The organism is Rufibacter sp. XAAS-G3-1 (assembly GCF_013623775.1).
Lineage (GTDB): Bacteria > Bacteroidota > Bacteroidia > Cytophagales > Hymenobacteraceae > Nibribacter.
Map to the genome: position 1 here is coordinate 519,043 of NZ_JABFAM010000005.1, position 56,753 is coordinate 575,795.

Genomic DNA, 56,753 nt, shown 5'->3' on the forward strand with positions numbered 1-56,753 from the left:
GAAAGGAAGAACAGTGTGTGTTCGATCAGGGAATCGCTTAAAATCACCCATTCACTCTCTCACCCATTCACTCTCTCATCCATTCAATCTCTCAGTCCCTCAAATAGACCTTAAGCCGCGGCTACTTTCTCCACCACCTTCGGTTCAATGTCAAACAGGAAGTGGTTGAGTTTGGAGCGGAGGTCGGCGGCGGAGAGGTTGCGGTAGACTTCGCCATTACGCACGAGAGCAATCTGGCCGGTTTCTTCGGAGACGACCAGCACCACGCTGTCGGTGACTTCAGAGAGGCCGATGGCGGCGCGGTGGCGCAGCCCCATGGAGGCGGGCACGTCATTGCTTTCGGTCACGGGTAAGATACAGCGGGCGGCTTTGATGCGGTTTCCCTGGATGATCACGGCTCCGTCATGCAGCGGACTGTTCTTGTTGAAGATGGAGATAAGCAGACGTTTGCTCACGATGGCATCAATGGCATCGCCGGACTCGGCAAAGTACCGCAGTTCAGAACTACGGGCGAAGACAATCAACGCACCGGTGTTTTTGCCGGCCAGTGATTTGGCGGCTTCAATAAAAGGGGTGATGGAGAGTTTGTCAACGTTCTCGGTGCGGCGCCACGGAAATCCTTTGAACAGGCGCTCATTGTTGAAGGCGGTGGTTTTCCCAATCATGAGCAGGAAACGCCTGATTTCGGGCTGGAATACGATAATGGCCGCTAAAACGCCCACGCCCATGAACTGCCCCAGAATGATGGTGAGCAGTTCCATGCCGGCGGCTTTCACCACCAGGTACAGCAGGTAAATAGAGAGCAGACCTAAGAAGATCTTGAGGGCCACGCTTCCGGTCAGGAGTTTGTAGAGCTGGTACAAGAGTACCGTCACCAGCAGGACATCAATAATATCCAGCCATTCTATCTCTAAAAACCCTATGGAAAACAATGGAATCACGCCGTCAACATCTTTTTTACAATCTCAATAGTATGTACCGCCTCTTTCACGTCATGCACCCGCAGAATGTCTGCCCCGTTCAGTAACGCCAGCGTATTAGCAACAATTGTGCCCGTAAGGGCGTCTTCTGGGCCTACGTGTAGTGGTTTGTAGGTCATGGATTTTCGGGAAAGCCCAATTAGAAGAGGTAACTCAAAAGCCTCCAGCTCTTTAAGCCGACGCAACAGCTGGTAGTTCTGATCCACATTTTTTGCGAAGCCAAACCCAGGGTCTAGCAAAATGTCCTTCACGCCGGCCGCTCTCAGCAACGCCACGCGCTCGGCAAAGAAGGAGAAGACCTCTTCCAGTAACCCGCGCTCATACTGGTTCTGGGAGGCCATGTTCTGCGGGGTGCCACGCATGTGCATGAGCAGGTAGGGAACGCCCAGCCTGCCCGCCGTGTCAAACATGGCCTCGTCTAACGTGCCGCCCGAAACGTCATTGATGAGGTGTGCCCCGTGCCGTACTGCCTCTTCCGCCACCCGGGCCCTGAAGGTGTCAATGGACAAAAGCGCCTCAGGAAATGCGTTGGCGAGTGCCTCTATAATAGGTACTACGCGATTTAGCTCTTCCTGTTCCGTAACCTCGGGGGCACCCGGGCGCGTAGAATAACCACCTATGTCCAGGAACGTGGCCCCTTCTCTGAGCATCTTCTCTGCCTGTTGCAGCGCCTGGTCTACCCCGGTGAGGCGGCTGTTGGCGTAGAAAGAATCTGGGGTAACGTTAAGAATGCCCATGACCGTGGGGTGCTGCAACAAGACCAGTCTGCCACGGCAGTTAAGGGTGGTTTTTTTGCAAAAAAGTGTATCTTTCGCGGTCAAATCGCCTATGTTCATTTCCTTAAAAGTAAAACGAAAAACTTGATTCACCAAACCGCCCAGGAGTACAACCGCGTGATAGAAGCGTGCCAGCGCCTGTTTTTGCAGAAAACCCAGGACTACGGCACCGCCTGGCGAATCCTTCGCCTGCCTTCCCTCACCGACCAGATTTTTATCAAGGCCCAGCGCATCAGATCCATCCAGGAGAAAGGCACCCAGAAGATACAGGATGACATTGCGTCTGAGTTTGTGGCCATCGTGAACTACTGCGTGATTGCTTTGATGCAGGAACAACTCTTGGCGCAGGGCGAGGCCGAGCAGGCCTTGCCGGTGGAGCAGGTAAGAAAGCTGTACGAAGAGGAAATCAGGAAAACGCAGGCCTTGCAGGAAGACAAAAACCATGACTATGGCGAAGCCTGGCGCAGCATGCGGGTAGAGTCCATGACTGATTTGATTCTGATGAAAATATACCGTACCAAACAGATTGAAGACAATGCCGGCCATACGCTGGTGTCTGAGGGCGTGGAAGCCAATTACCGTGACATGCTCAACTACGCCGTTTTCTGCCTGATTAAACTAAATTATCCAAACCATGGCACTCCGGCTGTTTAGTAGATTCGCGTGGATAGTGGTGGGCGCGTTGTTCATCTTTTCGGGCCTGATCAAGTTGAATGATCCGGTGGGCACCGCTATCAAACTGGAGGAGTACTTTGAGGTGTTCTCTGCAGATTTCTCTACGGTGTTCCTTTCGTTCAAGCCGTTTGCGCTGTACCTGTCCATCTTTCTGAGTACCCTGGAAGTGGTGCTGGGCGTGGCCTTGCTGGTGCGCTGGAAACTGAACACCGTGCTGTGGCTGCTTCTCTTCCTGATTCTGTTTTTCACCTCCTTAACGTTTTACTCGGCGTACTTCAACAAAGTGACGGATTGCGGCTGTTTCGGTGATGCCATTAAACTCACGCCGTGGCAGTCGTTCACCAAAGATGTGATTTTGCTGGTGCTTATTCTGGTGCTGCTGTTCACCCAGCGCCATTTGGTGTCTTTGGGGCAGATGAACCGGGGCGTGGCCGGTGCCATGGTAGTGGTGGCTTTGCTCTTTTCGGTGGGTATAAGCGTGTACGCCTACCAACACGAGCCGTTCCTGGACTTTAGGGCTTACCGCGTAGGCGCGAATATTCCCAAACTTATGAAACCATCGGCTCCGCTGAAGTACCAATACATCATGGAGAAAGGCGGCGAAGAGGTCACGTTTGAGAGCTATCCTACAGACACTACTTATAAGTTCAAGAAGATGGTGCCGCTCAACCCCGAGGATGGCCCCAAGATCACGGACTTCAACATCTGGAACGACCAGGGCGATTTCACGAAGGAAATGTTCCAGGGCAACCGCCTGCTGATTCTGGTAAAAGACGTGAAAAAGGCAGACCATGAGAGCTTTCGGGAAATCAACGCCCTTTTAGCCGGATTAGAGAAAAACCCAAACCCCAAAGTAGTGCCCGTGGTGATCACCTCCAGCAGCAGCCAGGAGTTTGACGTGTTTCGGCACGAAGTCAACCTCTCGGCTCCTTACTACTTCGCCGATGCCACCGTGCTTAAAACCATGATCCGCTCCAACCCGGGTTTGCTCTTGTTCAGGAACGGTGTTGTGGTAGGCAAGTGGCATTACAACGACATTCCTGAGTTGCAGGAAGTGCAGGCGTTGGTGAAATGAGTGAAGGATTTTGATGAGTGATTGAGAGGTTGAATGAATGAGAGAATAAGTTTTAAAATAAGCAATTAGGAGAATTAAGGAGGAAGTAATTATCCTCTGGCAATGATGCAGTCCCGTTCACTTTCTCTGCGCTATCTCCTTTCGGTTCTCGCTTCAAGAATGCTTGGGATCATTTTCTTAACTCCTCCATTTATAAATAAATGTCCCAAATTGATTTAAACCATTTCCCTCTTTGTCATCTTGGAAAGATCTTGTGGGCGAACGGCAGCAGCGCTTATTTTAATGCCTTTCCAGTTCGTCCACAAGCTCCTTTCAGGATGACAAAATAATTGAAAGTATTCTGTGCCCACACTTACCATTGTTCCCATGCCTACCATGTTTCCTGTTTCAAGGCCGATTTCTAAAAAATAGGCCGAAAATCATACCCACCTATCATTCAACCTCCCATTTACTTATTCAATCTCTTATGTCTTCCGTTCAAAGCAGCGCCGCGTCTAAGATCTTCCTCGTAGGGATGCCGGGATGCGGGAAATCGACGGTGGGGAAAGTGCTGGCCGGTCAACTGAACTACCAGTTCCTGGACTTGGATACCCTTATTGAGGAGCAGGAAGGCATGAGCGTTCCGGAGGTATTTAAGCAGCGGGGGCAGGCTTATTTTAGAGCGGCCGAAGCGAAGGCCTTGCGCCTGGCGGCGGAGAGAACCGGGAACGTGGTGCTGGCCACGGGCGGCGGGGCTCCTTGCTTCGGCGGGAACATGGATTTTATGGTTTCCCACGGGATACCGGTGTATCTGAAGCTTTCTCCGCAGGATTTGGTTTCAAGGTTATCTACACATGATTTGCAGTTGCGGCCGCTGTTGCAAGACAAAAGCCCAGCCGAACTGCAGGGGTATCTCGCTGGTACTCTGGCTGAGCGCGAAAGGTTCTATCTGAGAGCTCCCTGGGTTTTACCCGCCGGGGAGGGAGCTGCGCAAGCCGTGGCCCAGTCCATTGCCAGGCTTTTATTCCCGCGCTGATGTTTGTTTCAAGGTGTGTCTAGATAATTTTGATTATTTTTGCACGTTTCACAGCAAGAAACGTTTCATCTAATTTTACCTACTATGAAACCGAATCATAAAGGATCTGCGACTCTTTTCAAGAATCCGGTGCTGGAGCGTCTTACCCACACGCATATTGCCATTCCTATTACCATCTTTTTAGTGATTGCCGCCGGTTTGCTCGTGTACGGCTTCGCGTACGGCTTTCTGGACGTGCTTTCGGCGGTTGGGCTGTTTATGGCAGGTTGGCTCATCTTCTCTCTGGTGGAATACCTGGCGCACCGGTACATCTTCCACATGGCGCCCACCAATGAGTTCAAGAAGAACATCCAGTACACGTTCCACGGAAATCACCATGACTACCCTAAAGACAAAACCAGGTTGGCCATGCCGCCCATTGTGAGTCTGTTTATCGCCTCTTTTTTCTTTTTCGTGTTTAAACTGATTTTCGGGTCTATGGTGTTCGGCTTGGTGGCCGGGTTCCTGTTTGGGTACGCGCTGTATCTGTTCGTGCACTACGCGGTACATGCCTACGCCCCGCCTAAGAACTTCCTGAAACAGCTCTGGATTCATCACAGCATTCACCACTACAAAGACCCGGAACGGGCGTATGGCGTTTCTTCCCCGCTCTGGGATTGGATCATGGGTACCATGCCCCAGAAAAGCAGAAAGTAACCTTTTATGAATGATTTTTAGAAAAGAGGCTCTAAGGCCTCTTTTTTTGTGTCCTGCTTTTTAGTTCTTCCCTTCTATTCTACCTTATCAGTTTTAATGAACTAGTCATGCAGCCTTAGTCTGCCAAAGGCTTGTTTGCCGGGCTAAGGGTGCTTGCTTTTGGTGAATGTGCTGCTAGGGATATTTATATAATATGTTTTTGAAGTATGATTTTGGTATTCTAGGTAGAAAACATATTGTATTATTAAAAGTTGTAAAAAAATACTGTATAATGTTTTAAACAAAAATTATAATATAATAAACAAAATGAAAAAAAATTTCACAGAACCTGATGATTATGGCTCAAACATAGGCTAATTGATTCAACCCGGTAATTTCCGCTTTCATCGGGTGATTGCCGGGGCTTGTCGTGGAATTAATACAATTCATGGAGTGTAAGTACATAAATTGTTTAAGTTTTATAACTATTCTTATTGAGTATGTGGTTTATTGATTAGAAGTGCAATGCGTTTGTGTATTGAATTGGACAGGCTTACCTACCTACCTTTGTCTCAGTAGTAAATATAATATTGATATAAATCAAAAGGGTACGTAGCTATGACAACAATTTTACAAAAACTAAAAGTCACTTTTCTGGCAAGCATCCTGTCTTTAGCAGGTGTTTCAGACGCGGTTGCTCAGTCACTTCCAATCAATGTTATTGGTGCTTCCTATTCCCAAAACTTCAATAGCTTGCCTCAGTATAATTATGGAGCCTATAATACTCCAAACCGTAATTGGCAAAATGAGGTGACTTTGCCCGGTTGGAGCGCGCAGTTAGGCAATGCCAATACCACTTCCATTGAAATCACTGACGGAAACGTTTCTGCTGCCGGTCTGAAAAGCTATGGTTCAAGCGACTATAATGATAACCGTAGCCTGGGTGGATTTGCTTCTACTTCAAACCAATTGATCTATAAAGTACGGTTCCGCAACGCTACCGGAAAGTCCCTGACCAATATCGGGCTGGAGTTTTTGCTGCAGCAATGGTTTGATGGTTCATCTGTCTCTAACCTGGCCATAGATTATCGCATCACCGAGCCGGGAAGTACCACGGGTACCTGGAATACTGTTGCCGCCCTGCGCGGGCCGGTTTCTTCCAACAGAAACACCGCCTTAAACGGAAACTCAAGCACAAACCAGAAATTAGTGAAAGAGGTTTTAGAAGGAGTTGTCCTTAAACCAAATCAGGAATTGACTATCCGGTGGGTGAATGCGGTAAGCAGTGGCAAAGACCTCTTGGCTATTGATAACTTCAAACTGACTACAGAGGAGTTCAAATATGTGGCTCCAGAGGTACCAGCAGGCACCGGTAAGAAAGTATTTTACAGCAGTTTTTGGGTTGGAAGTGAGCTAGGTGATTTATCTGCCTGGAACACAGACCCCCTTACGTCTGACGGAGAAACTCCTACCTCCTTCTCAACTCCTAATCAGGTGTTTGTTGTACAAGGGCCATTGTTGTGGGGAACTCTTGAACTTACCAAGAACATTAACTTACACGCCAGTTCAAAACTGGTGATTGGGAATGGATTGCTGCCTGTTGTGTTCAACATCGCTACCAACGTTAGATTAAAAGATGTCACCGTTGATGTGTCGGCTTTAGCGGTTGTGAACTTTGATAGCAAAGAATTGCCTACCCTGGGCAGTGTTCACCCCACCAGTACTATTGTCTACAAAGAAAACAGCAGTGAGGTAAAAGCAGGTAAATACGGGAACCTAAGAATTGACAACAAGGGAGTCATCAAGAAGCTAAGCAACAAAGTTCTAATCACCGGACAATTAGAGCTGAAGAATGGTGCAAAACTTGACATCGGGGATTTTGACCTGGTACTGGGAGACAGTAGAAAACCAGTGCTCTATGATGCGCTAAGCTTCATCACCACCAAAGGGAAAGGCCGTCTAAAGATGAAATTAGCACCCGGTGACAGCGCCATCTTCCCGGTAGGTTATGATAACAAAGCGTTACCGGTGAAGTTGAAATTGAAAACAGGTAGTGTGGCAGATACCTTCAGCATTAAAGTGATTGACGGTGTGTACACTGCTTATGAGAACAATGTGCCCAACGGGCTGTCATTCAACGGCCAGGTAGTAGATAAAACCTGGATCATTGACGAAGGCGTAGTAGGCGGCACCAACCTGGATATGACCCTGCAGTGGACGGCAGCAGACATGCCCCTTGGTGCCACTGTTCCAGAAGATGCTTTCTTGATGCACTACCACAAAAAACAGTGGGACAAAGGAAGTGCGGTCAAGATTGTCCTGCAAGATGGTGTCTACTCTCTCACCCGCTCTAATATTACCTCCTTCTCTCCTTTTGCCACGGCAAGTACAAGTAAAATGGGAAGTTCTGAGCCCATTCCTTTGCCCGTTGAGTTGACGTATTTCCAGGCAAAACGCGTAAGCCAGCACGTGCAGTTAAACTGGGCTACCGCCTCTGAGAAGGACAACGACTACTTTACCATTGAGCAGAGCTATGATGGCGTAACGTTCCAGGCCGTAGGGAAACAAGTAAAAGGCGCCGGAAACAGCATGGTAGCGCTCACCTACAGCCAAGAGTTATTTGATGCAACTCCAGCCAAGACCCAGTATTTCCGTCTGAAGCAGACAGATACGGACGGAGCTTTTGAATACTCCAAAACGGTAGCCTTGGCTCCGGCCAAAGCAGCAGCTAAAACACAGGTGAAAGTGGGAGCCTATCCTAACCCAACCCCAGACGGCAAAGTGAACCTTGAAATTTACAGTGCCTCTGAAGAGGCGACCATCACGGTCTTTCACAGCACAGGCAAAGTGGTGCTCCAGAAACAAGTGAAACTCGCCACAGGCTCACCGGTAGCACTTGATTTAATTAACCAGACAGCCGGCGTATACCTGGTGCAGGTGCAGACCGCCGCCAGCAAAGAAACGCTGCGGGTAGTTAAACAATAGGGCAAGCCCCTCACGTAAAACAGAAAGGTCACCTACCGTTAGGTGACCTTTCTGTTTTACGCCTGTTTTACCCAAAACGGGCGTAAACTGCTTGTCTTCCTATCTCCGGATCTTCCGGAGTAGCCACATCACCAAGGCGATCACCAGTACTATGATAATGACGGCTGCCCACATTCCCGCCTGGAATATGTCGCCAATGAGATCACAACCCGAGAGCGTCACGGTCATAATCAGCATGAACGCTAAAAAGTATGCTTGTAAATTTTTCATGTCTATAAGGTTAAATCAGTTATAAGGCTTTGGTTTATACCAGAAACCGCTTGCTATGTTGATTACTCTGTTTTATGCAAAAAGGTTGAATGCATGTACGTATCTCCTGCGGATGTACATAACCGTCCTAAGTTGCAGGACTAGTTTTTAAGGAATTTCAGCTTTCGCTTTTGTAAGAAAGTGAGAGGAGCCATTGGGCTTGTCAGGTTTGGGCCCGTTTTCTTGAAAAGGAGCTATAAATGAGAAAGCAATCAATTGTTTATCCAAGGGAGTTTGGAACTTCTGCTTTCCGGTATTTACCTACTCCCATGGGTTTTCTGGCGCAAGCAGACGCTTGCGCCGGGAGGTGTCTCAGCCTGTAATGTATATCCTTTGGCTTGTCAGGAAGAGTAAGGGTGAAAGAATTATCGTTAATAATTTCTTTCTGTAATGTATATCCTTTGGCTTGTCAGGGGACGAGCCAAAGGAAGGTTTATAAGGAAAGGCCGCCTTCCAGAGAAGACCCCTAAACAGGAAAGGCCCGTCTTAAAGACGAGCCTTTCCTGTTTAGGGGTGAAAATGTTGTTATCTGATAGCGATTGCATCTGGTTTGCCATCTGGGTCGTTGCTCACCACACCTTGGGAGTTTACGCTTCCGCCGGTAAGGGCCAAGATTCCGGCTACGTGCGGCGCGGCGTAAGAGGTTCCGCTTCCGGTGGTGTATCCGCTGTCCTTCCAGGTAGTAAGGATGTTAGTGCCCGGGGCCGAGAATCTAACGGAAGCCCCGAAGTTGGAGCTGGGGTTAAGGTTTCCGTAAGAGTCCATGTTAGACACCACGTACACATTTGAGTTGATTACGCGGGCCGGAGAATCGGCTTTGCAGTCAATGTGGCTGTTACCGGAGGCAACTACTACATAAATCCCGCGGGCGGCGGTTTTCTTCACCAGGTCATCCAGCATGGAGGAGGCAGCCACCCGGAGGCTCATGTTCACCACGTCACCGGGCTTGCCGTTCTTGTAGACGTGGTTCAAAGCCGAGTAGATGCGGGTAAGGGTACCGGCACCGGCGTTGTCAAACACCCGCAGGGCCACAATGGTGGCGTTGGCGGCCACGCCTACCACACCTTCGTTGTTGTCTTTCGCGCCAATGATCCCGGCAACCGCGGTGCCGTGGCCGTACCCGTCTTCCCAGGAGGTAACCCCAGAGATGAAGGATTTGCTTCTGGCTTTATCTACGTTCAAATCCGGGTGCGAAGACTGTACGCCGGAGTCAATCACCCACACGGTTTTACCGGTACCGTTGCCGTAACCCACGCGGGCAACGCCCCAGGGAATGGTTTGGCTAGCGGTAGAAGAGGTAGTGCCTGTAGCGTCTCCCAACATAATAGCCTGCTCTGGCTCTACGTAGGCAACAGATTCGTCCTTCATTAATTGTTGCACCTCATTTTTGCTGAGGTTTCCGGTAAAGCCATCTGCTGTGCCATTGAACAGGTCACTGATGCGCTCCCCCTTAATGCCTAATTTCGAAAGTAAACGGTTCCGTATTTCCTGCTTAGAAGCAGGGGTGCCGTCTTTCAATACAACTATGTATTTGCCGCCCACTGTATTTGACGTAGTGGCAGGTGAGGCCGGCGCAAGGGCCGTTTCTTCTAAAAGCTCATCTTTTTGACAGCCCGCCATGGAAAAAACAGAGGCAAGGGCGAAGAAGGAAACAGCTTTTTTGAAATTAGGTGATTTCATGGACTACCTTTTGTGAATGAAAAATTGATTTTGATGCAACCTTGTGGTGGTCTCTCCCGTAACCGCCGCTTTCTTGATATGGTTCATTCACGCCGGAAAAAGATTTGTTCCTTTGGGTGAAAGCCGATAACTGAATAAAAGCTGTAGCTAAGGGCATGTGTAAACCTTGTCTTTCGTGCTGCAAACGGCCTAGAGAGACCTGCGTTCGCGCTTTTATCGCCTTCGTAGCGCTACTGCGAAGGCGATAAAACCTCTTCCGCAGAACCTTGCTCTTGTCGTTTTCGCTTACGAACCCCAAATTTGAACATGCTCTAAAGGAAACTTGATGAGCGGTCGCTTTCACCAGACCAGATGAAAATAGACGCATCTCCGGCAGAGACAGTGTAGATAAAGCAAGAAAGTAGATTACTGTTTCCTTGAACGTCCTTACAGAGGGCTGTATTGTAAGTTGCCGGAAAATAATTGAAATTATTTTAGAAAAATGCCTATACAACCCTATAGGCTGAAAATGTAAACTTAGAATAGTTTCTTTATCAACGCAGTGGTTTTGATACTGATGACCATGCGGCGTTTGGGTGGCATTTTCAGGGAAATACAGTCAAAACATAGGCCGGAATGTGTCAACAGAACCTTGCTTGCTACCGGGTGCCCTGTTGAAAAGGCAGGCGTTTGGAAAAAAGTGGTACTTTTGCGCCCGCTATGACAAATTCATTCCTATGTATAGCGCTCACGCCACCGTGACCTTCTGCTATCCGGGAGCCTTGGCCCCGGGACTTGCTTTCCTATCTACTCCTTGTATTCCTGCATGCTTTTATCTGAAAAGGTACCCAGACTTCAGACTATTTGGGGCGTAACCATGGGTGTGCCTTATTTTCCATTATCGATTTTTCAAGCATGAAGCTTTACATACGCCTCTTTGATTTCAGCCAGAAGGTAGATTACAAAAAAGAAATCTTGGCGGGGCTTACCGTGGCCATGACCATGATTCCCGAGTCGCTTTCTTTTGCCATTCTGGCCGGCTTTCCGCCGTTGGTAGGGTTGTACGCGGCCTTTATCATGGGTTTGGTGACGGCAGTGTTGGGCGGCAGGCCGGGCATGGTGTCTGGCGGGGCTGGTGCAACGGCCATTGTGTTGATTGCGCTCATGCAGTCGCACGGCATTGAATACGTGTTCGCGGCGGTGGCCTTGGCCGGAATCCTGCAGATCTTGGTAGGGCTGTTCAAACTGGGCAAGTTCATCAGGCTGGTGCCGCAGCCGGTTATGTTCGGGTTTGTGAATGGCTTGGCGGTGATCATATTCATGTCGCAGATAGAGCAGTTCAAAACGGTGGTGAACGGCGAAACGGCCTGGCTCACGGGCACTCCGCTGTACATCATGGCCGGCTTGGTGGCCTTAACCATCAGTATTATTCTTGTTCTGCCTAGAATCACCAAAGCGGTGCCGCCGTCCTTGATCGCTATTTTAATAGTATTTGGCATTGTGATGGGCTTTGGGGTGGAAACCAGAATGGTGAAAGACATTGCCTCCGTGAGCGGAAGTTTGCCGCCGTTCCACCTTCCGCAGATTCCCTTCAGCCTGGAAACCTTGCAGGTGATTTTCCCTTACGCGCTCATCATGGCCGGGGTGGGCCTCACCGAAAGTCTGCTGACCTTGAACCTGGTAGATGAGATCACCGGCACCCGCGGCAACGGCAACCGCGAAAGCATTGCGCAAGGCAGCGCCAACCTCCTGAACGGCTTCTTCTTCGGGATGGGTGGCTGCGCGATGATCGCGCAGACATTGGTCAATTTATCGGCGGGAGCCAGGGCGCGGTTGGCGGGCATTGTCTCGGCGCTGGCCATTCTGATCATTATTCTGGTGGGCGCGCCTTTCATTGAACGCGTGCCCATGGCCGCCCTGGTAGGCGTGATGATCATGGTGTCCATTGGTACGTTTGAGTGGATGAGCTTCAGAATCATTAACAAAATGCCGCGGCATGACGTGTTGGTGGGGATTCTGGTGGCCGTCATCACGGTCTGGCTGCACAATTTGGCCTTGGCAGTTTTAATTGGCGTGGTGATCTCGGCGTTGGTGTTTGCCTGGGAAAGTGCTAAGCGCATCAGGGCGCGCAAGTACGTAGATGAAAACGGGGTGAAGCACTATGAACTATACGGGCCTTTGTTCTTCGGGTCGGTGGCCGCCTTCACCGAGAAGTTTGATGTGACTGGTGACCCCGAAGAGGTGATCATCGACTTCAAAGACAGCCGCGTGGCCGATATGTCGGGGATTGAGGCGTTGAACAAACTCACCGAACGCTACCACAAGGCCGGCAAGAAACTGCACCTGCGCCACCTCAGCCCCGACTGCCGCCTGCTCCTCAAAAACGCTGATGCCGTGATTGACGTGAACATCCTGGAAGACCCACAGTACACCATCGCAACCGAGGGATGAACGTAGCGTTTTTGGCCTGATTTCCAGGAAACAGCCCCAAAACAGCCGTTGGCGCTATCGGTAAGTTCCTGTCAGCGTGTTCAGAACCACAGCAGCTAAATAAGTCAAAAGCGTTTCGGGGCCGTTTTGCTATAAACGGCCCCGAAACGCTTTTGACATAATGAGTGATGCAGCCTTACACCACGTAAGACAGCCGGAACTCTGGGATCTCAATGTTCTGGTAGCCCAGTTCGGAGAGGTCTTCCTTCAGTTGGCCCATCACCGTTTTCTCGCCGTGCACCAGGAAAATGCGCTGGATTTGCTCTTTGTCCTGGCAGTGCAGAAACTTGGCAATGTCGCCATAGTCAGCGTGGGCGCTGTATTCCTTCATGATCATCATCTCGGCTTTCACCTCTACCTCATCGCCCATGATGTACACTTTCTCCGCGCCGTTCATCAGTTTGCCGCCCAAAGTAGACGGCTCGCAGTAGCCGGTGATGAGCACCGCGCTGTTGGGGTCAGATAAATTGGTTTTGAGGTGGTGCTGAATGCGCCCAGCCTCCATCATGCCCGACGACGAGATGATCACGCAGGGTTCGTCAATCTTGTTCAGCTCCTTGGAATCGTCTACCTCCGTGATATACGTCAGCTGCGGAAACCCGAACGGGTCTGGATCTTCCTTGATGTATTCCTGCATAGAATCCCGGAAGTACTGCGGATTGTCGCGCATGATATCGGTGGCGTACACAGAAAGCGGACTGTCCACGAACACTTTCACGTCCGGCAGGCGGCCTTCCTCTGCCAGGTAATTCAACGAGTAAATCAACTCCTGCGTACGCCCGATGCTGAACGCCGGGATCAGCAGTTTGCCTTGCCGCTCTACGCACACCTCCTGCACAATCTTCTGCAAACGCTCTTCGGTGTTCTCCAGGCTGTCGTGCACGCGGTTGCCGTAGGTAGACTCGCAGATGATGATCTCCGCTTGCGGAAACGCCTGCGGCGGATTCAGAATCCGGTTCGCAAACCGCCCGATGTCGCCGCTGAAGCAGAGGGTGCGTTCCTTGCCGTCGTCCTGCAGCCGGAGGTTGATGGCGGCGCTGCCCAGCACGTGGCCGGTGTCGGTGAAGAGCAGTTCAATGTCCTCGTCAATCTGGAAGGGTTGGTCATAGGGCACCGTCACAAACTGCTGCAGGGCCTGCTCGGCGTCTTCCTCGGTGTACAATGGTTCGCTGCTGCCGTTCCCGTTGCTGCTCTGGATGCGGGCGCTGTCCAGGAGCAGCAACTTGCAAAGTTCCAGCGTGGGCGGCGTGGCGTAAATGGGCCCGGTGTAGCCTTCGCGCACCAACCGCGGAATAAGGCCGGAATGGTCAATGTGCGCGTGCGACAGAATGAGGCAGGTGAGGTTTTCGGGCTCAAAGTCAAAGGAGCGGTTCCGTTCCTCGGTTTTGTCGCCCATGCCTTGGGTGAGGCCGCAGTCCAGCAGAATGCGCTTTCCGTTCTCTAAGGTCACTAAATGCTTGCTGCCGGTTACGGTCTGCGCCGCGCCGTAAAAAGATATGGTCATAGGGAAAAGTAAATCTGAATAGGTGGGGATTGTACGGGCCGCAGCTTTTTCAGATGCAGGAAAATCTGTTTTAGGGGCGTTTTCTTCAAAACAGTTCAGAAATGAGGGGCAACTCACTTTCCTTATTTGTCATCTTGGAAAGATCTTGTGGGCAAACGAGAAAGGCTGGGTAGTAACGCTATTGCCGCTCGCTCACAAAATCCTTTCAGAATGACAAAGTGAAAATGATGAGGGGAGCTCAGGAATGCGTGTGGACACGAGCCGCAAATTCGCGCCAGCGGTGCGGGTCTTTGAGAAATTTGGGGCAATTCCTTGTGGTTGCCCTTGGCTTATAAAATAACGTCAACTCGGAAAATCTCACGCATTGCGCCCCCTTCAAAGGGGGACGCAATGCGTGTACAGCCTAGTAGAAAGGCAAACAATGGAAACAAGATGGATTATCGTATCCCTTTAATTCCCGAGTTCACGTTAAAACAGGAAAGCAGCGGCACCTGAACGAAATGATTCAGGTGCCGCTGCTTTAGGTAAACGGGGATCTGTTTTAGGGCTTGTTTCAAGAAAACGGCCCTAAAACGGAAGGGATTATACGAGATCTCTGAGACGCTCGGCGGCGCTTTCTGGGGTGATGTCGCGCTGCGGATCTGCCATGAGCTCATAGCCCACCATGAATTTCTTCACAGACGCTGAGCGGAGCAGCGGCGGGTAGAAGTGCATGTGCAGGTGCCAGCCGGGGTAATCTTTCCCGTCGGTAGGGCTTTGGTGAATGCCCGCCGAGTACGGGAAGGAGGTCTGGAACAGCTTGTCATAGACCTTGGAAAGGCGTTTGATGATATCGGCGTAGCCGAGTTTCTCTTCTTCTGAGATCTGGCCCAAATGCCCGAAATGGCGGCGTGGAAGCACGATGGTCTCAAACGGCCACACGGCCCAGAACGGCACCAGCGCCACAAAGTGCTCGTTTTTCACCACCACACGGGTTTTCTCCTCCAGTTCCAGGGCCAGGTAATCTGACAGCAGGCTGCGGTTGTTCTCTGCGAAATAGGCTTCCTGCTGCTCGGTTTCTTTGGCGGGCTCACCGGGTACCGAGCTCTGCGCCCAGATCTGCCCGTGCGGGTGCGGGTTGCTGCTGCCCATCACGCTGCCCTTGTTCTCGAAGATCTGCACGTAGCTGATGTAGTCCAACGCGCCTAGTTCCAAGTATTGCTCCTGCCACAAATCCACCACTTTCTTTATCTCAGAGGTTTCCATGTCAGACAAGGTGAGGTCGTGGCGGGGCGAGAAGCAGATGACCTTGCAGATGCCGCGCTCGCTTTCCGCTCTGAGCAGATTTTGGTGGGTGAAAGAACCCGAAGGGCTCTCGGCCTGCAACGCCGCGAAATCGTTCACGAACACGAAGGTGGAGGGATAGTCTGGGTTTTTCTCGCCGTTGGCGCGCACGTTGCCGGGGCACAGGTAACAGGTAGGGTCAAAGGCCGGACGGGTGTCTTGCTCGGTGGTTTCCTGCTGGCCCTGCCAGGGGCGCTTGGAGCGGTGCGGCGAGACCAGCACCCACTCGCCCAGCAAAGGGTTGAAGCGGCGGTGCGAGTGCTCGGTGATGTCAAATGTTGCCATGGTTTCAAAGATTGGAAGGTGATGAGGCGGCGGTGGTGCTCAGTTTCCGCTTTCAGAATATGAGGCTGCTTTTTCTCTGCTTTCCGTTTACCGGCTGGTTTTAGAGAAATCAATGGGAACCAGGCTGCTGCCGTCCACAATCTCGGCCACGTAGGTTTTGAGCGTAATGTTGTACTGCTGTTGGTAAGCCGCGGTCATCTGGCGGGTGAACTCGTCTAGCTTGTCTAGTTGCACCAGGTTGATGGTGCAGCCCCCGAAACCGCCGCCCATCATACGGGAGCCCAGCACCCCGTCAAATTCCCGGGCGCGGTCAGCCAGAAAATCCAGTTCGGGGCAGCTTACCTCGTAGTCATGCTGCAGGCCTTGGTGTGAGGCGAACATCTTCTGCCCGAAGGCCTTCAGGTCGCCGCGCTCCAGGTCAAGGCAGGCGTCTTCCACGCGCAGGTTTTCCTGCACCACGTACCTGCAACGGCGGTACACCACCGGATCGAACTCGTCTTTGTGGCTCTCCAGCATCTGCTCGGTCACATCACGGAGGCTGTTCACCTGCGGATACAACTTCTGGAGCATGGCCACGCCCGTTTCGCACTCCTGCCGGCGGGTGTTGTACTCAGTGGAGGCCAGCGAGTGCTTTACCTGTGTGTCGCAGAGCACGATGCGGTAATGGTCAATGTTGAACGGGTAGTATTGATATTCCAGGGAGCGGCAGTCCAGCTTCACCACGTGGTTGCGCTTCCCGAACATGCTGGCGAATTGATCCATGATGCCGCACATCACCAGTGCGTACTCATGCTCGGCCTTTTGGGCCATTTTCACCAAGTCAAAACGTTCAATGCCATAGGCGTAGAGGTAGTTCAAGGCATACGCCAAGCCACACTCCACGGCCGCGGAGGAGGAAAGGCCGGCCCCAATGGGAATGTTGCCGCCAAACACCACGTCAAAGCCTTTCACTTCATAGTTCGCTTTCTGCAATTGCGCCACCACGCCTAGGAGGTAGTTGGCCCAGCCAATCTCTGAACGCTGTACGTTATTGAGATCAAACTCGGCGCTTTCTTCCAGGTCATAGGCATACGCCCGCATGATAGAGCCTCCGTTGGGCGCCAGGGCGAAATAGATCTCTTTGTTGATGGCGGCGGGCAGGACAAAACCTTCGTTGTAGTCAGTATGCTCACCAATGAGGTTGACGCGCCCCGGCGAACGAGCCACCACTGGCTCCGTCTTGTACAACTCCTTGAATTTAGTTACAATGTCTTCAACCATAGTTTCTGCTTTAAGGAAAGGCACAGCACTTTGGGAAATGCTGTGCCTTTAGAGGTTAACGTAATTAAAATTCTTTAGATAATTTATCTTACCAGAAAGCGATGTAAAGCGCCGCTAAAATACCGCAGATGAGCACAGATAAAACCGCAAAGGTGGTAGTGGTCTTGAACATAGAAGAATCAATCTCCAGACCTTTGGGATTGTTCTTGCTCTTAGGGTCAAACAAGGTAATGAGGATCATCAAGACCACACATACCACGAATACAATCCCCATCCGGTCTAGGAACGGTATTTCTGAAAACTGGAATTTAAGGAAGGTAGAGAGCGGAATGGTCAACACCGCCGCAGTCAAGGCCGCCGCAGAGGTGGTGCGTTTCCAGAAGAAACCCAGGGCGAAGATGGCAAACACACCCGGTGAGATAAAGCCGGTGTACTCCTGAATGTACTGGAACGCCTGGTCCAGGTTGCGCAATACCGGAGCCACCAAAACGGCGATGATAAAGGAAACCACCACCGTGATTTTACCAAAGCCTACCAGTCTGGCTTCAGAAGCGTTCTTGTTGAAGAACTTGCGGTAGATGTCCAGGGTGAAGATGGTGGAGATACTGTTGGCTTTACCGGCCAAAGAAGCCACAATAGCGGCGGTAAGGGCGGCAAAGGACAACCCTTTCAGACCTGCGGGCAACAGGTTCAGCAATACCGGGTACGCGTGGTCAGGTTTCACGTGACCTGCGGCATTGGCCATCTCGGCTTGGAACAAACCGTTTTTGTGCAGTACGTACGCCGCAATACCGGGCAACACCACAATAACCGGCATCATCAGTTTCAGGAAGGCCGCAAACAAAAGACCGTTCCGGGCCGTGTTCAGGTCGGCACCCAGGGCGCGCTGCGTGATGTACTGGTTACAGCCCCAGTAGTTCAGGTTCACAATCCACATACCGCCAATCAGCACAGAAAGACCCGGTAAGTCCATGTAGGCATCGCGGGTACCGCCTTCCCCGTTCGGGATCATGATCTCGCCCTCGTCCAGGATCATACTGAAGTGGTCAGCGGCCTCTTTGCGCAGGAAGCCCAAGCCGTCCCAGGCGCCGGTACCGCCTAATTGGTCAGATACCAGATCCAAGGCCAGGTACGTAGTGGCCAAACCACCTAATACCAAGACAAATACCTGAATCACGTCGGTATACCCAATCACTTTCATCCCCCCCAGGGTGATGAAGATCGCGAAGATGGCGCAACCGTACATACAGTAGTAGAAGTCAATACCCGTGATGGTCTCAATGGCCAAGGCCCCCAGGTATAGGATAGAGGAAAGGTTCACAAACACGTACACCAGCAGCCAGAAAACCGCCATGAGGGTACTCACCGCATCGTTGTACCGCTGCGAGAGGAACTGGGGCATGGTGTAAATCTTGTTCTTGAGGTAGATAGGGATGAAGAACACGGCTACCACAATCAGCGTGGCCGCGGCCATCCACTCATAGGTGGAGATAGCCAGGCCCATCGCGAAACCGGAACCGGACATCCCAATAAACTGCTCGGCCGAGATGTTAGAGGCGATGAGGGAAGCCCCAATGGCCCACCAGGTAAGGGAACCCTCGGCCAGGAAGTAGTCTTTGGAGTCCATTTTTTCGTCCTTTTTCTGCCGGTAAATGTAGTACCCATACCCCGACACGATAAAGAAGTAGGTCAGGAAGACAATGTAGTCAATGGTTTGTAAGCCCATAGTAGGAGTGTGAAATAGTAGTTTGTTTGTTTAAGTGAATAAGTGCAAAAGGTGAAGTTATATTTTTAATTGTATTTTAGATGTCCTTTAGACAAGAATTTATTGTTTTTTCCTTTTGCTGCCGTTTTTGCTGCGTATGGAAGATTGACGCACCATCAATACCGGATCCAGGATGATCTTCTGCGGAGGGTCTGCGAGGTTTTTTTCCTCTTGCTTCAGGTTCATGAACAGGTTGGCTGCTTCTTGCCCCATGCGGGCAGTTTGCTGGTCAATGGTGGTTAGGCTGGGGGTGATGTACGCGCTGAAGGCTTCGTTGGCAAACCCTACTAGCCCAATCTGGCCTGGCTTGTTCCAGGGGGTTTCCTTGATGGCCTGGAGTGCCCCCAAGGCCGTGAAATCCTCTACCGCAAAGATGGCGTCTGGCCTTTTGGGTAAGTTCAACAACTGTTCTGCGCACAGGCGGCCAGAATCAATGGAGACTTTCCCGTAGGTGATCAGATCTCCGTCTATTTTATGGTGGTGCGCTTTCAAGGCATCTACATAGCCCCGCAGGCGTTCATGGAAAATCTGGATGTGCTGAGGGCCGGAAATATGGGCAATGCGCCGGTATCCCTGCAAGATCAGGTGTTCGGTGGCAAGATAAGCGCCCTTGTAATCATCTATCACTACCGCCGGAACATCCAGTTCATCAATGGCCCGGTCAAATAAAATAAGCGGGATCTTACGCTTCTTCACTTCCAGAAAATGATCATACCGGGTGGTTTCCTTCGCTATGGAAGCAATGATGCCGTCTACGTTAGACTGCAGCAGCGTCCTGATTCCCTGGGCCTCGTCTTCATAAGATTCGTTTGTCTGGAACAGCAGCACGCTGTAGCCCTGGCTTTTGGCTACCTTCTCAATGCCGTGGATCACAGACCCAAAGAAGCTTATCTCCGCACTGGGGATGATCACGCCCAGCACGAACGTCTTGCCTGACCGAAGAGAGGAGGCGGCCCGGTTTTGCTGGTAGTTTAGTTTCTGGGCTACTCTTCTCACCGTTTCCTTTGTGGTAGAACTAATAGACGGGTGGTCATTCAAAGCCCTGGAAACCGTTGCGGCGGTTGTATTTAGCTCTTTTGCAATGTCATGGATGGTGGTTCTACTCATGTTACGTAATCGATTACGCAAATATATAGTGTAATGATAATCTATTTATATAGAATTTTATCGTCTTTGATTTGAAAATGAATAACGATATAGGGGAAGATTAAGGAAATTTTAAATTCTATAACTTGATAGATGGTGTTGTTGGTATAATATTAACAATATATATTAAAATTCTAAATATTAAATTAGGAAATAATATGCAGGATTGCTGAATATGCAATGTAATCGATTGCGTGCAGGCGAAAATTAGTGATTCGTTAAGGTAAGCAGAGGATTTTTCGAAAAATACTAAGGATGAATATGCCTTGATACGGTTGCTATTGTCACACTCCAAAATATTAAGACATGAAGAGAAGTATACCAATTGACGTGAGGCCTGAACTCAGGCATCTCAAAGAGCGGCAGATAGTCAGCCGCTGGTTTTGTTTGCTTTTAGTTTGCCTGCTGGTAAGCTCATTCCCTGTTGAAGCCTTTGCCCAGTCGTGGCAGTGGTTTGTGGAGCGGCAGCCCCAGTACACCGTGCAGACAGGCCGGGGAGGCCGTTTGCTGCTGCAGGCCTCGCCCGAGAAATTGGGGGGCGTGCTGAGCCAACGCACCGTAGAAGGGGATTATACCGCCACCACCGCCATCAACCAAAAACAACTGGGCAATGGGGTGGCCGCCGGCCTGGCCGCCATCGGAGACCCGCAGAATGCCATCGGGGTCTCCGTCCGGAACGGGGAGATTTCGCTCTGGTCGGTGAAGGATAACAAGGAAACCGTACACGCCACGGTGGCCGCCCCGCAGGGAGATCTGCTGCAGTTCAGGCTCACCGCCGCCAAAGGCGACCAACTGCAGTTCGCCTGGAGCGCGGACGGTACCACCTGGACACCCCTGAACGGGGGCGCGGCCCTCAGCGGCGATTATCTGCCGCCCTGGGACAGGGGCGTGCGGGTAGGCCTCACCGCTAAAGGGCCAACCGGTGCCACCGCCGCCTATGAGTGGTTCCGGTTGGTTCATTGAGGCCGGGGTCAATTTCAGGATAGCGCATATTTTTAGAGAGGTGTTTTGGGTCTGTTTTCTTGAAATCAGGCCCAAAACACCTCTCGTTTATGTAAGCGTAAAGAAAGCTGAAGGTACTGCCCGCCTGGGTTTCCCGAACGGCATTGCAGCTGTAGGGGCAATCCTTTGTGGTTGCCCCTACAGCTGCATAAAACCAACACAGATAGTGGAACCGTTGGGAAGGCAGGCGATGATCAGCAGCCACCCACGGCGGAAACGGGAAGAAGCAACACAAGGGATTGTCCCTGCAACATCTTCCGTTTTAAGGCTGTTTTGCGGAAAATAGACCTAAAATACATCCTGTCAAGAGAATGATTCCTGTAATAGGCCGCTGTAGAAGCAACCTAAATTCAGGTTCAGGGTACTACCTAGGGTTGGTTCTTCTTAGAGCTTGTTTAAACTTTGTCTTTCGTGCTGCAAACGGCCCTAGAGAGAACCTGCGGAAGCGGTTTCAGGGCTTCGTTGCACTGCTACGAGGCTCTGAAAACCGCTTCCGCAGAATCTTAACTTGCCAGTTGAGCTTACGAAGGCCAAAAGTCAAATAAGCTCTTAATCTTTTCAGGTATGGATAGAGATATAACATTGACCGAGGATTTCTATAGGTTCCAGAAAAACGAGTGGCGAGTAGCCCGGGTGTTCTGGGTTTTGATGGGTTTGGTGTTGGCGGCGGCGGCCTTGGGCCTTTTTGGCAGAGGTTGGCTAAGTGATAAGAAAGTTGCCTCTAACGGTGTGCAGTTTGAATACAACAAATACATGCGGGTAGAAAAAGGGGCTGAGCTGCACTTGCAGGTAGGCCAACTGGGGGGAAATGCCAAAGTCATGATCAATAATGACTACATCAGGAAGGTGAGGATTGACCAGGTTATTCCGCAGCCTGCCTCGGTAGAGGTGAAAGACAATAAACTCATTTACACGTTCAGCTCCGTCCAAAACGGGCTGATCACGTTCTACCTGGTTCCTACGGGCACGGGCTCGCAAACCTTAGAGGTTTCTGTTGGGAACGCCCGGCTGTCTGCCCCCCAATTCATTTATTTTTAAAGTCAACCCCTGCTGCTATGGAGTCAATCATCTTACGGGCCCTGGTGGTCTATATCTTGGTATTCATCATCCTGCGCATGGCCGGCAAACGTACCCTGGGCGAGATGACGGCGTTTGACCTGGTGTTGCTCTTAATCATAAGCGAGGCCGTGCAGAATGCCCTGGTAGATGACGATAAATCTATTACCGGCAGTTTCCTGGTGGTTTTAACCCTGGTCTTTGCCGATGTCATGGTTTCCCTGGCCACAAACAAGTTCAGATTCCTGGATAGCGTGGTCAACGGAATCCCATTGATCATTCTGGAGAATGGCAAGCCTTTACAGGATAGGATGGACAAAGCCAGGTTGCAGGAAGACGATATCCTGGAAGCTGCCCGAAAAACGCAGGGCCTGGAAAACATGGATCAGATCAAGTATGCCGTGCTGGAAAAAGACGGCTCCATCAGTATCATCCCTTTCCACCTGAATGAAAACGGGATCAAACCAGATATCATCAAAGAACCTTAGGGGAATTTGCCGGAGGGGGGAAATCCCTGATCTCGGCATTTGCCATTGTTGGTGAGAACACCACCAATCAAACATCCGTGGTAACCCTCTATGCGGTAAGAAAGAAGTTTTCCCCGGCGCCAGGTTACTTTAAACCTGTGAGGTATTGGAGACCACACCGGTGTTCGCGTTTAGTTCCTATTTTCTGCAAAACAGCCTCAAAACGCGTCCGCAAAACGCCCCTCTCCGCGGGAGAGGGACTGGGGGCGAGGTCTCTCACTCCTGCGTAACGGCGGTCATAAAAGTAATAAACCGGCGGCAGGAAAGATTGGGGTTTTGTGCAAGTGCAGAGCCGCAGTTCCCATTAACTGTGAGGCAATCTGTTCCGTTATGAGTAAAGTTGATTCCTGGTAGGGCCTTCTGTCTGACTATAGAACGGGTGAGTGATGAGCATCGGATTTCTAGTACATATGCTTCTGCACGTGGTGGTTCCTGTGGCAACGGCCTGGCTGTTCTTCCGGCCCAAATTCAGGCAGGCCACCTGGTACCTATTGGCCGGAATACTGATAGACGTAGACCATCTTCTGGTGAGGCCCATTCTTGACCCTAACCGGTGCAGTGTAGGGTTCCATTTGCTACATCAATACTGGTTGGTGCCGGTGTACGTGCTACTGGCCCTCCTTCCTAAGACCCGCTTGATTGGGATAGGGCTTGTGCTCCATATCATCTTAGACTGGATAGATTGTCACTGAGGAAAAGCAAGGGCAGGAGAAAGGGGAGTAGGTACTAGTTTATAGGGTATGGCAGTTGTGCACAATCCATTCTGGTGTAGATTCTTTATGGGTTTTTGACCTGATTTCTGGAAAACGGCTGCAAAACAAAAAAGCCACTCACAAGTTTTACCTTGTAAGTGGCTTTTTTAAAAGCTCCCCCTCTTGGGCTCGAACCAAGGACCCCATGATTAACAGTCATGTGCTCTAACCGACTGAGCTAAGGAGGAGTTTATCACTCTCTGGCCGTGTGACCTTGAATGATGATGCAAAAGTAGGGCCTACCGTGATAACGCGCAAGTATTGTACTAGAAAAATTTTATGTTTTTGATAAGTCTCTGAAAATGAAACCGGAAGTTTTCTGTTTCAGGGCTGTTTTCTGAAAAGCAGCCCAGAAACAGGATAAGCGTTTCTGTACGGGCGCATGCAAAGTCTTAAATAGCCTCAAACTGACGCAGGAAACGGGCATCGTTCTCGGTGAAGAGGCGCAGGTCTTTGATCTGGTACTTGAGCATGGTAATGCGTTCAATGCCCATCCCGAAGGCGAACCCAGAGAACTCCTTAGAGTCAATGCCGCAGTTTTCCAGTACCTGCGGGTCTACCATGCCGCTGCCGCCAATCTCTACCCAACCGCTTTGCTTGCAGATGTTGCAGCCCTGGCCTTTGCAGATGAGGCAAGTGATGTCAATCTCGGCGCTGGGCTCGGTGAACGGGAAAAACGACGGGCGGAACCGAATCTGGGTGTCTGGGCCGAACAATTCCTGCACGAAGTAATACAGCGTGTCTTTCAGGTCTTTGAAACTCACGGCCCGGTCTACAAACAAGCCTTCTACCTGGTGGAACACGCAGTGCGCCCTTGCCGAAATAGCCTCGTTTCGGAAGACGCGGCCCGGGGATAAGGTACGGATGGGCGGTTTCTGGTGCTCCATCACGCGCACCTGCACGCTACTGGTGTGGGTGCGCAGCAGCATGTCGGGGTTTTTGCTCAGGAAGAAGGTGTCCTGCATGTCGCGGGCGGGGTGGTTCTCAGGGAAGTTCAGCGCCGAGAAGTTGTGCCAGTCGTCCTCCATCTCGGGCCCTTCCGATACGTTGAACCCGATGCGCTCAAAGATGCGGATGATCTGCTCGCGCACCCGGGACAGCGGATGACGGGTGCCCAAGGCGTTAGGAACCGGCGGCAAGGTGAAATCCAGGCCAGACAAGGCATCAGGCGTGGCGTTTTGCTCCAGGGCCTCCTGAAGGGTGTCCATTTTCTGCTGGGCCAGTTGCTTGAGCTGGTTCAGTTCCTGGCCTACCTGTTTGCGCTGCTCGGGGGCAACGGTTTTCATCTCGTCAAACAGGGCGGCAATCTGGCCTTTGCGGCTCACATAGGTGTTCCGGAAGGCTTCCAGTTGCTCTTTGTTCTCTATAGCATAGGCTTCAACCTCTTGGGTCAGCCGTTTTATGTTCTCCAATAGCATAGCGCAAAGATAAAGAAGTAATGGTGATTGCGTACCGTTTTATCTTGAAGTCCTTCGGCAAACGCTTTTCCCTAAATGAATGCTTAAAAGAACCAGCAGTGGTTTTACGCTTGTTTTCAAAAAATCAGCGGTAAAATGATTTTTTGAACCTGCTTACGCTCATTTTCAAAAGGAAGAGCGGTAGGTAAACAGAATCAAGTCCGTAGATCGCCTTTTTAAGCCTCTTTTTCTCAAACCAGCGGCAAAACAGAAACTGCTTCCGGATACCGCCCATCCTGAACCTGCTCAGGAAAGACTTGGCAGGGCCCTCTCGCCCTTGCTGCGTGTGCTCACCAGTAAGCAAGCGGGACGTTCTTCCTGTGGTTGGCTTGCTGGGGAACCAACAAGGGCGGCTGTTTCAACATTCTCCTGCTTTGCTAAGCAAGCTTCCTGCTTTTCCTCACTTTTCAACTCCCTGAAAAACTTTCTGAATTTATTTTTTCAGACGTAGGGGTAGTGCCTGGTTTCCCTGTCTCTAAGATGGACGCGTCCATCGTGATGACCGGGAGCGGGATTGTTACGTGGGCCGAGCTAGTGGTGAAGAACGGGATTTTACTGGTTGGATTCACAGCTGGATGGATGGAAGGAATGGAAAGAGGCCCCTGTGAGACCAGGTGTGCTGACCGCCACTGCTACCGTTTCGGGGTTGATTCCTCTGGCCATTCGCTTGAAGGTCAAGTCTTGTCCTCCTGGCAAAGCTCAATCCGTGCCGCTTCCTGGGCGGCTAGGACGTGACTTTCTGGGGGGTTGGCTTGAACCAGCATTTTGGGGTTGACCTTCGCTATGTTCCTTACCCTGTTGGAAATGCCTGTGATGTGCCCGGTTGAGGAGGAAATCAAGAATTGGGTACCGCCCAAACGCCGCAGGCAAGAGGTGTCTGGTAGGCTGATTTGTTTGAAAAAGGACGTTTAAATTTTACCTATATGATTACTGCACATACCCCATCCGTTACCCGGCAAGTCGTTAGAATTATTAGTAAGGCCAAGGAGATAAAGCCGTCACGTCTCCGGGTTTCTGCAGACCTAAGCAAAGAGTTTGGATTTGACACCGTTGATGTGGTAGACATTATTCTGGAACTGGAAAAGAACTTCAAGATTGTGATTCCAGATGAGGTGCCCCTGAATACCGTGGGTGATTTCGTGGATTACGTGTCTACCCACACCATGCGTCAGGCATCCTAACGGTTTTAAGGTTATTGCTCATTTTTACCTTAGAAAGGCAGCAGGGTTTTCCTTCTGCCCTTCTTTTGTGGGGGGATGCTGTGCGTAGAGTTAGCGCCAGCACTCTACGCACCAAAGGACAGCCAATCTCCTGATTGGCGAAACGGGTAAGCTGATTACTTCCTACTCCCAGACTCAAGACTCAGAACTCAAGACTCCCCTAAAACCCCTGCAACCGGTATGCCTTCATTTGTTTGTCCAGACCCCGGGCGTCTCCGCTTATTTTGTCTAAAAGAGCCCAGAAACGCGGGCCGTGGTTCTTCTCTACGGTGTGGGCGAGTTCATGCAGGATCACGTAGTCGCAGAGATGCTCTGGGAGGCGCATGAGGTGGAGGTTCAGGTTGATGTTGTTGGTGTGGGAGCAGCTGCCCCAGCGGGTTTTGGCATTCTTGATGGTGACTTGCTGATAAGAGAACCCGAACTGCTGGGCGAAATGCGCTACCCGTTGGGGTAAATAGCGTTTGGCCTCCAGCCGAAGGGTGTACTCCACGGCGTTTTTGATGTAGTCCTGTATGTCTGGGTGTTCCCAGGTGACCTGCTCGGGGTACCACACGTACAGCACGCCGTCTTTGATGCAGCTTTTGCAGTGCGGTAAAGGGTGGGGAAGCAGCAGCAATTGATGAAAGCGCGTCCTGAACTCAACCTCTGGGGAAAACAGCGTTTTATAGTGTTGCTCCTGCTGCTGGGAGGCTAAGTGTTTCCTAATCCAAGGGGCTTTCTCCTGCACAAAGGCCTCGGCCTGGGCCAGCGTGGCGCGTTTGGGTAGGGTCACGCGAACGCCTTTGCCGGGTTTAATGCTGATTCTAACGTATTTGGCCGTGGCGCTGGGCACAAACTGCACTAGCCCAATGGTCTCTATCTCCTTCTCCAGAATCCCCGTGGTAAGGGTGGGGCTGCTTTTCTTCCTGTCCATATCTAAAACAAAGATACAGCCCCCAACGCGATTTTCCCTTATGCAGAAGACGGGCTTTCATCGGCTAAAAACAAAAAAGACGCCCCACAAGAGACGCCTTTTTTGTTAGGGAAAGCTATAGAGCGTATGAAGGAAGATACTCCCACATTCACTCATTCAATCAATCACTCACTCAACCCTAGCGCACGTTCCCGCCGTGGTCGGTGTCATAGCTGTTGCTGCTGGGTACGCGGGAGCTGTCTGTGGTAGAGGCGCGTACTTCGGGTTCGCCGTAGCCAGAAGGAACGCCGTGGTCGGTGGGGGCGGCATCGGCGGTAGCCGTGGGGTCTATTTCCTGAATGGGGGTACCTTCCACGCTGTTGTAGCTGGTGATGGGAATGTCGTTCTGGGTGGGGATTATACCACCGGTAGAGCCTTGCGACCCAGACGAGTTATTCCCCATCTGCATGTTGCCTTCTCCATAGGTTGGGTTCTGTTGCGCTGCCGAGGAGCCTATGCCACCGGTAACGGGGGCGGTAGTGCCGCTGCCGGCGCTGTACTGGCCGGCAGCTTCATTCTCGTATTTTGGCGTATGGGCCGAGGTGTCTATGCTCAAAGCTCCGGCTACCTGGGTGCTTGGTTCAGTTGCGGCGGCAGGTTGGGCCGACTCCCAGGCGTGGAATTTATCCATCTCGGTTTTGATGCTGGTCATAAACCAGGCCAGCAGGGTGGCGTCGTCCAAGAGGCCAATCACCGGAATCCAGTCTGGTATCACGTCAATGGGCGACAGGAAGTAGATGAGTACGGCCACCGCCATGACCACCGTGTTTTTGGGAATGCCGTGGTACTCGCCGGAAACCGACGCTTTGATGAGGCGCGTTAACGTAGCCAGGCTCTCCATGACCTCGGCGGCAATGGTGCCGAAGTCCTTTCGCTCGCTTGCTTTCTGGTAGGCATCGTTCAGCAGGGTCTTGATGCGCAACGGCTGTTTCAGGTAGTCTTCGGCTTTCTGCAAAAAGCGCTTGAAAAACGAAGATTCGTGTATGTTCTTGGTATTGCCTGTTTGATTTTCCATAGGGAACTAGAGTTAACGTTAAGTAGAAGTAAAGGCCAGCGTGCTTGCCGGCGGGCCAAGGCGAAATAACAAAAAAATAACGGATGTATGACCCGGTCATTTCATTCCCGAACCCCCTAGGATCTGCCCTGCTGGTAACGTCTTGTATACTTGTTTCACTGGAAATAGTTAGCGGGGAATTTCTGTTTCTGGGCCCCTTTCTGAAAAAGGGCCCAGAAACAGAAAACATAAAAAAAAGCGCCTGCTCTGTAAACCAGAGGCAGGCGCTTTTCTACTGGGGTAAGCAGCTACGGTTAGATAACTCTACCAGCGGCGTAAAAGTGTCTTTTGTAGTAAGGTGACATTAGGGAGTTGATCATGACCCCGCCGTTGGTGGCCGCATGAATGAATTTGCCGTCTTCCAGGTAAATGCCCACGTGGAAAATGGGTTGGCCGGGGCCGCGGCGGAAGAAAACCAAATCTCCGGTTTCCATGGCGCTTTTAGAGACCCTGTTCACTTGGTGGAACATAGAGCGGGAACTATGGGTAAGCGAAATGCCGTACACTTGCTTGTATACTTTGCTGACAAAGCCAGAGCAGTCGGTGCCGCGTTGCGAGTTTCCGCCGGAGCGGTACGGGGTGCCAATCCAATCAGCCACGGTTTCCAGCAGGGCTTTATCTTCGTCAAAATCAAGGCGCAGGCCCAAGGACTGGGAGTAGTAGTTGTAGAAGAGGGAGTCTTTGTAGGTGAGGCCCTTTTCGCGGGCTACCTCATTAACGGGGTCAGAAGCACCAAAGTTGTTGTGTGCCAGGGCCCATTCCTGAATTTGTTCTGATGGGGTGACCGTGATAGCATCTTCAGAGTAAGTGGAGGCTGAAGAAGGTTGTACTTCATAAAAGAAGGACATAAACGCAGAGCCTAAGGCTAGTGCAGACAGAATGTAACTTTTCATCATCTGTTTTAATGGTGAAACATCGGGTGGTACCGGCTGCAGCAGAGACCACCTCGCGGCCCTTCCAACTGTCAGCGCCCTGAAGCGCCTAAAAAACAGGAAGAAAGCCCTTTTACAGAGAGTTTATCGATTTTCGACTTCCCCTCATTATTTCAAAGGTAAAAACGAAACCTTTTAAAAACAAACTCGTAAAAGCGCACTTTTAGTATTAAAGCAGGAAAAGAAAATTTTAGGAGAGGTGAAAATGTAGCCTGAGCGACCAGAATGCCGTATAAACTGGCAAAATAAAGAAGATGCAACCGCCAGAAAAAAATCTCAAAATTGTTGAGAATTCACTCTTTGCCCGTATTGCCCGCTGGAAACTGAAGAGCTCCAACGTAGCCATGGTGCTGGGCAAAACTATTCACTTAAGCGGAGTTTCCAAAGAGAAATTTCTGCGTGACACGCCTTGGGTAGCCCATGAACTGTGCCATGTGCGTCAGTTTAAGGAACATGGCTACCTTAAATTTCTGTGGCTGTACCTGGTGGAGTCTTTGCACGTGGGGTATTACAACAACAAATTTGAAGTGGAGGCCCGGATGGCGGGCGTAAAAGAGGAACATCTGGCCAAAAACAAGCTTACAACGCCGCCCCCTACTGCGGTCTAGCAACTGAGTAGGACTTTTTAAAAGCCACAGAGGCCGTTTACAGGCTGTTTTCTTGGAAACAGCCTGTAAACGGCCTCTGTGGTATAGGTAATCTTATAGATTAGCTGTTGTTGCGCCACTTAATAGTGCAACCAATGGCTTTGGTGCTGGTTTGCGGTACTGCTTTGCCGGTAAGCAGGTGATCAAGGGCGGTTTCTACGTAGCGTTTTTGCACTTTCTCAGGGTCGCCTGAATTGTCGTCAATGGCGCCAATGTACGCCACTTTCAGATCCTGGCCTGAGCGGGTGAGCAGGTAGATGTGCGGGGTGCGGGTGGCTCCGTAACGCTTGGCAATTTCCTGCGTCTCGTCATACAAGTACACAAACGGGAACTTCTTGTCGCTGGCCCGCTTCTGCATGTGCGCATACGAATCTTCCGGCGATGCCGTCACATCGTTCGGGTTGATGGCGATGACCGGGTATCCCTTGGACGCGTATTTCTGGTGCAGTTGAATGAGGCGGTCTTCGTAGAGTTTGGCGTAAGGGCAGGTATTGCAGGTAAAGGTTACAATAAAGCCTTTGGCCTCTTTCTGATCGCGCAAACTCACCAGCTGGCCGTTTACGTTTTTCAGTTTGAAGTCGGTGGCGGTGTCGCCTACCTGGTAGCCGCCTTCGGCGGGTTTGTACGCCGAGGCTCCCCACAGCGTGAACACGCTTAGAAGTAGAAAAAGATAGTAAGGTTTTTTCATAAAATTAGGGGGTGTGTGAAAAGGTGGAAGTTAAATACGTATTCAGTTGCGCCAGCGTAATGGGTTTCTCCAGAAACAGCCGTTGCTTGCGGGCGTTGTTCACAAAGAGCGTAGCCGGAATAGCGCCGCTCCACGAAGGGTCAACCAGGTCAATCCAGGCATTCTGGTCGGGCTCGTCCAGCAGGAAAACGGTGCTCTGCAATTTGTGTCGGTTCACAAACGGCACCACTTTCTTGTCCAGGTCTTTCGCGAAGTCCATGCTCACCAGCACCACCTGCACCGGCTGACCGGCGTATTGTTTCTGCACGGCCTCAAAGTTGGGGAGTTCCTCAATGCAGGGTTTGCACCAGGTAGCCCAGAAGTTGATGATGTAGGTAGTGTCTGAGGTGGAGTTGAGGTATTTCTGCAAATGCGGCAGCTTTACCAGGGCTACCTTCTGGGTCTGGGCCATGAGTGAATTACCGGCCAGCAAAAAACTGAAAAGCAGCGCACAAGTAAAAAGAATTCTCCGGGGGAACATAGATGTACTGTATATCATACTAAATGTAACGATTCTATCTCTACTAAAGTACAACTATATACGATTTTAACATATAGATAAACTAATAAACATGTCACAAAAACTCGCTGGAAAGAAAATTGCCATTCTGGTAGAAAACGGATTTGAGCAAGTAGAGCTGGAAAAACCGAAAGCCGCCCTGGAAGACGCCGGGGCCGAAACCCACATCATCTCCCCGCAATCTGGGAAAGTGAAAGCCTGGGCCAAAACCGATTGGGGGACGGAATTCACCGTTGACAAAGAATTGAAAAGCGCGGTGGCCTCAGATTATGACGGGCTGCTGCTGCCCGGCGGCGTCATGAACCCCGATTACCTGCGGGCCAACGATCAAGCCGTTGCCTTTGTACGGGCCTTCAATGACACCGGAAAGCCCATTGCCGCTATCTGTCACGGGCCCTGGACGTTAATAGAGGCCCAGGCCGTGCAAGGCCGTAAAATGACCAGTTGGCCTTCCCTCAAAACCGACCTCACCAATGCCGGAGCCAACTGGGTAGACGAAGAAGTGGTCACTGATCATGGCTTGGTGACCAGCCGTAAACCAGACGATATCCCCGCCTTCAACAAGAAGATGATTGAAGAGTTTGCCGAAGGAAAACACGACCGGGCATAAGTTCCCGGTTCCCTAAAACACAGAAGCCGATGGTTCTGCCATCGGCTTCTGTGTTTTAGGGGTGTTTTGAGAAAAACAGCCCTAAAACAGAGAAGGCGCTTCTGAACGGAAGCGCCTTCTCCATAAAACTTTCTGTAATTACGCTTATCAGAACCCTACGCCCAGGTAAACCTGGAAGTTGCCCGCTTTAATGTCGTTCAGAGCGCGGTTGGCATTGGCGGCATCAAATTTTCCTAGGTCAGCGAAACTACGGTAATAACGGCCTCCCAGCCTAAAAATAGAAAGGCGGGCTTCCAAACCGGCGGCGGCCCCGTAGTCAAAGGTGTTCAGACCTTCTTTGTCAATTTCCCTGTCATCTTCTTTGGCGGTTAACATGATGCCCACCTGCGGCCCCGCGTGAATGCTGATGTTTTCGGTAAGGTTCAGCACGGCTAGTACCGGCACATCAATATAGTCAAACTGTCTGTCTCCCGCCACATCTTCCACATTGCGGCGGGTATAGAGGGCTTCCGGCTGAATGGAAAAGACCCGGCCTACGCTAAACTGCGAGTAAAAACCGGCATGCCAATTTTGGGAGCTTTTCAGATTGTCCAGTGCATCTTTGCCATCGCCTTGCAGTGCGCTGAAAAGTACGCCGCCTTTCACCCCAAAGCCGCTGTTGGTGCGCGCATCGCCGCCGGTTTCTTCGTTGTGGTTAATGATGCCTCTATTCAGCACGCGTTCCTGCGCCTGGGCTACGTCAAAGAAAAATACACTTATCAAAAGTAAACAGATTTTTTTCATAGCAGATAGTATATTTGGTATAGGTTCAGTAAGCCCACTTGCAGAAGCAGACCGTACCTCTTATACTGTCTGCTGGCTGGAATGTTGCAGTCAAACATCTGGGTTGGGTGCAATGTTATCATTCCAAAAGACGGCAGAAATAATCCAATAAATAGCTTTCCTTACGTATATGCTTAAGATTGCCTGGTCGCCAGAGTACACCCATCCGCTTCCCGAAAACCACCGGTTTCCCATGCTCAAGTATGAACTGCTGCCGGAACAGTTGCTGTACGAAGGAACCGTGAGCCAGGAAAACTTCTTCCAGCCAGCCCCCATCCCAGAAAACCGGATTACGCGGGTGCACGAACCGGAATACTGGCGTAAACTGCATAGGTTAGAGCTCAGTCCTTCAGAAATCAGGAAAACCGGTTTTCCGCTGTCCCAAGAATTGGTCACCCGGGAGGTAGGGATTATGGGCGGCACCCTGGAAGCGGCTGACTATGCCTTGCAACACGGTGCGGCCATGAACATTGCCGGGGGCACCCACCACGCGTTCACCAACCGGGGCGAAGGTTTCTGCCTGCTCAATGATAACGCCTTGGCGGCCCAGTATCTGTTGGACGAAGGCAAAGCCACCAAGGTGCTCATTGTAGATTTAGACGTGCACCAGGGCAACGGCACGGCTCAGATTTTTGCGCATGAACCGCGGGTGTTTACGTTCAGCATGCACGGGGGAAACAACTACCCGCTGCACAAAGAGCAATCTGACTTGGATGTACCGCTGCCCGATGGCATTGAAGACGCCGCCTACCTAAAACTCCTACGTGAACACCTACCCACCCTCATGGACAAGGTAGCGCCCGACTTCGTGTTTTTCCAGTGCGGGGTAGACGTGCTGGCGTCAGATAAACTAGGGAAGCTGGGGCTTACGCTGGCCGGCTGCAAAGAGCGCGACCGCTTGGTGCTGGAACTGTGTCACCAACACCGCGTGCCCGTCTGCGCCAGCATGGGCGGCGGTTACTCTACCCGCATCGCAGACATCGTAGAAGCCCACGCCAACACCTTTAGGCTGGCCCAGCAGATTTTCTTTTAGTATGAGGTAGCAAGTATGAGGTAGCAAGACTTTTTTCATCGTGCTACCTGATACTATGTGTCAATTCCGGGATTTCAGTTTTGCGTCAGAGTCGCGCAGGAAGGGGAGGGAGCGTTTTAGTGCCAGGTAAATGAGGGGCACCAGCAGGAGCACCAGCAGTAAGTAGATCATCACCTTCATGGTTTCAAAGAACAGGCTGATGACCATGGCTGATAAAAGAAGGGAGGCCGCTAAAAGCAGCCAGAACTGAAGAGGTTGTTTGGAGGAACTTCGGCCCATGGTTAATGATTTGGTGAAACAATAGGCAAAGGCGGCTTCACGTAAAAGGAACGCCTTCGCTTTCAGGAGAACGTCCAGTGCGTTTTACCGTATTTTTATTTTGTGGTAAATGCACGGATGTTTCTCTGTAAGAGTAAGTTACAAATTATATTTGGTTTTGGTGCTCTTTTTCTGAAACCGGGCCAAAAACAAGCTGCCAGCGGAAGGCCCATTTCCACCGCAACCGGTACGCCTCAAGGCCCGCCTTTGCCAGAATGCGCCGCCAGTCTGCGCGGGAAAAAGCCCGCAGCACCGACAGCGGCGCATCATGCTTCACTAAGTACGAGCGGGAGAAGATTTGGGTAAGCCCTTTGATGGAGTAATACGCCAGCGGGTGCCGGTGAAGGTCATTGATGAGTACTGCCACGCGCACCTGTTTGCTTAATTGTGCCAGTAAGGAAGAGAGGGCGGCATCTGAAAAATGGTGCAGAAACAGGCTGCAGATGACAATATCAAACTGCTGCCGGGCGAATTCAGGTGAAAAGACATCGGCTTGCCGGAAAGAGATCTCTGGGTATTGCTGGCTGAGCGAGGCGCTGTATTGGAGCATGAACGCGTTGGCGTCCAGGCCCACCAATTCTACGGGAATATGCTGGCGGCGCGCCCAACGGGCCACCATGCGCAGGGTGTCTCCGCCGCCGCTGCCCAGATCGGCTATTTTCAGCTTCCTTTTGGGGAAAGAGGCCAGAAACGGATGCTTCAGGAGCTGGTTTAACCCATTGCGGACTACGTCATGGCCGCCCAGCCAGACATTGATGAACTCCAATTCCTGCAGGTTGCGGCGCAGATCCTCGCCGGCGAGGGTGAGGTCGTCCATCAGCTCCAACTCCGTAGACCGCTGTTTAAACATAGTGCACCGAGAGCAGCATGGATTCTAAGGTGAGGCCCGGCCCGAAGGCAAAGCTGAGGATGGGGGCCTCATGGCGGTCTGGGTGCAGTTCACGCCACAGGGCCTGCAGCACAAACAGCACCGTGGCCGAGGACATGTTCCCGAACTGCCGCAGCACTTGGTAGGCGTGCTTGTTGTCTTGGGGGGTAAGCCCCAGGGCCTGCTCAATCACCTCCAGAATCTTGCGCCCGCCCGGGTGAATGGCGAACAAATCTACCTCCTCCAGCTTCAGGTTGAGCTTTTGCAGCAGCGACTGGGTCAGTTGCCCAATGCCCTGTTTGATCAAGGCCGGCACGTAGGACGAAAGCGTCATCTCAAACCCGAAATCGTGGATGTGCCAGGCCATGTCTTTCTGCCCCGAGGGTGCCAGATCACAGTGAAACGCGTCTACCCGCAAAGACAAAGGCGAAAGCGGCTGCGGGCTCACCAGCACGGCGGCGGCCCCATCGGCGAAGAGGGAGTTGGACACCAGGTGGTCGCTCTCGGGGTGTTTCTGGAAGTGGAGGGTGCACAGTTCGGTGCAGACAATGAGCACGCGGGCCTGGGCATCGGCGCGGCAAATGGTGTCGGCCACTTTCAGGGCGTTGAAGGCCGCGTAACAGCCCATAAAGTAGATGCCGGTGCGTTGCACCTGCGTAGGCAATTCCAAGGCCTCTACCAATTCAATGTCCAGCCCTGGGGCGTACATGCCGGTGCAACTGACGGTGATTAGATGGGTGATTTGGTTTGTCTCTAAACTTGGAATCTGGGCCAGACATTCTTGCGCCGCCTCTACTGAGAGCGGCAGGGCCGCTTTCCGGTAGGCCTGCATGCGGTCGCCCACGGTAGGGAACGGTTCCAGCCCCGGCGTGTTGGGGAAGAACTCATACTCGCCGTTCTGGCGGCCATAATCTGAGAGCGCGGAATGGCGCTGGTCTATGCCCGAGACCCGGTACAGGGCTTTCAGCTTGCGCGTGTCCTGCCCGTCTAACTGAAGGGCCTCGGCCATGAAATCAGCGATCTGTTGCTGAGGAAAAGCATGCGGTGGATTAGCCGTGCCGATGGCGCAGAGATAACTCTTCATATTCTAAGTATAAGCAAAAAAGCGGCAAGATGTTTAGGGCGGCGCGTTTGTTTTGTCAAAGTTCTTGGCCGAAGGGGGAATGTATTGCCTATTGCTGTCATACTCAGTTGGCGCGGTTCAGGTTTTGCCGGTTGCCTCAGGGAGTGCGGTCGCGCCGGGAACTGCTTTATGGGAGGATGGGATTTAAGCCTTGTTTCCGGAAAACAGGCGCAAAACGGGTTTGTCTTTTTCCGCCGCTAAGAACCTGTTCGCGTTTTGCTTTCGTCATCTAAAACGGCCAGGATAAGGTTCTGCGGAAGCATTTTTTGAGTTGTGTAGCCGTACTACGGGGCAAGGGAAATGGGAAGGCAGGTTCTTGTTCTGGGCGTTTGCAGCACAAAGGGCAAAACGTGAACAGGCGAAGGGAACTGATCTTACGCTCTACTGCTGGTGGTGGTTCCCGGCGAGTCTGGAGACGCGCTGCCTCCTTTGTCACGAGACAGCAGTCTCGCGCCAGTTTGTTTTAAACCTGTGAGGTCTTGGAGACCTCACAGGTTTCCGTATTTCCGGCCTGTTTTCTGCGGTGCCCTCGCTCCAAAGACTTCGTAGTGCGCAGACTTCGTAGCGCGCGCATCATTTCCTGCGATTGTCTCTGCCAAGGCCGTTTCAAGCCCGTTTTCCCAAAAACAGACCCAAAACGTAGGAGGTGACGTTGCTGTTCGGGATTTCCAATCCCGAAAGAGCGGGTAACAGCACTCCTGCCGTTTTCAGCTTGTTTTCCATAAAACAGCCCTAAAACGCATCAGCATCAGCCTTTCTCCCACGGAGAGGGGCTGATGCTGATGCGCTGGAAAATAAACGCTAGTGCTGGAGATAAGCCTCCATGGCCTTGATGGTTTCCAGCGGCGCGCTTAGGTGCGGGCAGTGTCCGGTGGCTTTCAGCTGCACCAGCGTAGAATCCTTGATGTTTTTATGCACGAACGCGCCTACCTCTACCGGGGAAATCATGTCATCGGCGCATTGCAGAATCAGAGATTTGGTCTGTAGGTGCGCCAGGTCGGCGCGGTTGTCTGACAGAAAGGTAGTGCGGGCAAAGTGTTTGGCAATGCTGGAGTTGGTGTTGCAGAAACTGTGCATCAGTTCTTCGCCCAGAGACGGCTGGTCTGGGTTGCCCATGATGAAGGGGGCGAACGTGCCCGACCAACCCATGTAATCGGTCTCCATGAACTCCAGCATGGCGTGAATGTCTGCGGGGTCAAACCCCCCTAGGTAGTCGCCGTGGTTGATATAGCAAGGAGACGGCCCAATCAAGACCAGTTTCTCAAAGAGATCCGGTTCCCGGATGGCGCTTAAAACCCCAATCATGGCACCCACAGAATGACCCACAAAAATTGGGTCTGTGAGTTCTAGGTGGTGGCAAATTTCTATAATATCATTGGCGTACCCCTGCAAAGAGGCGTATTTGGTATAGTCGTACGCCTTCAGGTCTGACTGCCCCGCGCCTACGTGGTCAAATAGCACAATTTTATAGTGTTGCTGAAAGGCAGAGGTGATGTAGCGCCACATGTTTTGGTCGCAGCCAAACCCATGCCCAAAAATCATGGCTTGTTCACCCTTTCCAAATATTTTCACATTGTTTCTTTGCACAGGATTCATAGTCTCTATGGGGTCTAAGGTTTCCCTAAGGGATAGAGAAACCGTTGAGTAAGCGGCGTCTAGTGGTGGAAGCATAAAATATTGAAGTATGACGGTTTCTTGGAAGGGGGTGCTGCAAAGGTAAATTGTTTAGGTGGATTTCTTTTAATACTCCAATTAAATTATTTAATGTTAATTATTCTCAATGAATTGTGTTTTTAGGGTGTTTTGCTGATTGTAGCGTTGGTGTTGGGCAGGAGAGGAGTTGAAAGCCCCTTTGCGACTTGCCTGCCGTGGTGCCATGGAATGATTTTGCCTTTTGCGGTGGCTTTGGGCTTGGTGGTGGTTTCCGTGGGCTGATGCCTGGGGCGGCGGCCTTTTTGCGTGGTCTATGCACTGTGTTGTTTCATTTCTACTGGTAAGCGCTCACGGCCGCGAGGCCCCGCCTTCCGCCCTTGCGCGGTGAGTTCCGCTGCCTTCGGCTAAAGCCTCGGCTGCCGGGCTCCGCCCGTCCCCGCAGACCTCTAGGCGCTCACCCGGGAGGCTGGCAACTGCAATGCGTAGCCAGGCCTCCCAGGTTTTCAAAAACCTGGGAGGCCTTCTGCAGAGACGCAGTATTTTGGGTCTCCCGCATATTCCAGATCCACGGCCCAGACTCCGCAGGCCTTCCAGACGCTAGGAGTTCTTTGAAGGGCAGCTTCCCTAAGGCTAGCTTGTTTCCAGCCTTGTTTTTGAAAAATGTGCCTGAAACAGAATGTTGCGCTGGGCAGAAGGATTGGATGATTCCTTTTTTAAAAAGGTTTGCCGTGCGTGTGGCGCATGATGGCTTTCACGGCACCCGGCACATGCTTCAGGCTGGCCACCGCCAGTTCAGACAGCACCGGTTGGCCGAACAGGCGTTGCACCAGGCGGCCGGTCTGCAGCCTGGCCCCAAACTGCCGCTGCCAGGCAGAGGAATAGTTGGTTTCCATCTGGGTTCTGGTTTGCCGCCCGTGCAGGAAAAGCAAGACCTGTTCAGAAAGAAGTTTGGCCGAATGAATAGCCATGGCCATCCCGTTTCCGCAGAGAGGGGTGATGAGGCCGGCGGCATCTCCGCTCATGAGCACATGGTCTTCCAGGCAAGCTTTGGGGGCGAAAGAAATCTCGTTGATGACTTCGGGCTGCGGGTACAGGAATTCACTATTTAGGAGTAAGTCGCGTAGCCAGGGGTTTTTGCTTAGTTCCTGGGTTTCCATTGCGGCAATGGTGCCGTGCTTTTTCAGGTTCTGGCGGGTGGTAAGATAGCAGAAGCAATACCGGTCTTCTTCAATAGCAGATACGCCCGCGTAGCCGTCAGAAAAGTTATGCAGCGCAATGAGGTGTTTAGGCAGTTGGGTGCGCACATGGTATTTCACGGCCAGGTACGGTGACCGCTCCTCAAAGAAAGAACGGTTAAAGCGCCGGTCTAAAGCACTGCGTTTGCCATACGCCCCAATCACCACGGGTGCCTGCAAGTGCTCTCCGGTAGAGAGCGCCACGGTGAAAGAATTGCCGTCAAAGTTCACCCCGGTGGCGCTCACCTGTTGCCTAAATGTCACGCCCTGGCGTTGGGCCAATTGAAATAAATAGTGGTCTAATCTGTACCGGCTCACGCCGAAGCCGCCTAGATCAAGGGGCGTCTGTAAAAAGCGGCCTGCCGGAGAGGAAAGCATGAAATGGGTTAAATGCGAAGGCCCTAATTCCTCTATATTCACCCCCAAACTATGCAGGAAAGGAAGCACTTCGTTGGACAGGTATTCTCCGCAGACTTTATGGAAAGGAAACCTTTTTCTTTCTACCAATGCCACTTCAATGCCTTGGCGTGATAATTGCAGGGCATTGACCAGGCCGGCTAATCCTCCTCCAATGACAATGACTTTGCGGGTTACCATAGGGTTTGGCTAAGATGTTGCTATTATTCAATTGCCGGTATTTTAAACAATTGATTTACGTATTTGTTCATTCCAAAATCCAAAACTAAGAGCTTGTCTTCATCGTTAAAAAGATAAAGTTGCTGTATTGCTTTGGTATTCAAGGATAAAGAAAACTCATGAAACACTTTATACTCTTATTTTTTATCTGTCTCAGCTTCTACGAAGTGCCTGCCCAGGTAAGAACCCGGCCGCTGCCCACCGAACAGACAAGCGAGGCAAAAACGGGCGCAGACAACCAGTCTATGTCTGTGTACCCCAACCCTACCAGCGGTGTGATCACTATTTCCTTAGAAGGTTTTGAAGGTAAGAAAACCGACCTCCGGATTATGAACGTGATAGGGAATGTTGTCTACCGTGAAGTGATCCAAGACCCCGCAGAGCGGTACATGAAGACCTTGGACTTGAATAAACTTTCTAAGGGCTTGTACTACGTAAAACTGGAGACCCCCACTTACAGCGAAGTTAGAAAAGTTATTCTTCGGTAGTTTTACGCAACTATGAAGAAAAGGGCAAAGCCATAGAGGTTCTGCCCTTTTTTTACTTTCCGGCCGGCGGTAGATGGGCCAGGAGGCACAAAGATTCTCCGCAATTCGCCTTTTAAAAACGGAATAAGAGAAGCACCGGAAGGCTGCTGTTTCTGTGCTAAGGAAAAGGAGAGTGTGGCCCCGTCAGGAATCGAACCTGAATCTAAAGTTTAGGAAACTTCTATTCTATCCGTTGAACTACGGGGCCTTTGGGAGGGTGACACAGCGTTACCTGAATTGCAAAAGTAAAGTAAAATTACTTGTTAAGAAATTTTATGGGCGTGAAATCCAATAAACTGTGCCTGCTTTGAGGGTTGTTTGGAAAGTATTCGGCTTTCAAGAGCCCTATTTGCAAAGATAAACGTCTGTATTATTCGCCAATACACAAGCTTTGCTTCTGTTTTAGCAGAAAATAATTTAAAATAAGGCAAGAATAATCAGCGTAATTTATTAATTAAGAAACACATTGTGTCTATTAATTCGTAGAGTAAATGAACAGACGCAATTGGCAGCTATATGCTGAATATTCATTGTAATTTATATATTTGCACCAGTTAAAATTTATAACCACCCATTCACTATGAGAGATCAACTTAAAAGCAAGCTTGACAAGATGCAAATGGAGGTAATCCGCGATTGCCAAAATGTAGAAGATGTTCAGTTAATGTTAGGTATTTTTAGCCAAATGAACGAGGCTTTAAACCAAATTCCAGATACTTTGAACAAGCCAAAAGGGGCCAAAAGAGGCCGTAAGCCAAAAAGCGCCGAAGCTAATTCCTAAGTAGGAATGTAAGTTAATTTGGGGGAGTGAGAGAGACCATGCACGTGGCTCATCACTCCTTTTTTGTTTATGGCCTGTTTTTGTGAAAAGAGGCTCAAAACAACCGCAGGTAATGACCGTTCCTTTTCCCCTGAATTTTCCTGGGGTAACGTCTACCCATAAAAGAACTTTTTCTACTGCCCAAAGCCAGGCAACACGCCATGGTTTACCTCCGCCAAATTCTTTTGCCTCCGGAATAAACCCTATTAGGCAAAAACCTCGCTGGTTTGGGCAGTGGTTTGGAGAGATAAGCCTAAATAAGTTCAGGAAAATCGAAAACAAGTGCGCCGGAAAGGCAAAGGAACACGCGGTATTCACGTATATGAGGCGTTGGCAGATAACCCGCCACCAGAGCACATAGGTTGAGTACTTCAACTGCATGGCTTCTGACTTAGATTGTATTCCATGGAGTCAACGGTAACCAATATTTCTTTAGCACCCCATGCGGCGGATGATTCGCAGCCCGCGCTGCTGTTCATTCCAGATATAAGCGGCTTTACCCGTTTCATGCATGAAAATGGGGTGCAGTACAGCCGTAACCTAATCGCTGACCTGCTGGAAATCATTATTGAGGCCAATATCCTGAACATGGAGGTCTGCGAGATACAAGGCGATGCCATCCTGTTCTACAAACTGGGCGATGCCCCCTCGGTAGACCAGATTGTAAGCCAGTGCAAACAGATTTTCCTTGATTTCCAGAATTACCTGCGCATTATGGAGCGAGATGATATTCTGGCCAGCCCCAAATTGTCAGAAAACAAGCTTACCCTTAAAGTGGTGGTGCACTACGGCCGCATAAGTGTGACCCAAATAAGAGATCACATCAAGTTAATGGGCACCGATGTGATACTGGCGCACCGCTTACTTAAAAACAGCATAGAAGGCTCAGAATACGTGCTCCTGACCGAAGGATACCTGAACACCCAGAACCCCGAGGCGGTAGCGCATAATTTTGAGTGGACTCAGCTCAAAGATGGGATGAACAGCTATGAGCACGTAGGAGACATCCATTACAAATATGCCTTTCTTACCCCCCTGCGCCTGCTAGTCACAGACCCAGAAGCAGAACACACGCACAAGCTGTACCCAAACACTTTTTCTTTAAAAGACCACATCAAAGCCCCGGTAGAGTTAGTGTTGCGGGTCATCCAGAATTACCGCCTGAAGCCCAAATGGATGCACCGGGTGAAAAGCGCGCGCTTTGATACCAAAAAGGTGAACCGTATTGGCACCAACTATTTCTGCGAAATGGAGAAAGGAGGGTCTATAGAAATGCAAACCTTGCAGAGCAAGATAAAGGCCGACAAAATAGAGGTAATTGAGAAGATGGCTAACTTTAAAATGTTCCCCAATTCTTTGATCTTCTACCATCTGTACCAGGAGCAGGAGGGAACCCAGCTCACCCTGGAGTTCCATTACAGCAGGGTGTCTGTAGGCGATTATTTCTATGACCATTTCGGCCGCAAACAGATCAAAGGATTCATGAAGGCATCACTGCACCAACTGAAGCTGCTTTGCGAGCAATTACATAAAAACAGGCAGAAATAGAAAGTAAAAGCCTAAAGCCAGAAGGGGCTGCCGTTGCATTACGGCAGCCCCTTCTGGCTTATAAAGAAAGGCTATTGGGCAATGGCAATCACAAAAGACACTACCGTTAAGATAATGCCTATCATGAAAATAGTGTACGAAATACGAAGAAGCCGGTACTTGTTCTTGAGCACGTCGCCCAGGTAATAAATATCAGTAATCATGTTGTTGTAGAGCGCGTTCTTGTCGCGCATAATGTCATGCATGCCGTTCTGGAAATCCTCCAACGGGATTTTAGTGAAATTCCCGAAAAACAGCAGGTTAATGCGGCGGCTGGTCAGTTTGTTGGGCCGTAACCGGAAGCTGGTCACCTCGGGCTGCGCCGAAATAATAGCGGAGATCACCGAAGCCAGCGTGGTAGCCAGCAGAATACCCACCGGAATCATCAGGATCGGGTTACGGGTAAACTCGGCGCCAATGATAGAAGATTTAGTACCCAGATAGGTGATGATGATGGACATGATAATGGCATTTAAGCTGATCATCATGTTGGCCTTGTTGTCTGCAATGGCGCTTAGGCTGATGTGGGTATCATAGGTGCTTTTGAACATGGTCTCAATACCACGTTTGGGCTGCGCCAGGTTCTCCCGGTTTTTCTTCTCCTTCCTTTTTTTCTTCTTGGAGAGCTCCAGTTGGTGGGTGCGCTGCTCCTGGATGTTTTTGCTGAGCTGCTTAGAGAATTTAGCCTGGGCCGGTTGCGTCCTGAAAGAAACGGAAAGCAGGAAGTCCAGCTGGTATTGCGCCCATTCCAGGTCAGAGAAGGTGCGGTTCAGGAAGATCTCCCATTCCACGCGCAGCAACTCGGCGGTAGCAAAAAACGTGTCTTTGCCAATATTGGCAATGTCAGCGTCTACCAGAATATCCTCCAGCAGATGATGCGTTACCTGGCCTTGTTTGGTGGCCAAGATGCAGCTGTTCACCTGTTCAATTTTCTCGGCCGGATACTCTTCTGCCTGCAAAAAGGCAGTGGCAATGTCTATGCTTTCTTCTTCATGGTTCTCATAGGTGGTAATGTAGCCGGTGTCATGGAACCAAGCGGCCAGCGTAAGTACCTCCATTTCTTCCGGAGACAGCGAATACCCTTGGGCAAGTTCCCTCGCCTCTTTTACCACCTCAAACGTGTGTTTGTAGTTGTGGTAAACCAATTTTTTTGATAGTTTCTCTTTGAAAAGCGTGAACACATAGTTGCCAGCTTTCCGGATGAGATCTTCGTTTTCCATAAAGTAGGTGAGAGCGATATTGCCCGTAGCACTTGTCTAGAAGCAGCGTACATGCTGCTTCTGCTATACTTGAATCCAAAGGTCTACAACGCGAATTCTGCCCTGAAGGTTAGCAGAATTCATTTTCAGGAGGCCAAAGTGCTTCATATCATCTGTGCCGCGCTGCGTTTTAGGCTTAATATTCTTGAATAAGCACGTTTGTAGGGATGTTCAAAGTCTTGTGAAGATTCCTAATCATTTCAAGTGTGAGTTTTCTTTTTCTGTTCAACACTTCGCTTACCCTGCTTTTAAAACCCAGAATTTCGGCTAAGTCTTTCTGCTAATTGTCTGCTTGCCCGTTTGTTCCAGATTACTTGAGCCATCTTGAGTTCCTTCTTTTCATCTCTTTGTGAGATACCCAAGCAGATTCGTCGCCTATTTCGCTCTCGCTGGCTAAAACCTCTTGTTTCTGTTCTTCAGATAAACCTTTCCATAGGCTGCCTTCTTCATAGTCCTTTCTGCCAGACAGAATCATGACTATATCTTCAAGCAACCGCTCATCAGTGGTCGTGTCTATTAATGAACCTGCTTAGAGTTTTTCATTAACCGGCATCTAAAGCAATTCCTCTGGTGCAAGTGTTCACTAATACCTTCATTTTTAGGCTGTTTTTATGAAAATAGGCATAAAACAGGAAGGTTGTTTGTACACTGGCACAAGCATCTGTTTATGCCGCCGTTTTTAGGCTGTTTTTAGGAAAACAGCCTAAAAACTCTAAACAGCTTCGACGGTAAATTATAGCAGAACCTACTTCTGAAAGCTTTACGCTTGCTTTTGTGCCTCTTCTACCGCTGCTTAATTGTGGTACTATCCACTCATTTATGCTATCTTCGCTTATAACTGCCATAGATTTAGGGGCTTGGTAAAAATGTCTTTGCAAACACTTTTACTACCCTATTTCTTTGTTAGTTCCTTAAACTCTAAACAGCTTCATTATCTACATCAATTAGAAAACTATTGGGTATGAGAGTCAAGGTTTGACGTACATGGTTCGGGAAGGTGGCTTGAATTTCTAAATCTGTTAATGTTGTATCCTCTTCTGGTTTCCCAGGCCAGTTTTTCCTGTTTTTTCAATTCAACAGTTTCTGCATTCACTTCTGCTTTTTCCACATCTCTGGCCTTGTCCACACAGGACACAGGATATTGCGAAAGCCGATAAAAATAATATGCTTTTTATATGTTTCATTTTCTTAGGCTTGCAACCCACTACCAGATATGCGTCACACCCATGTTGTATGACTTGTTTACATAAGTACAGCAACTGACCCAAAGGCCGGTTTGCTTAAATGAGGCGTCGCTTCCTCTGCCGTACTAATGTATACTTTTAGCTAATATACCATAAATCTACAGGCGGTCAAGGTAGCCGGTGTGCTCGCTACCTTTGCTCTTGGCATCACTTTCTCAAGAGAACCGTTTTAGGGCTAGTTTTCTGAAACCAGCCCTAAAACAGCAGGCTGCCTTCGCAAGCAGAAAAGAATGCTCTAAGAGAGCTGGTTGAAAATTTATGCTAACCTTGGGCCTGCTGCGTACGTCATAGGGGCAAATATTCTAAAGAAGCTATTTAGCGGGGGCTGGGATAATCCCTGAAGCCCAGACTCCGTATAAAGAGCAACTTTTGCGTCTCTGGGTTTTTCAATGCACCTCTTTTCGTAGTACGTGCCCGCAGAAGTAGAAAGCTTTGCACCTATCGTTCATGAAAAAAAAATACGTTTTACTCCTCTTTCCGCTTACTATGTTATGGTTGGTGCAGGCCTGTACCACCTCTAAACCTTACTATGGCCGCAATGTCCTCAACTGGCAGGAGCAAACGCCCAAAGACACCTCTGAGATTGTGTACAGCGTCTTTCTCATAGGCGATGCCGGTGCCCCGCTCACAGACAAACCAGACCCCACGTTAATGCACCTAAAGGCGCAGATAGAACAGGCCGGGGAAAAGAGCGCGGTGGTATACCTGGGAGACAACATCTACCACAACGGTTTGCCGGAGCCAGATGCCTATGACCGTAAAACCGCCGAAGACCGCATGAAGGCCCAGTTGGACATCCTCAAAGGCTACCAAGGCGAAAAGTACATGATACCGGGTAACCACGACTGGGGCGGCGGAAGCGGCACACCAGACGGCTGGGAGGCCGTGGTGCGGGAAGAACGCTTCGTGGAAGAATACCTCGCAGACAGCAACATAGTGGTAGGCAATGACTTCTTTGTGCCCGGCAACGGGTGCCCCGGCCCCTTTGAGGTACTCATTGAGGAAGAAATGGTCTTGATTGCGCTGGACTCCCATTGGTGGCTGCACCCGTATGACAAACCCTACGGCGATGACAGTCCCTGCGGTGTGGTAAATGAGGTAGACGTGCTGGTGCAACTGGAGGACATCATCGAGAAAAACAAAGGGAAGAATATTTTGGTGGTGGCGCACCACCCGCTGTTCAGCAACGGTATTCACGGCGGGTATTTTACCTTCACAGACCATTTGTTTCCGCTCACCATTCTCAGGAAATGGTGGGTGTTGCCGTTGCCCGTCATTGGTTCCATCTATCCGCTGGCCCGTAAATACGGCGGCATTGCCCAGGACATTCCGCACCCCACGTACCAGGCCTACATCAATGGGTTGATGAACATCTTCAATAAGTATGACAACATTGTGTACGCGGCCGGGCATGAGCACAACCTGCAGTACTTCAAACAGGGAAACCTGGCGCACATTGTGAGCGGGGCCGGTTGTAAAACGCAGCACATAAAAGACGGCGGGGAGGCGCTCTACGCCGAAAAAACGCAGGGCTACGCCCGAATCAACTATTACAAGAACGGGGAGGCATGGGTAGAGTTCTGGGCCAAAAATGACGACGACGTACCGGCCAGATTGTCTTTCAGAACGCCCATGTACGCCAAGGCCAAGCCCGTGGCCGAGCAGATTGCCATTTCTACCGAAGATTACAGAGACAGCACCATTACCATAGCCGCCAATACCACCTATGGGGCCGGGGGGATCAAGAATGGCCTACTGGGCAACCACTACCGGCAGGAATGGCAAACCCCGGTTACCCTGCCCCTGCTGGATTTGCAGCGCGAAAAAGGCGGCCTGGTGCCTTACCAGAAAGGGGGCGGAAAACAAACGTCCTCGCTAAAACTGCGCAATGAAGAAGGGCGCGAGTACACCTTGCGCTCCGTGAACAAAGACCCCACCAATGTACTGCCGGTGGCCCTGCAGAAAACCATCGCCCGTGATTTGCTGCAAGACCAGATTTCGGCGCAGCACCCGTACGGGGCACTCATTGCCGCCAAACTAGCCGATGCCGCCGGAGTGTACCACACCAACCCCAAACTGGTGTACGTGCCCAGTGACCCGCGCCTGCGCCAGTACCTGGATGAGTTCGGGAACACCGTAGGCTTTCTGGAGGAAGATGCCGACGAGGATCACTCAGACGTGGCCAGCCTGGGCAATGCCACCAACATTATAGGCACCGAGAAACTGCTGGAACGCAAGCGCAACGACCATGACAACCAGATCATAGAGCAGGAATTCGCCAGGGCGCGTCTCCTGGACATGCTCATTGGTGACTGGGATCGGCATGAAGGGCAATGGCGGTGGGTGGAAACCAGGTCTGGGGAAGATAATAGAACCTACAGACCCGTACCCGAAGACCGCGACATCGCTTTCTTCAAAGCCGATGGCTTTATACCCTGGCTTGCCAGCCGCCGGTGGGCGGTACGCAATATCCAGCACTTCGGGAAAGATTACGGCGATTACAAAGGGCTCAATCTAACCGCCCTTACTGTAGACCGTACCTTTTTGTCCAGCGTAACCCGTGCGCAGTGGATTGCCATGGCCAATGAGGTGAAAGCCTCCATGACCGATGCCGCCATTGAAGAAGCTGTGCGGCAAATGCCCCCAGAAGTATACCCCATTTCTGGCCCAGAACTCATTTCTAAGCTCAAATCCAGAAGAGATCTGTTGCCGCAGGTAGCCGAGAAATACTACCTGCACCTGGCCGAGGACGTGGACATTGCCGGGTCAGACAAGCGCGAGAAGTTTGAGGTGCGCCGTCTCTCAAATGAGGAGACCGAGGTGACCATGCGCAAAATCAACAAAGAGGGCAGAGTGTCAAAGGTGCTGTACCAGCGTCTGTTCCTGAACAAAGAAACCGAAGAAATCAGGTTGTACGGCCTGGGCGGCGATGACGTGTTTGAGGTCACCGGCAACGTGAAAAGAAGCCCCATGATTAGGATCATTGGCGGCGAAGGCAATGATTCCATCTCTGAGCAATCTGTGGTGTCAGGTGCCGTGCGCAAAACCAAGGTCTATGATTTCACCGAGGAGAAGAACGTGCTTGCCCTGGGGCCAGAAGCCGAGGACAAAACCGAGCCGTTTGAAGACGTGAACCTCTACGACCGCGACAATTACAAGATTCCTTACTTCGGCCCCCGCTTGTCTGTGGAGTATAACGTAGATGATGGTTTGTTCCTGGGCGGCGGAGTCGTGTACCGTAACCACAAATTCCGGAAACAGCCGTATGCCTCAGAGCATTACCTACGGGCCAATTACGCGTTTGCCACCAAGGCCTACAACATCAGGTATGACTCAGAATTCAAGCAGGTATTCAATGATAACCTTGATTTGGGGGTAAAAGCCGCCATTTTCGGGCCGCAGTACCAGATCAACTTCTTCGGGTTGGGCAATGAGACCGAGCAAACCCGTGATATCAAGGACTACCGCGTGCGCCAGAGAAGAATGATGGTGTCACCAACCATCAATACCAGCTTCACCCACTTCGTGCGAATGGGGATTGGGCCTTTCTATGACCAGTATCAGCTGCAGCATTACCCTGGCTCGTACATTGAAGAGGTTCTCCCGGAGGAAGCGTTCGGCACAGAGCGGTTCACCGGGCTAAGAGGGTACCTGAACCTGCAAGCCGTGAGTACGCCCATCAATCCGCGCATAGGGCTTAAATGGCTGAATGAGTTCTCATACACCCGTCAGCTAGGCGCAGAGAAAAGGAACTTTGGCCGCCTCAGCTCTGAATTCATGTTCTACATTGGGCCGCGCCTGCCGTTCCAGTTGACACTGGCGGCCCGGTTGGGCGGTGCCCATAATATAGGCGATTTCCCGTTCTACCAAGCCAATACCCTGGGCGGACTCACCAACCTGAGGGGTTACCGGCGTACCCGTTTTGCCGGGCGCAGCTCTCTCTACCAGAACACTGAGATACGGGTAGAGGTCTTCAAGTTCAACGTGTACCTGTTCCCCGGCAAGTTTGGGATAATGGGCTTGGTAGACCATGGCCGGGTGTGGGCCGATGGCGAAAACTCCAACAAAATACACCGGGGCGTAGGCGGCGGTATCTGGATTGACGTACTCAAGCAGGCAGTGGTCAATGCCACCTATTCTGCCGGCGAAGAAGATAAGCTCTTCAACCTGAACTTCGGCTTCTTGTTTTAATAGGTTGCCCCATCATCTTTTACATAACGCCTGCATTGCATGAAAAAGCTTTTGATTCTGTTGGGGATATTGGTTCTGTTGCACGCTTGGGAGCAGGTAAATGCGCAAGGGTTTTTCAGTGATTCGGTGAGGGCCGCCCAGGCCGCGAATGATCCGCAGGAACTGGCCAACCCCTCTGTGATAGGCATGGGCAAGAGTAAGGGTGTCATTATCAGGTATGAGCGCTTGCCTCGGTTTGGCATGCACTCCCAAGGTCAGCAGAGCACCGTGGAAGATGCCCGGGCAGATGTGCTCAGAAGCAACCGCTTTGAGTTCAAGGCCTATGCCCCCTTGGTGAACAATCCTCATTTTAAGCTGGTGTTTGGGGCTGGGTACTTTCTGGAGGAATTCAACTACAAAGAGCCCGCCACGCAGCAATACCCGTTGTACCAGCGGCTGCAAGACAAGAACCTGCGTTCATTAGACGGACAATTGGTGATGTTGCGCCCCATCAACTACAAGAATTTCATCGTATTCAGGATGAAAGGCGAGTTGAACGGCGATTACGGGAAGTACAGTGACATAAGCCTCACGCGGTACCTGAGAACCACCGTGGAAGCCATTTACGGGTGGAAGAAAAGCCCCTACTTTTCCTATGGGTTTGGCGTGCAACTGGGCTATGCCTTCGGCCGACAAACCTTTTACCCCGCCCTTTTGTATAACCGAACCTTTAATGAAAGGTGGGGGGTAGAAGCCATTTTCCCGGCCAATGTCGCGTTCCGGCGCAATTTCTCAGAGAAGTCTTTGCTGTACATGGGCTACAAGATTGAGGGGGCCACCTACAACATCAACATCAATACAGAGCCCTTCAACCAGTATGAAACCGTTGAACTGCGTAAATCTGAACTAAAGGCCCGCTTGCGGTGGGATAGGGAAATCTATGATTTCCTGTGGTTCGGGCTGGAGTCTGGTTACCGCTACAACCACCGGTTTAACCTGTATGACGGACGCCAGCGCACGGCCAACCCATTGATTGAAACCCATATCAAAGATGCCGTTTACTTTAACGTGGAGCTGTTCCTGGTGCCGCCCCGCAGATTCCTGAAGCAATAAGGTCTTTCTGTTTTAGGGCTGTTTTTGGTAAAACAGCCCTAAAACGTCCGCACACATGGCAAATCAGCAATGCATGCCTATTCTTGCGGCAGGATGTATCTGACCAGTGATGGAAGATGCTTTAGGTGCTTGGGTATGAGTTTTGCTGTTTCAGAGCCGTTTTTAGTAAAATAGCCCCTAAACGTTTAGATGAAGGATAGGCCTAAAAACAAGAAGCCCGCCACAGCAATGTGGCGGGCTTCTTGTTTTGGTGGTACTTGCTACTCTTTGTTGTCTGAGGGAACTACCTCCAAGCCGCTCTGGATAGCCATTTCTTTCAGGTAGTCATAGGTGGCGTACTGGGCGTGCATGGAAATGGAAGTATCGTCTGAAACCCAGTACTGGTTGTTTGAAAGGCGCGATTTATGGTTGTCTTTCATGTGCAGATCCAAAACGTGGCGTATCTCCTGGCGCAGGGTAGGGTTGTAGATAGGAAACGCTACCTCTACCCGGCGCATGAGGTTCCGGTTCATCCAGTCGGCGGAGGCGACATAGATTTTCTCTTCGCCGCCGTTCCCGAACACGTAAATGCGGCCGTGTTCCAGGTAGCGGTCTACAATGCTGCGCACCGAAATATTCTCGCTCAAGCCGGGTACGCCCGGAATAAGGCTGCAGATGCCGCGCACCAACAGCTCAATCTTGACCCCTGCCTGACTGGCCTCATACAACTGCTTGATCATGCGGCTGTCTTGCAGGGCGTTCATCTTGGCAATGAGGTACGCCGGCTTTCCTTCCTGGGCCAGCTTCATCTCATGCTGGATGAGGTCATGCAGGCCGCTGCGCAGGTTAAAGGGCGCTACCAACAGGTGCTCAAACGTAAGGTTCCGTTCGCCGTCTACCAGAAAATGGAAGACCTTGCTTAACTCACTGGTCAGGCGTTCATCTGTGGTGAAAAGCGCGTGGTCTGTGTAGATGCGCGACGTTTTCTCATTGTAGTTACCGGTGCTCAGGTAGCCGTACTGTACAGATTGCCCGTTTTCCTGCCGCGTGACCAAGGCAATCTTGCTGTGTACTTTCAGGTCGGGCACGCCGTAGAGCACGTTGGCCCCGGCTTTCTCCATTTTGTTTCCCCAGTAAATGTTAGATTCCTCGTCAAAACGGGCTTTCAGTTCCACCACTACCGTCACCAGTTTGCCGTGTTCGGCGGCCTTGATCAACGCTTTGGCTACCTTTGATTTATCGGCTACGCGGTACAGCGTGACACTAATGCTGGTCACCGCCGGGTCATTGGCGGCTTCCTCAAAGAACTGGAGCACGTAGTCAAACTTCTGGTAGGGGTAGTGCACCATCACTTCCTGCGCTTTCATGGCTTCCAGAATGCTGGGGTATTTCGCCAGAACGGGGTGCGGCAACGGAGGCTGCGGCTCATAGTAGAGATGGGGCAGCTTGAACGTAGGGAACCCAAAAAAGTCCCGGAAGTTGTGGAAACGGCTGCCTTCTACCAGTTCATCGGTGGTGATGCCAATGCGGTCTAGCAGGGCATGCAGCATAGGCTCCGGAGTCTCTGGGTCATAGAGCAGGCGGCTGGGATGTCCGGTTTCGCGTTTCTTGAGGCTTTTCTTGATTTTGGCCATTAAGTTGCCCGACACCTCTTCCTCAATGTCCAGTTCGGCGTCGCGGGAGAGCTTGATGGCGTAGGCCTCCACTTCGGCGAAGCCGGGGAACAGCTCTGGTAAACCCACCCTGATCACATCGTCCAGCAGCATCACGTAATGCTCGCCCTGCTCCACGGGCAGCTGCACAAACCGGCTGCCGTGTTTCTGGGTCGGGATCTCCAGAATGGCGTACTGTTCGGGCCCTTCCTTCGGCTTAAGCCGAACCATGAAGTACACAACCTGGTCTTTGAGGAAAAGCGGGCTGGGGTTGGTGCTGAAGATTATTGGCACCAACAGCGGCTTCACCTGGCCCCGGAAATAGTCCAGCGCCATCTTGTGCTGGCCGTCTGTGCACTGGGTCTCGCTAATGAGGTGAATATGGGCCTTGCGGAGTTCGGGGAGCAACTCGTTCCGGTAAACCTGGCCAAATTCTTCCTGCTGCCGCGAAACCTCGGCCATGATGGCCTCCAGTTCCGGCGAGGGGTCGTCTTCCAGTTTCTCGCGGGTTTTCTTTTTCAGCTTTACCAGGCGGCGCATGGTGGCCACCCGTACTTTAAAGTATTCATCCAGGTTAGAGGAGAAGATTGCCAGAAAGTTGAGGCGTTCCAGCAGGGGTACGCGCGGGTCTTTGGCTTCCTGCAGTACCCGGTAGTTAAAGGCCAGCCAACTCAGCTCCCGGCTGATAAGCGGGACATCTTGGTGAGCAGCGCTGGCCGGTGAAGATTCAGTTAAATCAGTATTATCTATTGAGGCCATTCTGGTTTGGTTTTGCGGGGCAACACAGCCCCGCCTTAACGATAGTTCTTGGGGAAATCAAAGAAAAGTAGTTTGGCGTTGTCTGGGGAGATCTGCCCCCAGTAGTTGCAGTCAAAGCTGATGCCCACCACACCGCCGGTAGGAATATTGTCAATACTTTTCTCTGTGCTGAGTCTGTTAGCCAGCTCAGTGAGGGCGGGGTTATGCCCAATCAACATCACACAGTTGTACTCATCTGGCAAGGATTGGGCAAAGACCAGCAGATCTTCAGAAGAGATGAGGTAGAGCTCTTCCTGGGCCCCAATTTTCTCTGTGGGTACATTTAGCTCTTTGGCCACCAACGTAGCGGTGGTAATGGCGCGTACCGCTGAGCTGGAGATAATCAAGTCCAGCTTTATTTCTCTTTCTACCAGTTCTTGGCCCATGAGGATCGCGTCTGTGCGGCCCCTTTTGTTTAAAGGCCGGTCATGGTCACTGAGCTCCTCATATTTCCAACTGGATTTGGCGTGGCGTAACAGATATAATGTCTTCATCTTGAATTCAGTAAACATGAAAGCCACAACTGAGGTGCAGCTGTGGCTTTCATGTTTACTGAATGAACCTTAAAATGGTTGTGCTGAGAGACCGGTCTGTTTTTGCATTCTTTTTGGAAAACCAGCCGATTTTCGCGTTGGCTTTTCTGCCGGAAATCTGCTGATTGATTCTTCGTTGGCGGTGTTCTACCGCAAAGGTTCGTTTTAGGCCTGTTTTCCAGAAAACAGGCCTAAAACGATGCTACTCTTGAGGGGCGTTGTTGGGGTACCGTTCATAGTGGATTTTGGAAACCTGCTCCATTAATACTTGGCGTAATTCATCAATGTTGGTGCGCGTGGCCGCCGAGATAAAGATGGCGGGTGTGTGCTGCTTGGCCATGTAAGATGATTTCAATTCATTTATGTCTGGCAGGGCATCGGGATTGTCTTCTTTGAGTTCCTGCTCCCGTTGCTGCAAATACAGATCCGTTTTGTTGAAGACCAGCACAATGGGTTTGTCCGCCGATTTAATGTCTTTCAGGGTATCATTCACTACGCCAATGTGTTCTTCAAAAGAAGGGTGGGAAACGTCTACCACGTGCAGCAGCAAATCAGATTCGCGTATTTCATCCAGCGTGGACTTAAAGCTTTCGATCAATTTGGTAGGCAGTTTTCTAATGAACCCCACCGTGTCTGAGAGCAGCAGCGGAATGTTCTCAATCACCATCTTGCGTACCGTGGCATCTACCGTGGCAAACAGTTTGTTTTCGGCGAAGACGTCTGCTTTGGTGAGCACGTTCATGATGGTAGACTTGCCTACGTTGGTATAGCCTACCAACGACACGCGCACAATGCCCGAACGGGACTTGCGCTGCTCAAAGTTCTGCTTCTCAAATTTCTCCAGCTTGTCATTGAGCAAAGAGATTTTATCGCGCACAATCCGTCTGTCGGTCTCAATCTCTGTTTCACCTGGCCCGCGCATGGCCACGCCCCCCCCTTTCTGGCGGCTTAAGTGAGTCCACATGTTGGTGAGGCGGGGTAGGAGGTAGCGGTATTGTGCTAATTCTACCTGGGCGCGGGCGGTGGCGGTTTGGGCGCGTAGCGCGAAGATGTCCAGAATAAGTAAACTGCGGTCAATGATTTTGACTTCCAGCTCACGCTCCAGGTTACGCACCTGCGAAGGGGAGAGGTCATCGTCAAAAATGACCATGTCTACCTTGTGTTCCTTCACGTAGGCCACAATCTCTTCCAGCTTGCCTTTGCCCACGTAGGTTTTGGAGTCTGGTTTGTCTAGTTTCTGCACGAAGCGCTTCAGGGTTTTGGCCCCTACGGTTTCGGTCAGGAAGGCCAGTTCGTCCAGGTATTCTTTGGTTTTTTCGTCGGTCTGCTTGTATTCAGGAACGGCCACCAGCACGGCGGTTTCCTGTTCTTTGGCAGTAATATGGAGTTGGTTCTTCATGTAGTTCTTTACTTTTTAAGCAATGTGGAATAGAGCGCCAATAGCTCAATTTCCTGTTCAGAGAGTTGCGAGCCGTAGCCTGGCATCAGTCCCCGACCGTTGGCAATCACTTCCCGGCGTTCTGCCACGTTCAAGGTGCTTTTTTGCAGGTTGACGGCACCGCTGGCTCCTTTCTGTCCGTCTTGGCCGTGGCAGTTGGCGCACAGCGCCGTGTAAATGGCTTTGGTGTTTTCCAACTGCGTTCCTTCTAATTGGGTTAAAATGGGGTGGCTGGCCTTTACGGGGTGGGGAGAGGCAGTGCCCACTTTCCCGTTAGGGGAAACGGCAACGGCTTCGCCTTTATCAGCACGTATTTTCAGGCTTTTGGTTTCGGCTATGCCGTACACGTACCCGAAAATAAGTACTACTACAGCGGTTAAAAGTTTGCTGTGCCGCTTAAGCCCCACCATGGCCAGCGGAATAGCGGTTACCACCAGCACTACTTTTACCAGCAGCCAGGCAGGTAACGGCCCGTTGTAATCGAAGACCAGATACCCGCCCGAAACCAGAATAAGCGCACCAAACACAATGTCCAGCATTTTGGTAGAGGAACGGGTCTTGTCCAGGTTTTTAGGCTTGTTCAGGAAAAGCAGTAACGCCTTTATCAGAAACAAGAGCAGGAACAGGATGACTACCAGAACATGAATGTGTAAAAAAGCAGTGGTCATGGCGTGGAAAGGTAGAAATCAAGGGTGTGTTTGCGTGCAAAGTAAACACAAAGGCATTGAAAACCGATAAACCGGTGCAGATTCTGTCTACCCATGCGGGTTGCTGCCGAAACGGGTGCTATCTTTGTCTTTTGCTTTAAGTTACCCCATGCGCGTTGCCATTGTTATCAATAAGTCCTGGAATATCTTCAACTTTCGCCTCAGCTTAGTCAAAGCCTTGCTGGCCGCCGGGCATGAAGTAGTGGCCATTGCCCCCGAAGATGCCTATTCCGCGAAACTAGTAGCCGAAGGCTGCCAATTTGTACCACTGCCCCTGGAAAGCAAAGGTACTAATCCACTAAAGGACATGCTGCTGGTGGGTAAATTCCTGAAGGCCTACCAACGTGTGAAGCCTGATGTGATCTTGCAATACACCATCAAACCTAACATTTACGGCTCTATTGCGGCAAAGCTGGCGGGCATTCCTACCATCAACAACGTGTCTGGTTTAGGGACGGTGTTCATTGTGCAGAATCTGGTGTCTAAGATTGCGATGGCGCTGTACCGGTTCTCCTTCCAGTTTCCGGCCAAAGTGTTTTTCCAGAACTCTGATGACCAAGCCCTGTTTTTAGACCGAAAACTGGTGCGCGAATCCATTACTGAGGTCATTCCCGGTTCCGGCATTGACACCAAAAGATACCGGCCTGCTGCTACCTTTAAACGCCAGAGCCCGTTCGTGTTCCTGATGGTTTCGCGGGCGCTGTATGAAAAAGGCTTGGTGGAGTACGTAGAGGCCAGTAAGATTCTGAAAGCAAAATACCCCAGTCTGCGCATTCAATTACTGGGCGGCATTGACGAAGAAGGCAACATTGGCGTGAAACGCGTGCTGGTGGAACAGTGGGCCAACGAAGGCTGGCTCGAATACCTGGGCACCTCAGATGACGTCGCCAGCGTGATGCACGCCGCCGACTGCGTAGTGCTGCCCTCTTATCGCGAAGGTACGCCGCGTACCCTGCTGGAAGCCGCCGCTTTAGGCAAACCCATTGTCACTACTAACGTGCCCGGCTGCAAAGAAACCGTGGTAGATGGCTACAACGGCTATCTCTGCGAAGTTCGGAACGGGGTAGATTTGGCCGCCAAAATGGAGAGACTGTATCTGCTTGCAGACACGGCCTTGCAGACCATGGGCCAAAACAGCCGCCGCCTGGCCGAAGAAAAATTTGATGAAAAGTTCGTGATAGACCGCTATTTTGCAGCCATCAAAGAAGCAACCGGTAAATAAAGGAGATTTGTAAATTTGGAGATGAGGAGATTTGAAGATTGTTGATCAATTCTATTTCATCATATATTTCTAACCTTCATTCAATCTCTCAATCACACATTCACTCAAGCAGAACAAGCATGCAAGTAAACAAGTACCCAATTGCGGGAGTAGCTGAGATTACGCCCAGAATTTTTGCGGATGAGAGAGGTGCTTTCCTGGAGACATTCAGTGCTAAATTGTTGGCCGAGGCTGGTATCACCGAGACCTTTGTGCAGGACAACTTATCCATCTCCAAAAAAGGCGTTCTCCGCGGATTGCATTTCCAGAAGCCACCCTTCGCGCAGGCGAAATTGGTAAGCGTCACCGTAGGGAGGGCCTTGGATGTAGCCGTGGATATCCGCAAAGATTCGCCTACCTATGGGCAGCACGTGACCTGTTTACTGGATGCCGAAAAACGGAACTCTTTCTTTATTCCCGTAGGGTTTGCCCACGGCTTTGTGGCGTTAGAAGAGGGCACCATCTTTCAGTACAAATGCAGCAACTACTATGACAAAGCCTCTGAAGGAGGACTGCTCTGGAATGATGCGGCCTTAAATATCAACTGGGGAATTGCCACACCCTTGGTGTCTGAGAAAGACGAAATCCTGCCTACGCTA

49 protein-coding genes, 2 tRNA genes and 1 pseudogene (1 of these 52 running past the window's edge) are annotated in these 56,753 nt (G+C 51.0%); 21 read left to right on the forward strand and 31 right to left on the reverse strand.

Going from position 1 to position 56,753, the window contains the following annotated elements; all coding sequences use genetic code 11:
* Nucleotides 1–110: 110 nt before the first annotated feature.
* Together cdaA and folP are read right to left on the reverse strand one after the other, a co-directional pair.
* Entirely contained in the window at nucleotides 111–941 is an 831-nt protein-coding gene (cdaA, locus tag HHO50_RS06460; RefSeq protein ID WP_181305170.1) for a diadenylate cyclase CdaA, read from the reverse strand.
* Complete coding sequence (gene folP, locus HHO50_RS06465) at nucleotides 938–1,816, reverse strand: dihydropteroate synthase (protein WP_181305171.1); 879 nt, start codon at nucleotides 1,814–1,816, stop codon at nucleotides 938–940. Before folP ends, cdaA begins: the two co-directional genes overlap by 4 nt.
* 24 nt (nucleotides 1,817–1,840) lie before the next feature.
* On the opposite strand from folP, the gene HHO50_RS06470 reads away from it, so the two are divergent.
* The 5 genes from HHO50_RS06470 (at nucleotide 1,841) to HHO50_RS06490 (ending at nucleotide 8,181) form a co-directional block, all read left to right on the forward strand.
* A complete protein-coding gene (locus HHO50_RS06470; RefSeq protein WP_181305172.1) occupies nucleotides 1,841–2,410 on the forward strand; it encodes a DUF1599 domain-containing protein in 570 nt (189 codons plus the stop codon).
* Nucleotides 2,391–3,506 (forward strand): BT_3928 family protein, encoded by a 1,116-nt coding sequence (locus HHO50_RS06475; protein ID WP_181305173.1) that lies wholly within the window; start codon nucleotides 2,391–2,393, stop codon nucleotides 3,504–3,506. The genes HHO50_RS06470 and HHO50_RS06475 overlap by 20 nt, the downstream gene beginning before the upstream one ends.
* A gap of 466 nt (nucleotides 3,507–3,972) precedes the next feature.
* A complete protein-coding gene (locus HHO50_RS06480; protein WP_181305174.1) occupies nucleotides 3,973–4,521 on the forward strand; it encodes a shikimate kinase in 549 nt (182 codons plus the stop codon).
* Nucleotides 4,522–4,605: 84 nt separating this feature from the next.
* Nucleotides 4,606–5,217: a sterol desaturase family protein gene (locus tag HHO50_RS06485; protein WP_181305175.1), complete on the forward strand. Its 612-nt coding sequence runs from the start codon at nucleotides 4,606–4,608 to the stop codon at nucleotides 5,215–5,217.
* A gap of 732 nt (nucleotides 5,218–5,949) precedes the next feature.
* Entirely contained in the window at nucleotides 5,950–8,181 is a 2,232-nt protein-coding gene (locus tag HHO50_RS06490) for a T9SS type A sorting domain-containing protein (RefSeq protein WP_181305176.1), read from the forward strand.
* Between the two features lie 99 nt (nucleotides 8,182–8,280).
* On the opposite strand, the gene HHO50_RS06495 is transcribed toward HHO50_RS06490, so the two are convergent.
* Both HHO50_RS06495 and HHO50_RS06500 read right to left on the reverse strand, forming a co-directional pair.
* Nucleotides 8,281–8,451 (reverse strand): hypothetical protein, encoded by a 171-nt coding sequence (locus tag HHO50_RS06495; RefSeq protein WP_181305177.1) that lies wholly within the window; start codon nucleotides 8,449–8,451, stop codon nucleotides 8,281–8,283.
* 564 nt (nucleotides 8,452–9,015) lie between these two features.
* A complete protein-coding gene (locus HHO50_RS06500) occupies nucleotides 9,016–10,170 on the reverse strand; it encodes a S8 family serine peptidase (RefSeq protein WP_181305178.1) in 1,155 nt (384 codons plus the stop codon).
* Nucleotides 10,171–11,064: 894 nt separating this feature from the next.
* Here HHO50_RS06500 and HHO50_RS06505 point away from each other — a divergent pair.
* Nucleotides 11,065–12,600, forward strand: a complete 1,536-nt coding sequence (locus HHO50_RS06505; protein WP_181305179.1) for a SulP family inorganic anion transporter — start codon at nucleotides 11,065–11,067, stop codon at nucleotides 12,598–12,600.
* A gap of 175 nt (nucleotides 12,601–12,775) precedes the next feature.
* Here the strand turns inward: HHO50_RS06505 and HHO50_RS06510 are convergent, their stop codons facing one another.
* The 5 genes from HHO50_RS06510 to HHO50_RS06530 all read right to left on the reverse strand — a co-directional run bounded on the left by HHO50_RS06510 (nucleotide 12,776) and on the right by HHO50_RS06530 (nucleotide 19,883).
* Nucleotides 12,776–14,143 carry an MBL fold metallo-hydrolase RNA specificity domain-containing protein gene (locus HHO50_RS06510; RefSeq protein ID WP_181305180.1) on the reverse strand — a complete coding sequence of 456 codons (1,368 nt, stop codon included), beginning with the start codon at nucleotides 14,141–14,143 and terminating at the stop codon, nucleotides 12,776–12,778.
* 582 nt (nucleotides 14,144–14,725) lie between these two features.
* Complete coding sequence (locus HHO50_RS06515) at nucleotides 14,726–15,751, reverse strand: UDP-glucose--hexose-1-phosphate uridylyltransferase (RefSeq protein WP_181305181.1); 1,026 nt, start codon at nucleotides 15,749–15,751, stop codon at nucleotides 14,726–14,728.
* Between the two features lie 87 nt (nucleotides 15,752–15,838).
* A complete protein-coding gene (locus tag HHO50_RS06520) occupies nucleotides 15,839–17,011 on the reverse strand; it encodes a galactokinase (protein ID WP_181305182.1) in 1,173 nt (390 codons plus the stop codon).
* 88 nt (nucleotides 17,012–17,099) lie between these two features.
* Nucleotides 17,100–18,737: a sodium/sugar symporter gene (locus HHO50_RS06525; protein WP_181305183.1), complete on the reverse strand. Its 1,638-nt coding sequence runs from the start codon at nucleotides 18,735–18,737 to the stop codon at nucleotides 17,100–17,102.
* 99 nt (nucleotides 18,738–18,836) lie between these two features.
* Nucleotides 18,837–19,883 (reverse strand): LacI family DNA-binding transcriptional regulator, encoded by a 1,047-nt coding sequence (locus tag HHO50_RS06530; protein ID WP_181305184.1) that lies wholly within the window; start codon nucleotides 19,881–19,883, stop codon nucleotides 18,837–18,839.
* A gap of 345 nt (nucleotides 19,884–20,228) precedes the next feature.
* Between HHO50_RS06530 and HHO50_RS06535 the strand changes: the two genes are divergently transcribed.
* The 4 genes from HHO50_RS06535 to HHO50_RS06550 all read left to right on the forward strand — a co-directional run bounded on the left by HHO50_RS06535 (nucleotide 20,229) and on the right by HHO50_RS06550 (nucleotide 23,199).
* Nucleotides 20,229–20,885 carry a hypothetical protein gene (locus HHO50_RS06535; protein ID WP_181305185.1) on the forward strand — a complete coding sequence of 219 codons (657 nt, stop codon included), beginning with the start codon at nucleotides 20,229–20,231 and terminating at the stop codon, nucleotides 20,883–20,885.
* A 603-nt stretch (nucleotides 20,886–21,488) separates the two neighbouring features.
* Nucleotides 21,489–21,962 carry a hypothetical protein gene (locus tag HHO50_RS06540; protein WP_181305186.1) on the forward strand — a complete coding sequence of 158 codons (474 nt, stop codon included), beginning with the start codon at nucleotides 21,489–21,491 and terminating at the stop codon, nucleotides 21,960–21,962.
* Nucleotides 21,963–21,979: 17 nt separating this feature from the next.
* Entirely contained in the window at nucleotides 21,980–22,468 is a 489-nt protein-coding gene (locus tag HHO50_RS06545) for a DUF421 domain-containing protein (protein ID WP_181305187.1), read from the forward strand.
* Nucleotides 22,469–22,893: 425 nt separating this feature from the next.
* The gene (locus HHO50_RS06550; protein WP_181305188.1) at nucleotides 22,894–23,199 is read left to right on the forward strand and encodes a DUF6122 family protein; all 306 of its coding nucleotides are present in this window, start codon (nucleotides 22,894–22,896) and stop codon (nucleotides 23,197–23,199) included.
* Between the two features lie 174 nt (nucleotides 23,200–23,373).
* Here the strand turns inward: HHO50_RS06550 and HHO50_RS06555 are convergent.
* Nucleotides 23,374–23,447, reverse strand: a tRNA-Asn gene (locus HHO50_RS06555).
* Nucleotides 23,448–23,651: 204 nt separating this feature from the next.
* Complete coding sequence (pheS, locus tag HHO50_RS06560) at nucleotides 23,652–24,677, reverse strand: phenylalanine--tRNA ligase subunit alpha (protein WP_181305189.1); 1,026 nt, start codon at nucleotides 24,675–24,677, stop codon at nucleotides 23,652–23,654.
* Between the two features lie 962 nt (nucleotides 24,678–25,639).
* On the opposite strand from pheS, the gene HHO50_RS06565 reads away from it, so the two are divergent.
* Nucleotides 25,640–25,897: an acyl carrier protein gene (locus tag HHO50_RS06565; RefSeq protein WP_181305190.1), complete on the forward strand. Its 258-nt coding sequence runs from the start codon at nucleotides 25,640–25,642 to the stop codon at nucleotides 25,895–25,897.
* Between the two features lie 199 nt (nucleotides 25,898–26,096).
* Here the strand turns inward: HHO50_RS06565 and HHO50_RS06570 are convergent, their stop codons facing one another.
* The 3 genes from HHO50_RS06570 to HHO50_RS06580 form a co-directional block, all read right to left on the reverse strand.
* The gene (locus HHO50_RS06570) at nucleotides 26,097–26,849 is read right to left on the reverse strand and encodes a M48 family metallopeptidase (protein ID WP_181305191.1); all 753 of its coding nucleotides are present in this window, start codon (nucleotides 26,847–26,849) and stop codon (nucleotides 26,097–26,099) included.
* Nucleotides 26,850–27,027: 178 nt separating this feature from the next.
* The gene (locus tag HHO50_RS06575) at nucleotides 27,028–27,903 is read right to left on the reverse strand and encodes a YkvA family protein (RefSeq protein WP_181305192.1); all 876 of its coding nucleotides are present in this window, start codon (nucleotides 27,901–27,903) and stop codon (nucleotides 27,028–27,030) included.
* 293 nt (nucleotides 27,904–28,196) lie between these two features.
* Nucleotides 28,197–28,838 carry a C40 family peptidase gene (locus HHO50_RS06580; RefSeq protein ID WP_181305193.1) on the reverse strand — a complete coding sequence of 214 codons (642 nt, stop codon included), beginning with the start codon at nucleotides 28,836–28,838 and terminating at the stop codon, nucleotides 28,197–28,199.
* A 290-nt stretch (nucleotides 28,839–29,128) separates the two neighbouring features.
* Here HHO50_RS06580 and HHO50_RS06585 point away from each other — a divergent pair, with 290 nt between their 5' ends.
* The gene (locus HHO50_RS06585; RefSeq protein ID WP_181305194.1) at nucleotides 29,129–29,482 is read left to right on the forward strand and encodes a hypothetical protein; all 354 of its coding nucleotides are present in this window, start codon (nucleotides 29,129–29,131) and stop codon (nucleotides 29,480–29,482) included.
* 100 nt (nucleotides 29,483–29,582) lie between these two features.
* Here the strand turns inward: HHO50_RS06585 and HHO50_RS06590 are convergent, their stop codons facing one another.
* Together HHO50_RS06590 and HHO50_RS06595 are read right to left on the reverse strand one after the other, a co-directional pair.
* Nucleotides 29,583–30,209, reverse strand: coding sequence for a thioredoxin family protein (locus HHO50_RS06590; protein WP_181305195.1), 627 nt, complete (start codon nucleotides 30,207–30,209; stop codon nucleotides 29,583–29,585).
* 4 nt (nucleotides 30,210–30,213) lie between these two features.
* Complete coding sequence (locus HHO50_RS06595) at nucleotides 30,214–30,660, reverse strand: TlpA disulfide reductase family protein (protein ID WP_255478619.1); 447 nt, start codon at nucleotides 30,658–30,660, stop codon at nucleotides 30,214–30,216.
* A 160-nt stretch (nucleotides 30,661–30,820) separates the two neighbouring features.
* Between HHO50_RS06595 and HHO50_RS06600 the strand changes: the two genes are divergently transcribed.
* Nucleotides 30,821–31,378 (forward strand): type 1 glutamine amidotransferase domain-containing protein, encoded by a 558-nt coding sequence (locus HHO50_RS06600; RefSeq protein WP_181305197.1) that lies wholly within the window; start codon nucleotides 30,821–30,823, stop codon nucleotides 31,376–31,378.
* A 147-nt stretch (nucleotides 31,379–31,525) separates the two neighbouring features.
* Here the strand turns inward: HHO50_RS06600 and HHO50_RS06605 are convergent, their stop codons facing one another.
* On the reverse strand, nucleotides 31,526–32,161 hold the full coding sequence (locus HHO50_RS06605; protein ID WP_181305198.1) for a porin family protein: 636 nt from the start codon (nucleotides 32,159–32,161) through the stop codon (nucleotides 31,526–31,528).
* A gap of 169 nt (nucleotides 32,162–32,330) precedes the next feature.
* Between HHO50_RS06605 and HHO50_RS06610 the strand changes: the two genes are divergently transcribed.
* Nucleotides 32,331–33,233, forward strand: a complete 903-nt coding sequence (locus HHO50_RS06610) for a histone deacetylase (RefSeq protein WP_181305199.1) — start codon at nucleotides 32,331–32,333, stop codon at nucleotides 33,231–33,233.
* A 60-nt stretch (nucleotides 33,234–33,293) separates the two neighbouring features.
* Here the strand turns inward: HHO50_RS06610 and HHO50_RS06615 are convergent, their stop codons facing one another.
* The 5 genes from HHO50_RS06615 to HHO50_RS06635 all read right to left on the reverse strand — a co-directional run bounded on the left by HHO50_RS06615 (nucleotide 33,294) and on the right by HHO50_RS06635 (nucleotide 39,027).
* The gene (locus tag HHO50_RS06615) at nucleotides 33,294–33,512 is read right to left on the reverse strand and encodes a hypothetical protein (RefSeq protein WP_181305200.1); all 219 of its coding nucleotides are present in this window, start codon (nucleotides 33,510–33,512) and stop codon (nucleotides 33,294–33,296) included.
* A 145-nt stretch (nucleotides 33,513–33,657) separates the two neighbouring features.
* Nucleotides 33,658–34,401, reverse strand: a complete 744-nt coding sequence (locus tag HHO50_RS06620; RefSeq protein WP_181305201.1) for a methyltransferase domain-containing protein — start codon at nucleotides 34,399–34,401, stop codon at nucleotides 33,658–33,660.
* Nucleotides 34,394–35,503 (reverse strand): type III polyketide synthase, encoded by a 1,110-nt coding sequence (locus tag HHO50_RS06625; protein WP_181305202.1) that lies wholly within the window; start codon nucleotides 35,501–35,503, stop codon nucleotides 34,394–34,396. Before HHO50_RS06625 ends, HHO50_RS06620 begins: the two co-directional genes overlap by 8 nt.
* A gap of 840 nt (nucleotides 35,504–36,343) precedes the next feature.
* Nucleotides 36,344–37,138: an alpha/beta fold hydrolase gene (locus HHO50_RS06630; RefSeq protein ID WP_181305203.1), complete on the reverse strand. Its 795-nt coding sequence runs from the start codon at nucleotides 37,136–37,138 to the stop codon at nucleotides 36,344–36,346.
* A 770-nt stretch (nucleotides 37,139–37,908) separates the two neighbouring features.
* Entirely contained in the window at nucleotides 37,909–39,027 is a 1,119-nt protein-coding gene (locus HHO50_RS06635; RefSeq protein ID WP_181305204.1) for an NAD(P)/FAD-dependent oxidoreductase, read from the reverse strand.
* Nucleotides 39,028–39,185: 158 nt separating this feature from the next.
* Between HHO50_RS06635 and HHO50_RS06640 the strand changes: the two genes are divergently transcribed.
* Nucleotides 39,186–39,554, forward strand: coding sequence for a T9SS type A sorting domain-containing protein (locus HHO50_RS06640; protein WP_181305205.1), 369 nt, complete (start codon nucleotides 39,186–39,188; stop codon nucleotides 39,552–39,554).
* Nucleotides 39,555–39,729: 175 nt separating this feature from the next.
* On the opposite strand, the gene HHO50_RS06645 is transcribed toward HHO50_RS06640, so the two are convergent.
* Nucleotides 39,730–39,801, reverse strand: a tRNA-Arg gene (locus HHO50_RS06645).
* Between the two features lie 372 nt (nucleotides 39,802–40,173).
* Here HHO50_RS06645 and HHO50_RS06650 point away from each other — a divergent pair.
* Together HHO50_RS06650 and HHO50_RS06655 are read left to right on the forward strand one after the other, a co-directional pair.
* Entirely contained in the window at nucleotides 40,174–40,374 is a 201-nt protein-coding gene (locus tag HHO50_RS06650) for a hypothetical protein (protein ID WP_181305206.1), read from the forward strand.
* A 444-nt stretch (nucleotides 40,375–40,818) separates the two neighbouring features.
* Nucleotides 40,819–41,961, forward strand: coding sequence for a DUF2652 domain-containing protein (locus tag HHO50_RS06655; RefSeq protein ID WP_181305207.1), 1,143 nt, complete (start codon nucleotides 40,819–40,821; stop codon nucleotides 41,959–41,961).
* 71 nt (nucleotides 41,962–42,032) lie between these two features.
* On the opposite strand, the gene HHO50_RS06660 is transcribed toward HHO50_RS06655, so the two are convergent.
* From HHO50_RS06660 to HHO50_RS06670, 4 genes and pseudogenes are all read right to left on the reverse strand, one after another.
* A complete protein-coding gene (locus HHO50_RS06660) occupies nucleotides 42,033–43,220 on the reverse strand; it encodes a Pycsar system effector family protein (RefSeq protein ID WP_181305208.1) in 1,188 nt (395 codons plus the stop codon).
* Nucleotides 43,221–43,395: 175 nt separating this feature from the next.
* Nucleotides 43,396–43,539 (reverse strand): annotated as a pseudogene (locus tag HHO50_RS21225) (type II toxin-antitoxin system HigA family antitoxin); the annotation flags it as partial.
* 30 nt (nucleotides 43,540–43,569) lie between these two features.
* Nucleotides 43,570–43,752, reverse strand: coding sequence for a hypothetical protein (locus HHO50_RS06665; protein WP_181305209.1), 183 nt, complete (start codon nucleotides 43,750–43,752; stop codon nucleotides 43,570–43,572).
* A 172-nt stretch (nucleotides 43,753–43,924) separates the two neighbouring features.
* A complete protein-coding gene (locus HHO50_RS06670; protein WP_181305210.1) occupies nucleotides 43,925–44,104 on the reverse strand; it encodes a hypothetical protein in 180 nt (59 codons plus the stop codon).
* Nucleotides 44,105–44,950: 846 nt separating this feature from the next.
* Here HHO50_RS06670 and HHO50_RS06675 point away from each other — a divergent pair.
* Entirely contained in the window at nucleotides 44,951–48,694 is a 3,744-nt protein-coding gene (locus tag HHO50_RS06675) for a metallophosphoesterase (RefSeq protein ID WP_181305211.1), read from the forward strand.
* A gap of 39 nt (nucleotides 48,695–48,733) precedes the next feature.
* Nucleotides 48,734–49,786, forward strand: a complete 1,053-nt coding sequence (locus HHO50_RS06680; protein ID WP_181305212.1) for a DUF6268 family outer membrane beta-barrel protein — start codon at nucleotides 48,734–48,736, stop codon at nucleotides 49,784–49,786.
* Nucleotides 49,787–50,046: 260 nt separating this feature from the next.
* On the opposite strand, the gene ppk1 is transcribed toward HHO50_RS06680, so the two are convergent.
* The 4 genes from ppk1 to HHO50_RS06700 form a co-directional block, all read right to left on the reverse strand.
* On the reverse strand, nucleotides 50,047–52,176 hold the full coding sequence (gene ppk1 / locus HHO50_RS06685) for a polyphosphate kinase 1 (RefSeq protein ID WP_181305213.1): 2,130 nt from the start codon (nucleotides 52,174–52,176) through the stop codon (nucleotides 50,047–50,049).
* A 35-nt stretch (nucleotides 52,177–52,211) separates the two neighbouring features.
* Nucleotides 52,212–52,709, reverse strand: a complete 498-nt coding sequence (locus HHO50_RS06690) for a histidine phosphatase family protein (RefSeq protein WP_181305214.1) — start codon at nucleotides 52,707–52,709, stop codon at nucleotides 52,212–52,214.
* 241 nt (nucleotides 52,710–52,950) lie between these two features.
* A complete protein-coding gene (gene hflX / locus HHO50_RS06695; RefSeq protein ID WP_181305215.1) occupies nucleotides 52,951–54,147 on the reverse strand; it encodes a GTPase HflX in 1,197 nt (398 codons plus the stop codon).
* A gap of 8 nt (nucleotides 54,148–54,155) precedes the next feature.
* A complete protein-coding gene (locus HHO50_RS06700; RefSeq protein WP_181305216.1) occupies nucleotides 54,156–54,854 on the reverse strand; it encodes a cytochrome c in 699 nt (232 codons plus the stop codon).
* Between the two features lie 148 nt (nucleotides 54,855–55,002).
* Here HHO50_RS06700 and HHO50_RS06705 point away from each other — a divergent pair, with 148 nt between their 5' ends.
* Together HHO50_RS06705 and rfbC are read left to right on the forward strand one after the other, a co-directional pair.
* Nucleotides 55,003–56,115 (forward strand): glycosyltransferase family 4 protein, encoded by a 1,113-nt coding sequence (locus tag HHO50_RS06705; protein WP_181305217.1) that lies wholly within the window; start codon nucleotides 55,003–55,005, stop codon nucleotides 56,113–56,115.
* A gap of 119 nt (nucleotides 56,116–56,234) precedes the next feature.
* A protein-coding gene (gene rfbC, locus HHO50_RS06710) for a dTDP-4-dehydrorhamnose 3,5-epimerase (RefSeq protein WP_181305218.1) crosses the window boundary here: on the forward strand, nucleotides 56,235–56,753 show its 5' portion. 24 nt of this gene lie beyond the right edge of the window; 519 of the gene's 543 nt are visible here — the first part of the coding sequence; its start codon is at nucleotides 56,235–56,237; its stop codon lies beyond the right edge, outside the window.

What these genes read in the sequence shown, in the direction of transcription:
- folP (WP_181305171.1), bottom strand. Translation starts at nt 1,816, where the DNA reads ATGAACATAGGCGATTTGACCGCGAAAGATACACTTTTTTGCAAAAAA.
- HHO50_RS06475 (WP_181305173.1), top strand. Translation starts at nt 2,391, where the DNA reads ATGGCACTCCGGCTGTTTAGTAGATTCGCGTGGATAGTGGTGGGCGCG.
- HHO50_RS06480 (WP_181305174.1), top strand. Translation starts at nt 3,973, where the DNA reads ATGTCTTCCGTTCAAAGCAGCGCCGCGTCTAAGATCTTCCTCGTAGGG.
- HHO50_RS06485 (WP_181305175.1), top strand. Translation starts at nt 4,606, where the DNA reads ATGAAACCGAATCATAAAGGATCTGCGACTCTTTTCAAGAATCCGGTG.
- HHO50_RS06495 (WP_181305177.1), bottom strand. Translation starts at nt 8,451, where the DNA reads ATGAAAAATTTACAAGCATACTTTTTAGCGTTCATGCTGATTATGACC.
- HHO50_RS06500 (WP_181305178.1), bottom strand. Translation starts at nt 10,170, where the DNA reads ATGAAATCACCTAATTTCAAAAAAGCTGTTTCCTTCTTCGCCCTTGCC.
- HHO50_RS06505 (WP_181305179.1), top strand. Translation starts at nt 11,065, where the DNA reads ATGAAGCTTTACATACGCCTCTTTGATTTCAGCCAGAAGGTAGATTAC.
- HHO50_RS06510 (WP_181305180.1), bottom strand. Translation starts at nt 14,143, where the DNA reads ATGACCATATCTTTTTACGGCGCGGCGCAGACCGTAACCGGCAGCAAG.
- HHO50_RS06515 (WP_181305181.1), bottom strand. Translation starts at nt 15,751, where the DNA reads ATGGCAACATTTGACATCACCGAGCACTCGCACCGCCGCTTCAACCCT.
- HHO50_RS06520 (WP_181305182.1), bottom strand. Translation starts at nt 17,011, where the DNA reads ATGGTTGAAGACATTGTAACTAAATTCAAGGAGTTGTACAAGACGGAG.
- HHO50_RS06525 (WP_181305183.1), bottom strand. Translation starts at nt 18,737, where the DNA reads ATGGGCTTACAAACCATTGACTACATTGTCTTCCTGACCTACTTCTTT.
- HHO50_RS06530 (WP_181305184.1), bottom strand. Translation starts at nt 19,883, where the DNA reads ATGAGTAGAACCACCATCCATGACATTGCAAAAGAGCTAAATACAACC.
- HHO50_RS06535 (WP_181305185.1), top strand. Translation starts at nt 20,229, where the DNA reads ATGAAGAGAAGTATACCAATTGACGTGAGGCCTGAACTCAGGCATCTC.
- HHO50_RS06540 (WP_181305186.1), top strand. Translation starts at nt 21,489, where the DNA reads ATGGATAGAGATATAACATTGACCGAGGATTTCTATAGGTTCCAGAAA.
- HHO50_RS06545 (WP_181305187.1), top strand. Translation starts at nt 21,980, where the DNA reads ATGGAGTCAATCATCTTACGGGCCCTGGTGGTCTATATCTTGGTATTC.
- HHO50_RS06550 (WP_181305188.1), top strand. Translation starts at nt 22,894, where the DNA reads ATGAGCATCGGATTTCTAGTACATATGCTTCTGCACGTGGTGGTTCCT.
- pheS (WP_181305189.1), bottom strand. Translation starts at nt 24,677, where the DNA reads ATGCTATTGGAGAACATAAAACGGCTGACCCAAGAGGTTGAAGCCTAT.
- HHO50_RS06565 (WP_181305190.1), top strand. Translation starts at nt 25,640, where the DNA reads ATGATTACTGCACATACCCCATCCGTTACCCGGCAAGTCGTTAGAATT.
- HHO50_RS06570 (WP_181305191.1), bottom strand. Translation starts at nt 26,849, where the DNA reads ATGGACAGGAAGAAAAGCAGCCCCACCCTTACCACGGGGATTCTGGAG.
- HHO50_RS06575 (WP_181305192.1), bottom strand. Translation starts at nt 27,903, where the DNA reads ATGGAAAATCAAACAGGCAATACCAAGAACATACACGAATCTTCGTTT.
- HHO50_RS06580 (WP_181305193.1), bottom strand. Translation starts at nt 28,838, where the DNA reads ATGATGAAAAGTTACATTCTGTCTGCACTAGCCTTAGGCTCTGCGTTT.
- HHO50_RS06585 (WP_181305194.1), top strand. Translation starts at nt 29,129, where the DNA reads ATGCAACCGCCAGAAAAAAATCTCAAAATTGTTGAGAATTCACTCTTT.
- HHO50_RS06590 (WP_181305195.1), bottom strand. Translation starts at nt 30,209, where the DNA reads ATGAAAAAACCTTACTATCTTTTTCTACTTCTAAGCGTGTTCACGCTG.
- HHO50_RS06595 (WP_255478619.1), bottom strand. Translation starts at nt 30,660, where the DNA reads ATGGCCCAGACCCAGAAGGTAGCCCTGGTAAAGCTGCCGCATTTGCAG.
- HHO50_RS06600 (WP_181305197.1), top strand. Translation starts at nt 30,821, where the DNA reads ATGTCACAAAAACTCGCTGGAAAGAAAATTGCCATTCTGGTAGAAAAC.
- HHO50_RS06605 (WP_181305198.1), bottom strand. Translation starts at nt 32,161, where the DNA reads ATGAAAAAAATCTGTTTACTTTTGATAAGTGTATTTTTCTTTGACGTA.
- HHO50_RS06610 (WP_181305199.1), top strand. Translation starts at nt 32,331, where the DNA reads ATGCTTAAGATTGCCTGGTCGCCAGAGTACACCCATCCGCTTCCCGAA.
- HHO50_RS06615 (WP_181305200.1), bottom strand. Translation starts at nt 33,512, where the DNA reads ATGGGCCGAAGTTCCTCCAAACAACCTCTTCAGTTCTGGCTGCTTTTA.
- HHO50_RS06620 (WP_181305201.1), bottom strand. Translation starts at nt 34,401, where the DNA reads ATGTTTAAACAGCGGTCTACGGAGTTGGAGCTGATGGACGACCTCACC.
- HHO50_RS06625 (WP_181305202.1), bottom strand. Translation starts at nt 35,503, where the DNA reads ATGAAGAGTTATCTCTGCGCCATCGGCACGGCTAATCCACCGCATGCT.
- HHO50_RS06630 (WP_181305203.1), bottom strand. Translation starts at nt 37,138, where the DNA reads ATGAATCCTGTGCAAAGAAACAATGTGAAAATATTTGGAAAGGGTGAA.
- HHO50_RS06635 (WP_181305204.1), bottom strand. Translation starts at nt 39,027, where the DNA reads ATGGTAACCCGCAAAGTCATTGTCATTGGAGGAGGATTAGCCGGCCTG.
- HHO50_RS06640 (WP_181305205.1), top strand. Translation starts at nt 39,186, where the DNA reads ATGAAACACTTTATACTCTTATTTTTTATCTGTCTCAGCTTCTACGAA.
- HHO50_RS06650 (WP_181305206.1), top strand. Translation starts at nt 40,174, where the DNA reads ATGAGAGATCAACTTAAAAGCAAGCTTGACAAGATGCAAATGGAGGTA.
- HHO50_RS06655 (WP_181305207.1), top strand. Translation starts at nt 40,819, where the DNA reads ATGGAGTCAACGGTAACCAATATTTCTTTAGCACCCCATGCGGCGGAT.
- HHO50_RS06660 (WP_181305208.1), bottom strand. Translation starts at nt 43,220, where the DNA reads ATGGAAAACGAAGATCTCATCCGGAAAGCTGGCAACTATGTGTTCACG.
- HHO50_RS06670 (WP_181305210.1), bottom strand. Translation starts at nt 44,104, where the DNA reads ATGGCAGTTATAAGCGAAGATAGCATAAATGAGTGGATAGTACCACAA.
- HHO50_RS06675 (WP_181305211.1), top strand. Translation starts at nt 44,951, where the DNA reads ATGAAAAAAAAATACGTTTTACTCCTCTTTCCGCTTACTATGTTATGG.
- HHO50_RS06680 (WP_181305212.1), top strand. Translation starts at nt 48,734, where the DNA reads ATGAAAAAGCTTTTGATTCTGTTGGGGATATTGGTTCTGTTGCACGCT.
- ppk1 (WP_181305213.1), bottom strand. Translation starts at nt 52,176, where the DNA reads ATGGCCTCAATAGATAATACTGATTTAACTGAATCTTCACCGGCCAGC.
- HHO50_RS06690 (WP_181305214.1), bottom strand. Translation starts at nt 52,709, where the DNA reads ATGAAGACATTATATCTGTTACGCCACGCCAAATCCAGTTGGAAATAT.
- hflX (WP_181305215.1), bottom strand. Translation starts at nt 54,147, where the DNA reads ATGAAGAACCAACTCCATATTACTGCCAAAGAACAGGAAACCGCCGTG.
- HHO50_RS06700 (WP_181305216.1), bottom strand. Translation starts at nt 54,854, where the DNA reads ATGACCACTGCTTTTTTACACATTCATGTTCTGGTAGTCATCCTGTTC.
- HHO50_RS06705 (WP_181305217.1), top strand. Translation starts at nt 55,003, where the DNA reads ATGCGCGTTGCCATTGTTATCAATAAGTCCTGGAATATCTTCAACTTT.